We start from the raw sequence: 41,417 nt of genomic DNA on the forward strand, positions 1-41,417 counted from the left end.
TGGCTAGGCGAAGCTGGAGAGCGACAGGCGCTGCCTCGGGATCGTCAAGCAGCGATAGTGCCTCGCGCATTAGAGACAAAGCGACCGCGACGGCATCTACGCATTCACACATACTCCCTCCCACTATGATGCCATCACGGGGCGATTAAAGGCGCTCACCGCGTAGTGACCAGCAGCCTCCGATCCGCCTGCGATAGCGCAATGGAGCCAAAAGAGCGTGCCAGCCTGAAAATCCGGTCTACGCTTTCTCCAATATATGCCGACCTTTCGCCAGCATCGGCGTGACGATCGGCATCGTCAGCATTGTCGATCCGATAGCCACCAGAAGGAGCGTCGTGAAAAGATCAGAAGTAATGATCCCCTTATCCAGAAGAACGGTTATGAAGATTATCAATATGAGGGCCTTGGTCTGTAGAAGCCATCCTATAAGCAACGACTCGGACAGTTCCCATTTGAGGATGCGCCCCGATGCGACCATTCCCAGAATCTTTGCTGCAACGGAGACGGCGAGCAGGATGCCGGCTGCGACGAACGCGCCAGCGCCACCCATCTCCCAAGTAGTCTTCAAACCGGTCGAAAGGAAATAGAAAGGCATGATCGATATTAGGATGTTGTTTCTAAATGCATCCATCTTTTCAATCTTAAACCATTTGCTGTCGAGAACAGCTCCGGACAAGAATGCGCCTACCATGTAATGCAGTCCAGCCCAATCCGCGCCAAGGCTGCAAAGAGCAAGCCATAGCAAACCATAAATCCACCGATCTTCGTCTTTTGCGGACGAGATGAGCTTGCGGATTATCATGGAGAACGGCACAAATAAGACGAAAAAGAGCGATTGCCGAGCAAGTCGCTCCACATCGATCAGGATCAAGGATAGAACGGCCCAGATCGCAACATCATCAAGGCTGGCGTATCGTAAAATCCTCTGACCCAGGCCAGTCCGAAGGATGGCCATGTTCTCCATCAAGAGGATCAGGATCGGCAGCGCCGTGACGGAGCAAGACATACCAACGCCGACCACTACCTGCCACGGTGCGCTATTCGGCCCCGCCCAATTGAAATGGGGCATGAGGACAGACGCGGCGATTGATCCTAGCGTCAGCGGCATAAGAAGCGCGAATGCAGCTACTGTTCCAGTTTCTCCGCGCTTCCGCCATGCTTCGCGAAGATCAAGCTCAATTCCAGCGATCCAAACAAACAGCATAATCGCCCACCAAGCGATGCCATTTATCGCGGTGAGAACCTGGGGGTTCATGATCGTGCCATATGTGCTTGGTGCCAACGATCCGAGAATGTTTGGACCCAACAGTATTCCGCCTATGATCTGAACGACGACCAGCGGAGCCCAATCACTTCTACCAAGTAGACGCCAGACAATGTAAGGGGCGCCAAATATAACGAGCGTCGAGACGAGGAAAAGCTCTGTAACGGTCATGGAAAAGAAAAGCCTCTATCGAATAGCTCGTCAAGAAATCACCAAGTGTCGGCGGCTGCCGCCAAGTCATTTCTGGCGTTTTCGATAGAAAGCTCAACGGCTTCTGGAGAGCCCCACTGATTTCCCGCGTTTACGGAACGGAAGTCGATCAGCCCCATGAACCCGAAGATAAAGCTCACATATTTAGTGAAATGGTCATACGCCTCGCCAGGAGTTCCCGGCGGATACTCTCCTGCACTTGCCCATACGAGCAGAAGCTTCTTTTTGGGGTCGAGTAGAGGACCAAAGCCCTTATCGGGGCTAAACGAAAACGTGTGACCCACTCGAACAATATTATCGATATATGCCTTGAACTGCCACGGAAGGGTAAAGTTGAACATCGGCGACGAAATGACAATATGACTTGCGCGATGAATGTCAGCTATCAAGCCGTCCGAAACAGCCAGAAGGTCGATCTGATCGACGGTGCGCTCTGGCGGTGGAGTCATGTTGGCCTTTATCCACGCATCGGACGGACCCTCCACGGGAGAAAGCCCGTAATCCTTTGAAATGGACCGGGCGTCCGGGTGAAGTGTGCTCCACTTATTGATGAATTGCTCTGCCAAGCGCCGGCTGACGGATTCAGAGCGTGGCGAAAAGTTGATGTAGAGGAGAGTGGCGGTCACAGGGCAACTCCGTTTTCTTGAGCAATCGACAGTTCCAGAGCGAGAGCTGCCGAGATTGAAAGATGGTCGCCGCCGGGGTGCGCGACGATCTGAACAGCTCGGGGCAGTCCTTCACGTCCCATAGCGATCGGCGCGACGGTGGCGGGATTACCCAAGGCGTTGAAGATCGCGCAGCTCGCGATATCGAATGGGTACAGGAAGGCCCTGTTGTGACGTGGAGCTGCCCCAGGCACAGGAGGGCAGATCAACAGCGCATCGGGCGCGAGCATCGCCGACAGCTCGTCCGCAAGGGATTTCCCGCGGTCGGACCAGCGCTTCCAATATCGGGGTCCGGTTTGGTCTACGCGGGCTGCGAAGGCCAGGATAAGGCCGGCTGCGGTGTGTGTTCCGCGGCCGACGAACTGGGCTGAGGCCTCTCGGATCAACTTCACCCGTGACCCGTTGCCGATCATCAGACCGAGATCAAAGTCGGCCGCCGACCGCAGCGTACCGAGCCAGATGAGAAAGGCATCGCGCAGGAGATCTGCACGCACCTCTTTTACGCTCGCTCCCCATGTTTCCAGATGGCGGGCTGCGGTCTCGATCGCGGCGACTTGAGATGGGTCGAACCGTCTGGAGCCCCAAATGGTCGGCTGCGGCAGCAGATAGACCGTTTTTCCAGCAATGGTCGCCGCGGAGGGAGCCTCCCGAAGCGGATCGTGGGAGAGGCCTGGCTGAATGCCGTCCGCACCCGCGACTACCTTGAGCAAGGGCCACAGGTCGCGGGCGCTCTTTGTGATCGGACCAGGTGTGAAGAATTGCGCTAAGGCGCCGGCGTGAGCGGTCGAGCCCTGATCCATAGGCGTGTGGCCGGTCAGGGGCACAGCGCCCGCACTCGGCTTGTGAGCGAACAGTCCGCAATAGGCGGCGGGTATGCGTACTGATCCGCCCCCGTCTGCACCCATTGCCGCCGTCACTGCGCCTGCGGCTACCAGCGCGGCATCGCCGCCAGAGCTACCCCCCGGCGTCCGTGTTGGGTTTTGCGGGTGAAGAGCGCGGCCAGTCAGGCGGTTCACTGTCTCCGGCCACAGCGCCATTTCCGCCATAGACCCCAATCCGACGATGACCGCCCCTGCCGCCCGCAGCCGCGCGACTACACTTCCGTCCTCCTGGGCGACACGGTTTCGGTTCAAGCAAGAACCCATCATCCAGGGCGCGCCGGCTACGCGCAGCCCCTCCTTGACGGTGATAGGCAATCCCAGCAGTGGATGGGTGCTCAGGGCCGCCATGCCGTCCTGAAGAGCAACCCGATCTGCGGCCTTCGCATCGCTTCGGGCTTGGTCCTCGTTGAGCCAAGCCAGAGCGCCCAGCCGCGGACCCGAACGCCGGAGGCGTCCGAGGGCGGCTTCCGCGAGATCGACGGCCTGCAATTCGCCGCTGGCCACGGCGCGCGCGATCGAACAACCGTCGTCCACCGCAGTGAAAGGGGGGCCAGGGCAGAGATCGGACACTGTGGCGGCGTCGCCGATCATGCAGCCGCCGCTTCTGTTGGCTCGTGTGAATTTACCGTATTTTCACGATGCCCCGAACCAATAGCTCTCCCTGCATGGTTCGCATGGTCATGGTACAAAAACGCATAGGGAGGCTGAAACTCACTACGCTTGAACGGGTCGGACGATGCCTCACGTTCGTATGTCCAAGGAGCCACACGTAACAAAGCAGAACGAGCGATATCAGCGAACGCAGGGACAAGTTGAGTTGCTGCAAGAGTCCAGTATCTAGGTTTCCCTATAACATCCAGCAGCGAGATTGCTTTCAAGCGCAGAGAGGCGCGTTTCAGAAAATATCTGCTAATCAGCTTTCCGCGAGGAATGTCATCGGGTCTGTAATAGCTAAATGGTACTGTAAGCTCGTACAGCGCAGGCGCCCGCCGAATAATCGAATGAGGGTCGTCAGTGCGCGCAAGGGCGTCGAGCAGCTTCGGAAAAGGGTAGACAGCCGGTTGAGACCCAGGAGGGTATCTTTTAAGTAGCTTTGCTACTTGCATAGCGACACCGGCATTGAGAAATGCGCCGCTCATATAATTTGGAACAACAAGGTGGAAATACCCCATGTTGGCGACCACAAGGGTCCAAGCCATTTTGATGGGGTCGTCCATTATTTCGTACCAGTTACTCCACTGGTCTTGTAAGGCGAGCTGCGCGCGAAGATGAGATTCCATTGCCCCAACATATGAGGGGGTGAGAGAGCCGTTTTCATGCTTGCGTATGATCGATGTGATTTGCGGAATCTGGTGTGCGAGATAGGCTATTCCGGCGCTGTTAGCCGGATCAAAGGTGAAACCCGCGTCGCCCAAGAGGAACCAACGTCCTTTCGGGTCATAATAGCTTTTAGCTTCGTACATATAATTGTAGTATCGACTTTCATCGACCTTTCGCCCGGATAATACAAATCGCGCCAATGAGGGGTGATCCCTCTCAAGCACTTCAATCAGCTTATCCATGCTCATTGTTTTATCGCCGAGCATTTCAGGTCTGTAGGTAATGCCGAAGCTCACCAAATCGGCACCGGAGGCAGAGCGCATCGGAATGACCCAAATCCAATAGCCGCGGCCATAGAAATGATGGGTCACATAGTATGAGTCGAAGCAATGATGCTTTATCTTAGAAAGGTTGAGGCCCGTGAGAATTTCACGCTTGAACCCTTCTAGTCTGAACCAGTAACTGCATCGCTGATAGGCTGGCTCAGCCTGCAAATGGAGTTGTTTCGTAAGGAAGCGAGACCGACCCGAACAGTCAATGACGTAATCGGCCTCTATTGTTTCGATCGCATCTTGATTGGTTTTTATATCAACCCGGTGCTTTATTTTTGGCTCGCCCGACAGATGTACATGCTGGACACGCCCCTTTATAGGAGAGGAAATGGCATCTACCCGCCGACCCAACTCGCGGTCAAAGCTATGTCGGTTCAGATTGTACGACGGTAAGCGGATGATGCCAGGAGCTTCGTGTTGGATATACTCTGGTCCCGCTCCAGATGCGTCACGGGGAAGCTTGAAATAATAAGTGAGGCCATATTTATGTAGATGCTCCTCTTCTAGGTGATCGCCTAATCCCAAGGCTTTGAGGAACTGAACTGTGACCTCCACCGTCGACTCGCCTACGACGGGAAGGCGATCATCGCCCGCGTCGATTATGGTGAGGCTGGCATCCGGTAGCTGGTTGGCCAGGTAGAGAGCGGCCAGCTTGCCGGAAAGGCCGCAGCCAATGAGCGCGATCTTTGTCATGAGGATGCGTCCGCGGTTTGGAACGAAGGGGAGGGACGTTGGTATCGGCCGGGGGCAATCAGCCCGTCAGGGTCGATCACAGCCGAGATGGATTGCGCTAGCCGCCAGTGGTCGTCCGCAGTGCTGGTGGCTTCTTCCATAAGCGCGCTGTGAAAGCGGTAAGGCTGGAAGCCGAGCTTGCGTCCTTCATCGATCAAATGACGCAGGCATTCCAATGCGCGGGCGCTATTCGCTTCATCTCGTGGAAAAACGAGCGGTATCGTACTGTCAAACCCCGAAGCGGAAACAGTAGAGAATGTTATGGCGGCGTCAAATCCATGTTTCTGGCAAATGCTATTTGCCATTTCAGTGTAAAGAGATACGGAAGCAGCTCGCATCGGAACTATAGGTGCGTACCAAAGAAGCCCGCATTTATCTCTTGCTGGATTGAGGTTGCTTTCTGGAACGTCACCAGCCCGCTTGCTGTATGCCAAAGGCAGAGCAAATTCCTCTGGATAGCCGGATAGTACGTTATGCGCCGAAGCAACCGAGTTTTGAAGCGCAGTGAGTTTCCGCCCGATGAGCGGAATGCCCGAGCAAAACCGCAGGAGTCGAAGTTTCATAGGGTTGATGAATACGACTCGACGCGACAGGGGGCTTAAAGCGCGGCGTATGATCTTCCGGCCTGCGGCTATCGCTGCCGGATCGCCATAGAGAACGCCCGTCCCGATCCACGGCGCCCCGGCTGACGCGGAGCTTCCCGCCACCAGCGAAACTCTGGCCGAGTTCATCAGGTTGATGCCCCCGATCATGAGACCTGATCGGGTCATCAACTCCCTCACCGCCGCGACCGCGGCCGGAAGGTGGCGCTCGTCTGACAGCCAGAAGCAGAACATTTCGGTTCGCTTGGGCCGAGGGGCGAGCTGGATGGTGGCGCTGGTGACGATCGCACCGCCATTCTGAGCGAACAGGCCGTCAAGGTAAGGGCCGACACCCCAGCGGTAGACCGGAAGCCGGGACGCGTCGGTTCCGTTCGGATCGAGAAAGGGAGAGGTGTATCGCGTGCCGCTCGCCAGCACTGCCGTCAGGCCGAGGACGGCTTGGAAGTGGTCCGCGATCGGGGTGAGGCCATAGCCTCGCTCAAGGGCATTGCCGAGCAAGCTGCAAGAAGGACCGGCGCCCGTCGTGGGAACCATGTACGAAGCATCCCGCGCCTTGAGAAATCGATCAAGATCGCCCTGGGTGACGCCTGGCTGGACCGTTACGATACCGAGTTCTTCGTCAAACGAGAGGATGCGGGTCATCCCGCTCAAATCGAAAATGACTTTGGTGTCGCTGGACGCCGGGCGGATCGAGCCGTAGCCCCAGTTTCGGCCGGTCGATACGGGTTGAACGCTCAAGCCGTGCTGGCGCGCCAGCGCAAGTGCCCGCTCCACTTCGTCTGTCGTAGAAAGCTTGACGATGACAAACGGCGCGCAATCATCGCCATGAGCAAAGGTGTCTCGACCTCTTACCAAGGCCTCCCGATCATCGAGCAGTCGGCCCGCATCTCCACATTCCGAGATCGCATCTCGAAAGGCCCAAAGCTTTGCAGTCTTGCTGTTACAATCCATCTTCATAGTGGTGCGGCCAGTCCGCCCAGCTTTAGAAATAACCGAAGCTGGTTGAGTTCGGACTGACGGCTGCGACTCAAAGTCTGGACCGCACGCCGATAAGCAGTAACTACCGATGGCCGCAGCGGAGTGGAGGGAAGCGGTGTGCTCACGACTATCACGAGCGGCGCGATGATAGTACGATGCAACTCGATCCCGACCCGATCGAGTTTGACAACCTCGTCGGCAAAATCGGTTGGCAGAAAGGCTGCTTTCAGGCTCGCGCGATAATCCTCGCTCAGGGCCGTGCTTTCAGTCCGAGCCACGAGGGACACGAACACTTCGATGGCTTCCATGGAACGAAGGCGCCCGAAATCCATCAGATAAAGCGTGCCATCCGCGCGCAATACTCGCCCGATTGCGCTAAAGCAGCGAGTGAGGGCAGATCGATCGGGGAGATGATGTAACGCCATTGATGATATTACCGCGTCAGCGGAAGACGTTTCAAAATCGTCCAGCGTCGAGAAATCTCCCGAGCGATAGGTGACATTCCCCAACCCGAGCTTTGAGGCTTGCTGCCTTGCGGCGTCGAGCATCGCAGGCGCAAGGTCAACACCAATGAACTCGACGGCGGGGTTCCATTGAGCAATAATATTCAGTAACCGACCTGAACCGCAGCCGAGATCGATTACCTTGTCGCCCTCTTTCAAGCGAGCTGATACTTGAAGGGCGTTGTAAAGGTAAGGTCCATACAGTGCGCCGTCCTGATCGCCACAGCTTGAATAGTCTGCGACTGTCTGACTGGCGTTCATCACTAGCTCAGTCTCGGGAATGCGATCGGCACGACGCCCTTTGAAGGCCTCATGCAGGACAGCTCGTACAATGGCGACGCTCATACGGTCCCCTCCGCCATGAAGCTGACATCGGGGAAGTGCCGGTGTAGGACTCTTGCCTCGCGCTCTTGAATCGTTTCCGCTGACAACGAGAATCGATTGAATAAGCGGAGAACATCCACGTCCTTCAGTGGTCCGGACGACCGCTGACTTTCCGCATAGTGCGGATGGTCTGAAAAATTGAACCGATCTGTTGGGCCACAGAAAAAGCTGTAGAAGTCCCGGCGACATTTCGTATCAACGATACGATCGCGGTAAACGCGGTAAAACCGTAACTGTGCCCCGAGTATATCGAGCCTCAATGGTAACGAGGCGGCGCCTTGAAGATCCTCATAACGCTGAGGCGGGCCGATAACCTCAAATAGTAATATGTTCTTATAGAAGAACTGTGCTGATGGATGCACGGCTATGAGGAGATCGTCCACGCGCCGCCATTGCCGAGCCCAGCGGTAGAGCATGTTATAAAGCATGATGGACAGGCCGCTCCGCCGGTAGTCTGGCCGAACGGCGAGAGCGCCCACCTCTGCTACGCTGCGGAACAACTTTCTGATAGCGACAGCCTCGGCAGGGTGGACCTTCTCCATTGGCAGGCCAAGGTCAGAGTCCTCGATAAGCGAGATTGTCCCGATAACCTCGTCACCTGACTTCGCAATAAATGTCGTCGTAGTTGGCAGAAGACTTATGATCTGTAGCCGCATCTGCCCTTCACGAGCGATGCCGCGCCGTACATAGCTTTCTTTCAACAATTCAAAGGCGGCCGCCATCTCTGCCTCTGACGAAGCAATCTTAAACTCGACGCCAGGGAAATCCAGATCGCTCGCTGCAATGCGGCGAACGGCTACATGACGCATCAATCCGGGAGGTGTAAACCGGAGGTGAGCATTCTTAAAGCGGCCGATCTTATCCGACATATCGCACTATCCTAAGAAAGTGATCGCAAAGCCCTTGTGGTTATTCGCTTCGTCCGCGTATCAGCGGGAGCCATATCCTTCCATCTTGAACACAAATCCTTGACCCACCCAGGGTTATCCTTGGCGGCGTCGTTGAGCCAATTTGCTACCGAGTCTTGTGCGTACTTCTCTGCTTCGAGACGCATCGGCTCTAGGATTGGAAGGCCAAGCGATGGATTGCTCCGCAGATCAGCAATGTGCTTGCACCAGACACCGCGGGGGCGCAGGGCTTCGACCGCAAATCTGCGAATGTTTACGTCGTTATCATGCGTCCACGTCGAAAGAATACCGATCGAAGCATCCAGATCGGATACAAGTATCGGCCGAACAGCGAGCCAAGCCCATTCCCGCACACCAAAATGTAAATCAGCGGCAAATGGGCGAACCATTGCGACAACCTGGTCAGAAGATGAGCGAGCGTGATGATGCGCCAGCCCAAATACCGAAAGACCGCGAACTGTATCGCTTGCGTGACTTGAAAGGAGCTCAAGGAGTTCAGCGCCACCATAGTTAAGGAGCGCTTCTCCATACAGACTCATCTTGCGCGAGATACCCTCGCGACTGAAGTCCGGAGACCGGAAATCAGGAACGATCGCCTTGAGGAGAATATCGAAGTCGATTTTCAGAATTTCGGCGAGGGTGCTAGAAGGAACTTCTCCGGACGATAAGGAGGCGATTCGTGCGGTGTCGATCCTAGCCTGCATATCGCCGCCCATTTGGCATAGCGATGAAGCCCACGCCCGTAAGGTTCATAACCGCCCCCCAGACACTCATGCCGTCGTAAAGGCAATGGATACAGGAACCATAGCTATTAGCGTTTGTGCGGCGTGTCAATGTGCGCGGTAGCGTTGCACCGCGGCCCCCGCCAAATGCATGGCGTGCTACGCAAGAGGTTGTAAGGAAGAGATAAAATAGGCTTTCCCGTGTGGAGCGAAATGGCGCTACGACTTCTGTCGAAGTAGTGGAACTTTTGCGCGACGCAAAACGGGACCGCGGAGCTCGAAGTCGCCCCAGATGAGAGGGGGCGACGCCCCTTGTTGAGGAACATCAGATGCCTGACGGTCTAGGTAATAAGGGAGTGGACCAGAGGTTTGCGGTTGCAGTTCATGCTATGTGCGTCCTGTCCTACCATAGCCCAGAGCTGTCAAATGCGTCGTTTGTAGGCGACAGCATTTCAGTGAACCCACTTATAGCGAAGCGAATTATCGGCTCGATGGTGAAGGCTGGCCTCGCGGAAGCCGTCTTGGGCGCCAGAGGCGGATATCGTTTGGCGAGGTCGGCGGATCAGGTTTCGCTTTGGGACATATACCATGCGGTTCAGGGGAATGGTCCATTCCGAAGCCGATACGGAATGCCCGAGTCGAACTGCGATGAAGGTCGTGCCATCGACCGGGTTGTCTTCGATCTTTACGAAGATCTGGATCAAGAGATCGAACGGCGACTTAGCCAGATAACCTTAGCTCAAATATTGCTGGCGGCGGAGCGCGTTGAGCGCATACCGCTCGATGCGATACAGGTCGGTGCCTTCTCGACCCAAGCGTGACTAGCCTGTCTTATTCACGAGGGCAGTGGATCTGTGGTGGCGAGCGTAGCGTAAGGCATTGATAGGGCTTAGGGATTGGGTGCTGACACCAACCTTTTTCACCTGATCGAGCCCGCCATGCCCGCCATGTCCGATCCTACGGTGCTCCCGTTCGCGTTTCCATCCGTGAGAGCCAAGAAGCTCACAGCTGCCTTCGATGGCGGACGCCTGTCCTCGGACGGCGGTGTCCTGCTGCTGGCCCAGGCCGCCCGACGGTTGGGCATCGCCGAGAAGCTCGCTGCGGTGATCCCGGACCGGCGCGATCCGAGCCGGATCGTGCATCCGCTTCCCGAGATCCTTCTGGCGCGCATCCTGGCCATCGCCTGCGGTTACGAGGACGCCGACGACCTCGACCACCTGCGCGCCGATCCTGCGTTCAAGCTCGCCTGTGGGCGGCTGCCCGAGAGCGGCGTCGACCTGATGAGCCAGCCCACTGTCTCGCGGCTGGAGAACACCCCCGGCCTGCGCGACCTGATCCGGCTCGGGCGGGTGCTGGTCGACCTGTACTGCGCCAGCTATGCCACGCCGCCCGAGGCCGTCACGCTGGATATCGACGACACCTGCGACGTGGTCCATGGCCAGCAGCAACTCTCGCTGTTCAACGCCCACCACGATGCGCGCTGCTTTCTCCCCATCCACGTCTACGACACTGCCACCTCACGCCCGGTGGCGATGATCCTGCGTCCAGGTAAGACGCCCTCTGGCCGCGAGGTCCGAGGCCATCTGCGCCGCCTCGTCCGAGCGATCCGCCATCACTGGCCCAAGACCGCGATCACCATCCGGGGCGACGGCCATTACGGGCGGCCCGAGGCCATGAACTGGTGCGAAGACAACGGCGTCGCTTACGTCTTCGGCCTGACCGGCACGAAGGCGCTGGCCGCCAAGGTCGAGGATATCGCCGATACCATCCGGGTGGTGCGGGCCATCGGCGACAAGGATGCGGTGCGCGGCTTTGCCGAGACCACGCACGCGGCCAAGTCCTGGCGGCAGCAACGCCGCGTCGCCGCCCGCATCGAGGCGACCCGCCTTGGTCTCGATATCCGCTACGTGGTCACGAACATCGCCACCGGCACGCCCGAATGGCTCTACGCCGAGCTGTACTGCGCCCGCGGACAGGCCGAGAACTTGATCAAGCTCCACAAGGGCCAGCTCGCCTCCGACCGTACCTCGTGCCGGAACCCCGCCGCCAACCAGATGCGGCTCGTCCTGCACACCGCTGCCTATTGGCTGATGCTCACCGTGCGCGAGGCCGTCCCGACCGCGCACCGCCTCGCCAGGGCCGAGTTTGCAACAATCCGCCTCCGGCTGCTCAAGCTCGGAACCCGTATCCGCGAGACCGCTGCCCGCGTCCGCCTCGCCTTCGCCGCCGCCTGTCCAGAAGCCGACCTGATCCGCCACCTTGCGACTGCGCTCGCCCCGGCACCGGCCTGAACGACGGGGCTGCGACGCCCCAACGAACCCGCTCCCGTCCCTCCATCGCCGACCGAACAATCCCGATCCACACGCGTCAGAACAGACGAGCGATCGCGCGCGCCATCAGCCCAAAACGCAGCGTACGCCGATGCCCGATGAATAAGACGGGCTAGGCATTTGCTCGCGGCAATGGCGTAAGCGGGGCGGGGCTTGACGCTTCCAATCCTTGCACGGTGCAAGACTAGCGGCCCGATCCGCTTGCGTGCAGGCTTTGGTATGGTACTGGTTAGGAGCCTGCGGAGACGTGGGTGGAGGCGTGGAAACCTTCTGAAACGAGAGCCGGTCCTAGCTCATAGACCGGGTGGCGGACGTTTATGTCCAAGGCCGCCCGGCCCAAAGGCGTTCGCGCCTGTCTCGTTTCAGGTTTCCAACACCCGGTTGATGGCCGGCACGCTTCCGTTTTCGGAGTGTGCCGCCGGCTGTCTTGCAGCCGCCAATTTGTGGAGCCGGGGATGGATAATGCTCACGGGAATCCGGTTGAACGAGCATTGATTCTCATGCGTCAAGCGGCTGAATTGTTAGACTCAAGTCCCGTAGCCGAGGCTCCGGAGCATCTGAGATTGGCGATCGAGACCGCTGAGAAAATGTGCTCGCCCGAAGCTCTGCCCGATAGGGACAGGAGGTCTACCTAGCGCTGTCGCTTTGGCCCAGGCGAACTAGAGGCGATCTCGGGGTTGAGGCTCTGGGCTGGCGTTTGATTTCGGAAGGCATTCGGAATTTTTGTCGGGGCAGAAGGGACGGGACGTGCTTCCTGGTCGTGCCTTTGGTCGAGCACCCTGCGCAGCTCAAGGGTCATCGCCTGCCGTCGAGTCAGCGGTACGGGCATATCTGCTACATATCGCCGAATGTCGCGCGCGAGCTGGCGATCGGCGGCATCCCCCCGAATCAGTATGTCGGCATGGGAGAGGTAGGCGCGGCGAATGGATTCCTGCCGGTTCTGAATGTCTCGACTCCAATCACGAGGTTGCGACGGCTTCGGCCCGCTTGCCTCCCGTTCCACGTCCTCGCGCTCAGCTCGGCGCACACGCGGCTCCTGGCCGCGCTGTTCGCTTCGCTGGAGAGCGGAAGGTCGGTTTTTACGAATGGCCCCCCGCGCCTGACGCGGCGTAGCCTCCGCTTCGACGCCAAGGCGCCGCAGCTCGCGCGCGAACCGCTCCCGCCATTGCTGTAGATCGGCAGGGCCGGGAGCGAGGCGTCGGCCGTCTCGCCCTACGGCGCGCACCGTAATATGGACGTGCGGGTGTCCCGTGTCGTCGTGACGGGCCATCAGCCAATCATGCGTGCCGGCGAAGGTTTCACGCGCCCAGGTTCGCGCTGCTGCCTCGACACGATCGGGCGGGGTGCCAGGGGGCATCGACAAGATGAAGGCGACGCTCTGCGTTGCGTTCGGTGTCGATCGTCCGCGAGACTCGGCCGCATTCGCCAGCAGCCAGTCGTCATGGAGCGCGCGAAGCCGCGCCCGGTCGGAGATCTTCTCGCCGTCCTGCGTCTCGGCTTGAAGGCGCCCGTTGCGGGTGATGTAGTCGAGATGCGCTTTGAGGTGCGTCGGGCCGCCGCGCGAGCGCCCCGTCAGTTTGACCATCGCCTCTGGCGCGCGCGCCACAATCCGGCCGAGGCGGGCCTTGGCGGCGGCCGAGAGTGCGCGAGGGGAGGGGGCTTGGTTGAGCTTCGCGTCACCGCCCTTCACCGTGACGGGTAGGCGCCAGACGTGATCCTCTGCGTTCGCCATGTAGCTCGCCTATCTCACCGGCCGAGGGTCCGGCGTGGAGCCTCCGGCTCGATCCGGCGACCGGCCGGTGTTGGTACTGGCGCCGGAGCGCGTGTTGGCTCGGGAGTGGTTGCGGCTCGCTTCATCTCGGCGGACAGCACGGTCGGGCCTTCCGCCCGTTCCTTCTTCACCAGCTCGGTGCCGACGAACGCCTTGATTTCGGTCTTGGCCTCGGTGTTGAGGCGGTTCATTTGCCGGTCGATCTTCTCCGAAAGTGCAGCCAGCATGACCCGCCCATCCGCCGATAGCTCCTTCTGCGCCTCGCGGATCGTGCGGCGGTTGTCCGCGATCGTCGGCTGTGCGGGTTCGCCCGGCTGCTTCTCGCGAGCCTCACGCTCGTGCTGCGCTGCTGGGGCCGGCTTGCCGGCAGCACGGTCCTCCCGCGCTTCCTCCCGCGCCACGGCGCGGACCTCGTTCGCCTGGCGGCGCTCACCGGCGCGTCGATCGGCTTCCTGCCGGTCGAGATCGCTGGGGGTGTAGCCGCGGCCTTCCAGCCCACGCACAGTCGCCTCGATCCAAGCTTCGCGCTTGAACTCGGCTGAACCGCGAATTTCTAACGAGTGCCACCCGCGCGCCTCCGCGATTTCCAGCATGGCGCGCACCGTGTTCAGGTCTTCGCGCTTCGAGCTGATCGACGTATCGGTCGCGCGCATGGCGAGCGCCTTGCGCTGATAGTCATCGAAATAGCGGCGTTCCCTACCCCGATCCTCGACGTAGTACGCTTTGGCGATGGCCTCGGGTTCTGTGGTGTAGGGCGCCGCTGCCTTGCCCGGAGCCGAGCCGGACGGTCTTGCACCCTGCAAATCACGATCGGGGGGCGGGGGTACGGCCTCTATCGAGTTGGTCGGACGCAATGCGTTCCGGGCGCTGTCAGCGAGAGCCATAGCGAACTCCACCTGTTGGCGGTTGGTCGGGGAGGGATGAAGAGGCGCCATCGGTCATCCGCCGTGCGCCTTGGCTTGCTCAATGAGATTGTCGATCGACTGCTTGCGGGTGAAGTCGCTCAGCCCATCCTTGGCGTTGGCGCATTCGGGACCGGCTTGCGTTCCCGCCGTGCAACTCGCCAGCACTGTGCGAGCTTCATCCGGATGCGCCGCGAAGAACTCGGCACTGCGCGGGTCACGGTCGCAGCCGGTAAGAATGGTGAGGGCGACGAATAGCATCGTGGGGGGCAGGGTCGATCGGGCATTCATCCGGCACGTTTCCTTCCACGGGTCAGGGATTCCACGGTCGGCGTAGCGCCGACGATCGCGGCGACAGCCGCTTTGCCGTCCGACAGGCCGAACTCGCTCAGATCGACCTCCGCCCCAAGGATCGCGCCGATGAGGCCATCCGATTGATGCGGCGCCATCGTCGGCAGCTCCGGTTCGCCGGTAGCGTCGGTCTTCGGTTCGGCGCGGCGCGCGAGTGGCGTGACGCTTTCACCCTCCGTCCCGGCCGGTTCCACCACGTTGTCGGAGGCCGGTTTCGCCCTCCGGCGAGGTGGCTTCGCGCGAGTGGGTTTGGGCGCGGCGGATGGCGGAGGGCTTGCACCGTGCAAGTCTGCCGGTGCCGGCGGTGGAGCGGGGCAGGGCGGCGGGTTGTCGGCCGCGATCGGCTCGAACCCCTTGCCCTGGTCGAGCCGCACCGTGACTTCGATCGGTTCCACGATCGGCGGGGAGCGTAGGAGACGGGTGAAGGTCCGATCCCTAAAATACCGGATGCGCCGACACCGGATCGGGTAAAGGCCAGGACGGATCAAGATCGCTTCCAGCGGCTTCAGCCGGGCGATTTCCTGCGGCAGCAGGAGCGCCCTGCGCTGATCCGTTTCCGTCAGGTTGAGCTTGTCGCGCCGAAGGGCGCGCCAGAAACGCGGCCCCGACCGGCTCGTGCCTTCAACCGTGTCGTAGCCGAGGCGTGCGCTCAGCTCTTCCGTCAGCTTCAAATCCTTGGTGCCAAAGACGACTTCCAGCCCGCAGTTGTCGAGGATGGCTTCGGCCTTGTCCGGCCCGTAGAGATCGCGGTCGCGGAGTTGCGCCTTGCTTTGCATGATGAGCATGAGGCGGATGTTGTAGCCGGCGACATACGCGAAGGCGTCGGCGAGGACCGGCATGGGGCCGAGCAAGGGGAACTCGTCCAGCAGCATGAGCACCTGGTGCTTCGCACGGGGATCATGTTGGGGGAGGGTGCGGATCGTCAGATCAACGAGCTGTTGGAAGAACAGGGCCAGCAGCGGGCGCAGGCGCGCGATGTTGTCGGGCGTGACACCGATATAGATCGCATGGAGGGACGCGCGCAGCTCGCGCAGGTCGAAATCGCTTTCCGCCGTGGCGGCATCGATCCGAGGATTGAACCACAGCGATAACCGCGCCGTGATCGTCTTGCGGATGCTGTTCACCAGATCGGCGCTGCCCTTGAGATAATCCTCAAGCGCCTTCACCGTCGCTTCCGTATAGGGCTTGCCCTGCTGTCGGCGTGCCTCGATCCGCTCCAACATTGACTGCGCGCCATCGACGCTCGACAGAAGGCGCAACACCTCTCCGAAGGTGAGCGGCATGTCGGGCGTCTCGGCCAGGAAGCCGGCCGCGCCGGTGAACGCCGATCGCGCTGAGTCCGTCCAGAACTGCTGATCGCCGGAGACGTGCGGGAACACCATCTGCGCGATGCGCTGAATGTCCTCGAAAGCGTCGATCGTCCCGCGCCGGACGTAGGAAAAGGGATTGTAGCGCGCCGTGCGACCGTCCGGTGCCAGCGGATCGAACAGGAAAACCTTCTGTCCCGCCGCAGCGCGGATGCCTGCCGTCGCGGCCCAATTCTCCTTTTTCACATCGAGACAGACCAGCGTGCTTTCGTAGAGCAGGCAATTCGGGATCACGAGGCCGACGCCCTTGCCCGATCGCGTCGGGGCGTAGCAGGCGACATGCTCCGGGCCGCCGAAGCGCAGATAGCGGCCCTGCCGGTTCTGGCCGACATAGAGGCCGCGGAACGTCTCGTAGAGGCCGGCTTTCACCAACTCGCTACGCCGCGCCCAGCGCGTTTCGCCGTGAAGATCGCGTTGTATTATGCCCGGCCAGCCCTTCCGTGCGACACGGGCGACGAACAGGAGCGTCGGAAGGGCGGTCGCGACGCCGCCCGCGATCTTGAGCCACAGGCCGACGACAGGATGCCCGAGGCCGTAATAGTGCAGGTATTGCCAGAACTGAACGAGCGGCAGCGTGTCGGCCGTCAGAAGCTGGGTGCCGGCGAGGAATATGGTTGAGGCGACGACGGACCAGAGGACCGCGCCCAGCATGACCGCGACGAGAACCGCGAGCGCCTTGGCAGGTGCGGGCCATTCGGAGAAGTCGTCCATCCTGCCCCCTATTCCGCCGCCAGAGCGCCGGGCTCCGGATGCTTGGAGAGCGGATCGAAGTGGACTTGCTCAATCGCGAAGCCACGCCGATCGCGGCGACAGTGTGCAACCACGTCGACGAGCTGGTGCAGCAGCGTGAACACATCGGCGTCGGCCAGGTGCTTGCCGGCGTCGTGCTGTTTCACCATCAGGCGTAGCGCATCGAACGCGCCGGCTGCGCTGCCGGCGTGGCATGTCGTAATCGAGCCGGGATGCCCGGCCGCGATGCTTCGGACGAAGGTGAAGGCGGCACCGTCGCGCAGCTCCTGCATGAGCACACGATCGGGTCGCATCCGCAACGCGGCTTCTATCAGATCCTCCGAACGGACGCGGGCCACGCCCTGGTCGCCTTTCGAGTAGAAAAGCGACACGAGATTGCGCTGCGGCAGGCCGATGAACTCCGCCGTGTCCTCGATCGTAACGAGCCGTTCATCGAGCGGAATGGCCTGGATCAGCGCCTTGGCGAACGTCGTCTTGCCCGAACCCGTGTCGCCCGTGGCGATGATGGTTTTCTTCGCCTGGACGGCGAGCGGGAAGAACCGCTCCCAATCTTTGGCGCCGTGAAGTGCCATCAATTCCGTATCGAGCGGATGCGCGCGCCGGGTCGCGCCTTCCGTTCTCGCGAACAGGCCGCCGGCCGCGAGTCCCGCGATCGTCGGCGCGAAAGTGGACGGCCGCCGGATCGTCAGGCTGATCGTGCCCGCCGCGACGGCGGGCGGGCGGCAGATTTGCACGCGCTGACCATCGGGCAGGACCGAACCGCACAGCGGGCGCTCCGGCCCCACGTCCTGTTGCGACATGGCCGCGCAAAGCGTGGCGATGGCGTCGAGTCTCTGGAACGTCAGCTCGGGCAGTTCATGCCATGTCCAACCGTCGCGGCGCTCGACGCCGGCCTCCCCCGGCCGGTTGACGACAACCTCCGTCACTGTGGGGTCGGCCAGATGCGCGGCGATCGGCGCCAGGAGAAGCCGCAGCGTGCTTTCCCCCGGCCGGATCACTTCGTAACTCTCCGGCTTTCAGAGACGTAGCGCGGAGGCGTCGGTATCACCCGGTAGACCGTCGAGAAGTCCAGATCACGCGCCACGAAGATGCTGACCAGCTCGCCTTGGTTCTTTCGTACCGTAGGCGGTATGTTGATGCTGCCGTTCAGGCTCGATGCGATGACCGATTGTGTCGAGCCGGTGTTGATCGTCGTCGTGCCTTCCTTCGACGCGGCCGCGACGCCGGCCTGGATCACGCCGTCCACGGTCGAGAGCAGAAGAGCACCACCGAAGCGCTGCCAGAAATGGCGATCGACCTCGCCATCCATGCCGGCACGGCCGAGTGGATCGGAGGCGGGACTGTCGAGGTTGATGACGACACCCTGCGGGGTTTCCGCGCGCGTCCAGAGCACGAACAGGCGTTCGACGCCTTGTTGCACCCCGCCCCGGAACTGACCGACGACGCGGGTGCCGCGGTCGAGCAATGTCAGGCCCGTTTTTCCCATGATATCCTGCGGGATGACGCAGGTGACGAGGCCCGGCAGCGTCGAGTCCATCGCAGTTTGCAGGATGCAGGGAACCAGCGTCCCCGTGGTCAGGAGGTAGGGCTGGTTGCGCAGCACGTTGGCCGAGACGCCAGTGAGTTGCGTCGGTTGAAGCCGGGCCGCCAGCTCGTCCCTTCCCCCTTGCCCGCCTTGGCCCCCAGGAGCCCCATAGAAGCCTGCCGGCGTCAGTCCGGCTCCATCCTGCCCCGGAGGGCCGCCGTAGCCCGCAGGCACGCCTTGGCTTCCCATTCCATAGGGGTCGGATGACATGGTGCCCGAGCCAGGTCCGTTGGAGCGGCCGGCAGCGCCGGACGTGTAGACCAGCAGACGGGGTTGCGGCCGAGGGGCCGGCGCGGCTTGACCGGGCGAGGGTTGCGCCGGCGGCATCATGACGGGCTGTGTCGGCAGTGGCGGCACCTGGTCCGGCAAGGCCGGCACGGGTGGAGGCGTCGCCGGGGGCGGCGGGACGAACGTGACCGCCGGCCGCACGGTAAGAGGCGGCCCCGGATCGGGTTTCAGGTTGGGTTTGGACGAGGTGAGCAGGATCACGCCGCAGACGATGGCGGCTCCTGCGACGATGACGCCGACACCGGCGCGCTTCGAGATGACCGGAGCGCGCCCGGCGACTTCCGAGACGTGGCGCTCGCCCTCGATCGCACCTTCTGGCGGCAGATCGGGCGCACGCGGCGGATTGTGCGTGTCGGTCATAGACCGGCCCCCCTTACGATGCGGGTCATGTCCGGCGTGCCCGTTCCCGTGCCGGGATTGCGGCCGACCGGATCGAACCCCTGATTGATGATGCGAAGGACTTCCTGTCCGTCCCGCAGGGTGAACTCGCGCGCGGTCGTCTGAACGACGGCCATGTCACCGTTCATGGTGTAGGGAACGATTGTCTCCGTCCCGTCCGGCGCGGCCGTGTAGATCGTCGGCACGCGCATGTTGCCGGGAAAGCGGAATGCCGTCTGTCGCCCGTTATCGCTGACCTCGATCGGTTCGAGCATCGTTGACCCTTGCGCGACGTAGCGCCAGTTGCGCGGTCCCTCCGCCCAGGCTTGCGAGAGGCGGGATTGCGCGGCGTGTTCGCGCGCGACGGCAGCCGTCTGTGCGTCGATCGCGGCCCGGGCCGCGCGCGCGTCCTCCGGATAGGTGAAGGTGACGGCGTAGATCGCCGCGCTTTCCCCAGCCGGTCCACGGCGAGCTGCGAGAAGGCGGAATTGATAGGAGCGGTTCGAACCATCAAGCCGCTTGGTGACGACCTGCATGTTGGTCGAGACACGGATTTCGGTCGGCTTTATGAAAAGCAGGTTGCCGGCCGGCTGCGCGAGCCAGGCGTCGGCATCACCGATCGCGACCTGCGTGATTTCCTCCCCGGATGCGAAAATGATCTGCGTCGAGTTGGTCGGACTTCCGACCACCCGGACGACGTTCATGGGATTGTAGGCGACGACCTGGACCCGCTCGTCGTAGCCGCCCGATCGCGGCGTCTGTTCGGCGCCGGCCGGGCTGGTGGCCAGGGCGAGGATCAGCGCCGCGCCCGCAAGCAGGGTGCGGCTCACTGCACGACCTCCGTATCGGCCCGGTAGCTGGTGACGACGAAGCCCAGCGGATTGACGTTCATCGTGGAGGAGTTGACCCCGCCCGCCGCGAAGTCGAAGGCGATCGTCGCCACCATCCGCTTCATCGGCAGCGGTGTGTCACCCTTGCGCTCGATCTGGACGAAGCGGACCTGCGCGAGCTTCGGCCCGAGAAACGAGGTGGAAACCCAGCGTACCGAGGCCGAACCGTCGCGGCCGAGGACCACTTGCGGACTGTTCGGGTTGGTGCCCTGGAAGTCGGCCGCATATTCCGCCTGGACCTGCGGCGACGACATGAGCGCGACCGCGTTGAAGTTGGCTTCCGCCTCCGCGGCGCTGTAGCCCTGGCGCAGCCGGACATATTGCCAAAGGAAATAGCGCTGGGTCGCTTCCGTGGCCGCCATGTCGCCGCCGCGCACGTCATAGACGCGCTCGACCGCCCCTGTGGCGTTGTCCACCCGGAACACCAACGGCAACACTGTCTTGAAGGGAGCGAGCATGGCGACGGCGCCGACGCCGAGCAGCCCGAGCGTCGCGCCGATCGCGCCGACGATGAAGCCCGATCGCGCCAATCGTTGATAATAGCGATTGGTGTCGGCGGAATAGCTGGACACCTGACGAAAATACGCATCGAGCACAGCCGGGTCCGAAGTGACCGGCTGCGCATACTGCGCCTGGGGCGGCGCGGTGCGGCGACCTGGTAACTTCATTCAGCGCCCTCCGGGTTGAGAGCTGGCGACAACGCTGGCGGGAGCGGTGCGCGGGGGCCGCGCAGATCGTCTGCCGTAGGCGCCCAGCGCCCGGCGTTGAGGGGGCGAAGCGAACCCGTCGCTTCCGCAAGTGGATGGCCGGCACAGCCGGCCAGCAGGACCGGGAGGAAAAGGGCGAAATAGAACCGGCGGATCATCGTTTGTTCCTGGCTTTGGGCGGACTCCGGGCTTTGACGCGCGTGAGCGCGCCTATCCGGGGCCGCGATCGGAAAGAGAGCCGCCGGTGGTCGGGCGGACGCGCTGGTAGACCGCGCGTCCGCCTGCGAGCGCGCCGCGCCCGGCCAACGATCCGGCATAGTGGCCGAGACCGAGTGCGCCGCTGCGACCTTCGCGATAGGTGCCACCCGCTCCGTCCGGTCGATTTCGGCCGAACGAACCGATGGTGTTCTGCATCGTCCGGGCGACTGCGCCGACATGGAAGTGCAGGCCGCCGGCGAGCGAGGATGCCATGCCGGGGAGCTGGAAGGCGACGAAGGCCGCGACGGCGAAGAAGATGACGCCGGCGAGCAGCACCTGGATCATCGCCATCGAGTCGACCGACCCGAGCGCTGCGACCTGGCCGACCACCTCCGCCTCGACCTGGAGGACGATATAGAGCAGCACGATCGTCGTGATTTGCAGGATCACGCACGAGATGAGTGAGCCGATCCAGCGCTCGAAGATCGCGCGCGTCGCCGGGAAGAGGACCAGGCCGACCAGCAGCGGCCCGATCGCGATATAGAGCGCAAGCAGGACGCGCGAGATCATCCAGATCGCGAAGCAGAAGACCGTCGAGATGATCGCGACGAACCAGAACAGAACGATGACCGCCTTCTCGGCGATATCCTTCCATGAAAGTGTCCGCCAGACTTCCAGCCCCGCCCGCCATGCCTTGATCCACACCTGATCGAAGCTGTTGGCTGTGATCGTTTGCGCCCGGCCCCCGGACGTGAGCGCGTTCGCGAGGCCAGTCGGCAAGGTCGTGAAAAAGAAGTCGTAGACATATTGCTGGTAGATGCCGGCGCCGGTGATGACCCACACCACCAGCGCCATCTTGAGGATGCGACCGAGCAGCGGAGCGCCGGCCTCGTTGGTCTCGCCGCGAATGATGAGGATGCCGGTGAGCGCGATGTAGAGGACAAGGGCCACCTTGAGCGGCGCCGCCACGAACGTCAGGAAGGCGTTCATCACGCTCGCCACGGCGGTCATCAGCGGTGTCTCTACCTTCGAGACGATGTAGGCGAAGACCTGCCACTGAATGTCGTTCATCGCCGGCTATCCCCGATCTTGGCCGGCTTCAATCGCCGGGGACCGGTTCGGTGTCGCCATCGTCCCAACGACGAAGGCGAAACCCGCCAGCATCATCAGTGCGAGGTTCGACGGATGCGCCCACCATATTTGCACGGTGCAAGGCTCTTCCACCGTCAGCCCCCGTGCGCTTTCGCCTGCTGAATCAGATTGTCGATCTGCTGCCGACGAATTTCGTCGTTGCGCTGATCCTGGTTCCGTTCCTGTGCCGCCTGCCACATGGCGAGCGATTGGGCTTGGAGCTGCTGGCCCTGAAACGCTGCCTGTTCCATCGCGATGCGCGCCTGAACATCGGCGACGGCCTTCGCATCGGGAGCGACGGTGAGCTGACCTTCGAGGCTCTGCAAGGTCTGGATATGAGATGCAGCCGATTGATAGAGCTGCGCCGCCATTGCCTGCGTGTTGGCGATGCCGGTCGCGTTGCGCCCCATCTGCTGCGCCTGAAAGTCCTGCCCGGTTGGCGAATAGACCTTGTTCCGGTCGAGGTAGGCTTGCGCCCCCGGCGCCAGATTTCCCGACCCGTCGAGCAATCCGCCGATATTCGCCGACGACGTGCCGAGCGGGTTGCGGAACTGGTTGGTGTTGAGCTGTTGGGCGAGCCGGTTCAGCTCGGCCTGCGGCAAGTGTGCGATGGCCGCATAGGTCTGTTGGAGCTGGGCGAGCTGGGATTGAAGCTGCCGGACCTGTTGCATCGCCTGTGCGATGGCCCGAACGTCCACCACGGCCATCTGTGCCGTGACCGGTCCGGCCGTCGTCCCGATGAGCCCCAGCGCCGCGGCGCCGGCCAGCATGTATCTACGCAACTTCATGGCGTTTCCTTCCTCTCGCCCAGGGTTCAAGCTGCTGCCGACCGCCATTGCCGGCGGAACAGCGGGAGCCAGGCCGCCGGGTCCGGCCCGACTTCCGCGATCAATCGTTCCATGAGGCGTACCGTGCTCGCGCGTCCGGAAAGGACGGCCACCAGGTCATCGAGGCCGGTCAGGTCCAGCTCGCAGGCCACCGAGGCGTTGCCCTGTTTGAGCAGGAAGCGTCGGCCGCCGACCGTCAGGTCTTCGCGCACCGCCAGATATTCGGGTTCGGTCAGCTTGAGCCCGTCGCGATAGTCGGCCGCGTCCGCCCGTGTGTTGGGGAGCAGGATTTGTGTCGGGCATTGTTCGATGATGCTGTGCGCGATCGGACTGCGCAGCGCGTCCGCCGGCGATTGCGTCGCCAGGATCACGAGGCCGTTGAGCTTCCGGATCGTCTTGAGCTTGTCGTTGACGAGATCGCGGAAGCCCGGATCGAGCAGCACCTTCCAGAACTCGTCGATCGCCAGCACCAGGCGACGGCCATCGAGCAGACTTTCCACCCGGTGGAACAGATAGGAGAGGATCGGCCCGCGCGTGACCGGATCGTCCAGAACCGCCGTCACGTCGAAGCCGAGAAAGGGCGCATCGAGCGACACCAGGTCCTCGTCGTTGTCGAGCACCCAGCCGAGCGCCCCGCCCTTGCACCATTTGTCGAGTCTGGCCCCCGGCCCTTCCGGGTCAGACTGGCCGAGGAAGGCGCGCAGCTCGCCGAGCGAGCGTGCTTCCGCCGGCAGCGCCAGCACCGACCGCACCCCCAGCTCAAGCCGCCGTTCCTGTTCGGGCAGCATGTCACGGCCGTTCTCGAGCACGAGCGCCTTGACCAGCTCTTTCAGGAACTCGACGTCGGCGGGTGCCGTCGTGAGCGCCTTGAGCGGTGCCAGGCCCGATGGTTCTCCGGCTGGCAGGACGAGATATGTCCCGCCGACGGCGCGCGCGAGAATGTCGCCGCCCCGATCCTTGTCGAAGAACACGACCTGCGCGCGTTGGCGCTCCGCCATCGCCAGCAGGAACAGCACGAGCGTCGTCTTGCCCGACCCGGCCGGGCCGGCGACGAACACGTTGCCGAGGTCCGTCACCGTGTCGGTCGGGGCGTGAAGATGAAAACGGTAGCCGGTTCCGCCGGTGGACCGGAATACCGTGACCGGCTCGCCCCAATGCCCGTGCGCGACGCCCGCCGGGTAATTATGCAAGCTCGCCATCGCCGCGAAGTTGCGCGAGCTGATCGCTCCCGGCCGCGTCCGCAGCCGCATGTTGCCGGGGAGCTGCGCCCAATAGGCGGCTTCCAGCGCGAGATCCTCGCGGACGATGACCGCGCCGCTTTCCGCCAGATCGCGCCGCGCCCGCGCCGCGGTTTGGCGCAGGGTGTCGAGGCCGTCCGCGAAGGTGACGAGCGTCAGGTGATGATCGCCCATGACGAAGGCGTTGGAGGCGAGCATGTCGGCCGCTTCGGTCAGCGCCGCCGTCTGGCTGGCGGCCTTGTCCTGGGCCGTCACCATCTGGTTCTGCTTGCGGGACATGATGTTCTGCGCGACCTGCTTGTTCAGGAAGCCGAACGACTGCGTGAGAACACACCGATAGGGCGCGCCGAGCACGGCATCGAACATGCCCGGCCAAGTGGTCGCGGGATACTCGCGCAGCCCGAAGCCGGCTGCGAAGGTCGAGCCCCCTGCTCCCCGGATTTCGATCGCCTCGCGACCGATGATGACGCGATCGGTGTAGATCGCCCCGCCGAGATGGCCGTTTACCAGCGGGACCGGCATGTGCTCGCCGGTCAACACCAGGCGCAGCGCCTCGGCCAACTCCGAGAACATGATTCCGTTCGCTTCGCGCATTTCAAGCTGGCGAGCGCCATAGGCGCCCAGCTCGTAGACCAGCGTCGAGACGACGTTGCCGATCGCTTCGAGGTTCGTCGGCGATGCGGCCCGCCTCCGATCGCCACGCTTGCGGCGCGCGAACAGCGCCGCGATGTTGCCTTCAGCCACCCCGGCCGAGCTGGCGGAGCGCAGCACGACCGACAGGAACAATTCGTTTCGAAAGAGCCGGTTCGCCATGAGGCGGTCGCGATAGGCAGTGTCCAGTTCGCGCGCGAAGGCGCTCCTGCACTCGGCCTCGGGGTACTCCGTCCCATCCGCCAGCGAACGGACCACATGCGTTGCCAGCACGATCTGTTCGGAGGCGATGTTGCGAAGAAGAATGTTGCGCTGCGCGTGCCGGGCGTTGACCTCCAGAGGGTCCGCCGTCTCGAACGCCGCGCCGTCCAGACGCAGCATCGCCATCAGCGAGCCGTCATCGAGCAGCAGCACCCCCGGCGTGGCATGACCGATATAGGGAACGTAGGTGTCGGGCTCGCGTTCGCGCGCCGCAGCCGAGAGGTTAAACATGGACGCGGACCTCTCGCGCCTTGCGCGCCGGCCCGAGCGGGAGGGGGCTCACCGACGAGCCGCCCCAGCGGTCCTTGTTACGCGCCCGCCCCTTGGTCTCGGTCCAAAGCCGCAGCGTCTTGAACATATTGTAGTCGCGGCTGACGAGTGCCCGCGTCGTGTAGTGGATGACCAGACCGATGAGCAGGTAGAATGGGTTGGACATGAGGACGAAGATGATCCCCGTCGCCATCCCGTTGACAGCAAGTGCTTCCAGCGGCACGCCCTGCCACATCGCAGGCCGCGTGCAGGCGAGAAACAGCGCATCCTCTGTTAGCTCACCCCGCGCCATCTACTGGCCTATGATCTGGTTGACGATCCAAGCCGACGAGAACACCAGCATGACGCCGAGGATCACGCCGCCGGCCGCGCGCATTGACAGCGCACCCATCATCGCGCCGATCCCGACGACGCAGATCGCCAGAACCGCGATCAGCTTACCGGCCTTGCCGGTGATGATATTGACCGCGTTCTGGAAGAAGGTCGTAATATCGCCTTGTCCGCCGCCGGCTTGCGCGAAGGCGGGATCGGCGAGGGCTGTCATCGCCAGCGCCGCCAAGGCGAACACCGCGGTCCTGCGCGCGTCGAGCTGGCGCGCCCGTGTGAAGCATCGCGACGCCGCCCCCCGTACCGCACTGTCGAGCCGCGACGGCACGAGCGCCAGTGACGCCGCCAACCTGAGCATGGTGGATTTCATAAAATGCCCTCACTTGGTTGAGCAGGCGACAGGGGCGATGACGCGGCTTGCACGGTGCAAGCGCATCGTCCGATCGCCGGGGCGGCCTGGCAGCGCCCCGATGAATGGGATGGGTGACGATCACCGTTATCGGGGCGATGCAGCGACATTGACGCTCGCTCCCAACTGGACGGGTTGAAGCTGGACCGGCGCTGCCTGTGCAGGCGACGAGGCCGGGGCGGCGGATGGAACGGGCTGCGGCATCGGTCGCGATCCGCCGAAGACGGAGCTTCCATACTGGCGCGCGTAACGAGCTTGGCCGAACACGTCCCAGTTCGGAGGCGGCGGGGGAAGCTGCGGCGCGGCAGTTCCCTGCTCACCCTCCTGTCCACCTGGAGCCTCGCCACTCAGCCGGATCGCCGGCACCACTTGTTCGGCCGATGCCTGGACCTTGGCGACATAACCGTTGGCGAAGCCGCGAGCGGGATGGCCGGTGTTGTAGCGCGAGAGTGCCTGTAAGAGCGCCGGTTGCGTATCTTGGCCCGCTGCGGGGACACGGTAGGCGGCGGTCAGCACGCGCGCTGCGCCGGCAACATTCTTGCAAGGGTCGAAGGCGTCGGCGACCGTCATGCCGAGGCCGGAAAGGTTGGCGCTGTTGACCTGCATCAGTCCCAGGTCAACGGAATGGTGTTTGGCGACGATGAGGTCGGTCGCGAGGGCGATGGCTTCTTCGCGGGATCGCGGGAGGTAGCGGCGACGGCCGGTGTTGTCGTTGATGGCGCCGGTGTGGAAGCCGCTTTCCGTGCGGGCGATGGCTGCGAGCGTATCGACGTGGACGGAAGGCCCGCAGCTTGCGGCGAGCTGGGTGAAGACGGCCAGCGGAAGGATCATGAGGCCCTTCCTTGGCCTTCCGACTGACTAGGGAGATGGCGCCTTCCCGCCGGCTCCCTCGCTGTCCGAGAAGGAGCGATAGCGTGCCAGGTCAGGGTCGCCGTCCATGTAGAGGCCGATGAACCCGTAATATCCGAAGTCGTCGCGGAGCAGAGCGAGAAGGCGGTTGAGATCGCGGTAGGTGCGATCGTCCTTGTCCGCCCAGGTGCGGAGCGGCAGGAACTCGCGCCGCCAGCTCGGCCGAATATAGGCGAGATGTTCCGCCGCATCCCCGATCGTCTTGGTGATGATGAGGACGTTGCGCAGGTGGCCGCCGTTTTGCAGCTCTTCCCTGATTTCTCCTTCCTGTAGCCCTGTCGCCAACGGGCGCTCCCGCAAGTTGATCGCCCGAGGGCGGAAACCTCAATGCGGACAGATTCCCCGAGACCCGCCGATCCGATGCCACTTCGCGCACCATCGATCGGAGAACCCGGAGCGAGTCGAATCGCTCCTTGACGAACGCTGCCCCTGGCTTCGTGTCTAACAGCGAAGCAGGGGTGCTTGCGAGCCGACATTGAAGGGAGGCGCTGCACCAAGCGATTCTCTCCTACCTTAATTCGTTTTCCCGACACTAAACGGAATGGCGTTTTTATCAAAACGCTTTTCTTCATAGGGCGGATTCAACCGTTTATCCGCTCTATGAAGCGCATGGAAAATGGAAAAAAAGCAAGCAATAACAGTGAAATACCGGCGGGCGGGAGCGTGGATGAGCGACGGACGCAGCAGCGTGTCCGGAATGTCACTCGCGATATAATGGAATGGCGCGATAGAGGTGTTTTGCAAAAAACGCCTCGCAAACCTAAACTCCGCCGGTGCGGCTGATTCTGGTTGTGAAGCGCGGCGAGGCTTCGCCGAGGCGTGCAGAAGGGTCGATCGCTATGTCCGAATTGACGCGCACAGGTTCGCGCGCCATCGTGAGAGTTATCGACGTTTTTTTGAAAGGGGATTCGCCCGAGTGACGTAGCCCGAGCCGGAAAACGAAAAAGCCCCCGCGCCAACGGAGGCTTTTTCTGAAGAGGTCACGCAGGCCGCCTGACCGACAATCTGTTTGCACTTGAGAGAGTAGGGGCGCCAACGATCGGCGTCAAGACTCTCAACGGTGGCCTGCGCCCTTTTCCCAAGGCTCCTTCAACCCCGAAGGACCGAGAGATGATGCAGTCTGCCGCGACGCCCACAGGGCGGCGCAAGATAACCGCGCGCATGTTGAGCGCGCAGGCCGCCTATGGCGGCGATTACGACCCCACGACCCCCGGCAAGGTGCTCAGCGCCTTCAAGCGGGCCTCGAATGCTCTGGGGATACCCCGCCGTCTGGTGGACCTTGTGGACTACCTGGTCGGCCGCACGTTCGCGGCCGACTGGTCGGGTAAAGCGGTGATGGCTTGGCCGAGCAACGCGACGCTGGGTGACGCGCTCGATCTAGGCCGGACGCAGATCAAGACGCTGATCCGCGTCGGCCAGGAGCTGGGTCTGTTCGAGATGCGAGACGCGCCGAACGGCCAGCGCTACGGCCATAGGCACGCCGGCCGCGTGACCAGCGCCTATGGCTTCGACCTGACTCCCCTCGCCGTCCGCAAGGCCGAGTTCGAGCAGATCGCCGCGGCCCATGCTGAGCAGCGCCGGGAAGCCGGCCGGCTGCGATCGGAGATCATCGTCGTGCGCAACCGCATCCTTTCTCTCACCGAGCTGGGTCAGGACGGTGGTGCCGCCGGCGACTGGCAGGGTGTCGCAAGCGAAGCTTACCGCATCGCGGGGCGTCGCTCGGGCAGCTACGACCCGCGGCACCTGGCGGCGATCCTGTCGGAGCTGGACGAGCTGCATGAAGCCGCGGTCGAGGCGCTGACGCCGGCCGAACCTGCGGAACAGATGGATCAGAACGCCGATCATGCGGTGTCCGATCCTGTGGATACTGACCCCAAGGGGCCGGAAAATCGGCCAGCTATTACACCTACAAACCCACCTTCTATTGCTAAAGCAAATACAGAAGCGGACGGGCCTAGTCGGCCCGGAGTCATCCGAAGAGGCGCAGCCAATCAACACGATACCCCAAGAACAAATATCGTGGAGGCTGCGCCTGTAAAAACGGACAAGAGGGAAGGAAGACGAGAGAGTGCCCTGCGCGGATTCGTCGTGACGACCGACTTCATCCTGAGAATCGCACCGGCCTTTCAAAGCTGGACAACAGGCCCGCAGCCATCATGGCGAGAGCTGTTGGAAGCGAGCTGGATGGTTCGATCGGAGCTGGGAATCTCGCAGCACGCTTGGGGGCAGGCATGTACCACGCTCGGCCAGACCGAGGCCGTGACGATGCTCGCCGCGATTTCTGCGCGCCATGCTGCCGGCGACGTGAAATCACCGGGCGGATTGATGCGCCGAATGGTCGAACTGCACGAACGCGGCGAGCTTCGGCTCGATCGCACGCTGTTCGGCTTGGCCGATGGTCTGAAAGGGGAGCCGCATTGATCCACCGGTCACGAAAAAGGCCCGAAGGGCGGCAACCCCTCGGGCCTCGATCAGTGCGCCGGCTCATGCAGGAGCCGGAACACGGATAAACGTAGCAGAATCCGCGCCGAGTTACAGGGCTTCTGTTCGCGTGCCTGTCGGCGCCGAGCGTCTTGCACCGTGCAAGATCGAGCGGCGTTCAAACAGGGCGCAAGCTTTCATGCCTGTGCTTCACGACAGAGCTTCAATGCCCTTGCGGCGAATGACGTTCAACAAAGCGAGCGCCGGTCCCTTAGCCTGCTTCGTCCCGCGTTCGAGCTGCGAGACATAGCCGGTCGTCAGGTTCAGGTATCTGGCAAGCGCGGCCTGGCTCAGATGCGCTCCTTCGCGCACGCTCCGGATTTCCTCCGGGGTGATCGGCGCAGCCGTAGGCGGCGCGTTCGGCCCCAGGTGGCGGACGGTGATCTTCTCATAGGTGCCGGCGCTCAGCAGTCCGGCATCGTGCAGATCGTCGGCCGTTTCCAGCAGGGCTGCGGTCAGGTTGCTAAGCTTCTTTGCCATTTTCGATTTCCTGTAGCTTGCCGGCGTTCACGGCGTCATCGAGGGCGCTATCGGCCTGGGTCAGCAAGTCGGCGGCAATGTCTCTGAGGGTCTGCAATTCGTCATCGTCGATGTTCTCGCGTTCGTTCTTGGCAAAGCCGTAGAGAAAGAACGCCCGATCCTCTGTTCGATAAGCCACGATCATGCGAAATCCGCCCGATCGGCCTTGGCCAGGTCGAGCGACGCGCTGCTTGATGAGCCCGCCGCCCAGATCAGCGTCGATGATTCCGCGCTCGGCCCTCTCGATCGCCTCTTCCAAGCTCGCGTCGTTGATCCGCTCACGTCGGACGAACCGCACCATCCATTTGGTTTTGAATATCCGCACGCCATGACCCTATAACACACAGAACTATAGCACACAGGCGCATATTCGCAAGCTGATTGGTTGGCGCCTGCCGCGCTGTGCGCGGCACCGCGGCTCTAGTCGCTTCGCTCCCCGAGCCCGCGAGCGGTCTCGGCCTGTCGGTGACGATCCGACTGGCGGGGCCAAGAACCGCTGGCGCGGATCTCGACCAGGTTCTTGCCGGCGCAGACGCGCCGGTCGGGGGAAGGGGGTTCCGACCCCCTCCCCCCAGCAAGGCCGACCAGACCGGCCGTGGCTCAGTCGCTGCGCTCCCTGCGCCCGCACCACCCGGTCAGCTCGACCTTGCCCCCCTCGCCCCCCGCTGTTCGCCACGAGGCAGGGGTGCAGGCGGGGCCTGCACCCCATGCATCAAGGAAGAGCGCACCATGTCCATCGTCCCACCCGATACACTCGGCGAAATCTTGATCGACAAGGGTTTTGCCCCGAACGACTTCGTTCTCGACCTCAATCATAGCCTGACCGTTCCGTCCAAAATGGAGCTACCCGCGCCGTGGAATCTCCCGTCGCGGCTGTTCCGCTTCCCGATCGAGGTAAGCGAGGCGCGAGAGGAGGGACGGCGCATCGGCTTGATGCACCCGCTGCTAGGCGATCATCCGTTCGTGCAGCGCGTCGCGGCCGAGCTGGGTATGGAGCTGGACCCGAACGGCGCGCCTAACGCCCACGGCGTCAGCAAACAGCGCACCGGCCTATGGTGGCACGCCGTAGACCTCGTCATGGCCGGCAAATGGCGGGAACTGTTGGCAACCCGGCATTTCACCACGGATCGCGACATAGCGGGGGCCGTCGTCTATGGCCTCGACTTCTCTCCGCACGATGCCGCCGCTGGCTGCGGCTACATCAGCACGGTCGCGGCGCGCGAGATCATGTGCGCGATCGACAGCCCCGAGCCCGGCGACCGCGCCGCGATCCTGCGCACCTTCTCCCGCCCGACAATATGCAGACAGGATAGCGGCAAGGAGCATTGGCCGATCAACTCTGGCTGTGCCGTGGACGCCGAGGCGCGCGCTTGGGGGCGGATACTCGGCATCGAGGCCGGATGGTTCAAGCACGACAGGGCCGGTTTCCTGACATGGACCGTCGCCGGGCGCGACAGGTACGAGGCGGGTGACGCTGCGACCTTCACCGAGCGTGCGACCGGGCAAGTCGCCTTCGCCTTTTGAGGCGACGGGCTTGCACCATGCAAGGCGCAGCGCCGTAAATAAATATACATGCAGCCTTTACATCCATTGACATTCTCGCGTCGCTAAGCTATTTCTCTACTTGTCGGTTCGAGGAACCGACCCGGTTCGGATGCGGCGGCAACCGCGTCCCAATCGGCCAACTCATGCAGGAGTTAGTCCCATGCAACTCACCAGCAATTTCGCCAAGCGCAGCCCCGCCCTTCGTTCCGCTCGACCGCTTGCGGATGACGAAATCGCCCGCGTCGCACCGTCCATCTTCGCCGCCGAGCCCCACGGCAGTCGCTCGGAACGCTACACCTACATTCCGACGATCGACGTTCTGCGCGGCCTGCGTAAGGAAGGGTTCGAGCCCTTCATGGTTGTTCAGACCCGCGTGCGGAACGAGGCCAAGCGCGACCATACCAAGCATATGATCCGGTTGCGTCATGCCGACCAGATCGTCGGCCGCGAGGCGAACGAGATCATCCTCCTTAACAGCCACGACGGCACCAGCAGCTATCAGATGCTTGCCGGCATGTTCCGCTTCGTCTGCCAGAACGGCATGGTGTGTGGCGACACCCTTGCGGACTTTCGCGTGCCCCATAAAGGCGATGTGATCGGTCAGGTCATCGAGGGCGCCTTCACGGTGCTCGACAGCTTCGAGGCCGCGAACGAGCAGCGCGAGGGGATGCAGGCGCTGCGCCTTACTGATGGCGAACAGGGTGCGTTCGCGCGTGCGGCGCTGGCTCTGAAATATGACGACGAAGCCCCTGCCCCGATCACCGACGCGCAGATTTTGATCCCGCGCCGCTTCGAGGATCGCGGTTCTGACCTCTGGACCACCTTCAATCGCGTACAGGAGAACTTGACCAAGGGCGGCTTGACTGGCCGCACCCCTCGCGGGCGCGGGACGCGGACCCGCCCTGTCAACGGCATCGACCAGAGCGTGAAGCTCAACCGCGCCCTTTGGGTGCTGGCCGACGAAATGCGCCGCCTCCGCGCCTGACCCCTCGCCGGGCACGGCCAAAGCCGTGCCCGGCTCCCTTTTCCGGAGAGTCAGACATGAGAAGGCGCCCTCGCCGACTATCGAACCCCGTTATCAAGGACAGGAACCCCGCGCGCGGGCCGATCGCCGCTTCACCGGCGATCGGCCACAACAGCAGGGCGGCCGAGCCGCCGCTTTTGCCAAGTGGGGCGAGCTGCGCTCGCTGTCAGTATTGGAGTTCGCCCAGCGAGCGCGAGACGCAAGATTACGAGGCATTCCGCCTCGGCCTGGCGCGGCGTCGGGTGAAGGAGCCGAGCGGCGCCTGTGACCGCGTGCTGTTGCGCTGGAACGGTTCCCCAACCTTTGCCGCGACCGTGGCGCGCTCGCGATGCTTCAATTTCGCCGAGCGCGAAACCCCTCTCCCTGTCGTCGATCGAAGGGGATTTGTCACGATCTACGAAAACGGGCGGATCGTCTGGCAAGGAACAGAGGGCGACGAGCCTGCCAACTACTGGCAAGCTGAACTTGATATTTGATCGACCAAACCGAAAGGCATCATCATGGAACGTGAACGTCGCCCAAACGTCGCCCCGTCATTCGTGTCGTGTCTATGGTCGACCTCTACCGGCGATGGCGCGCAGACGTGTGAGCCAGGGGGCTGCTTTTTCGTCAACAAAGAGATATGTTGCATTTACAGCTCTTGACGGACCGATGGAGCGACAGAGGAAAGCGGAATGGCGAGCGGGCCGACCATGACAGCGGAAGAGTTCGACGCGCTTCGGCCACTGGTCGGACGCCTCGCGCTCGATACCGTCGAAATCGCCCGAGCGGTCCTGGTCGACGGCATGAAGACTTCCGAAGCGGCGAGCCGTCACAGCATGACGCGGCAGCGCGTGCATGGGATCGTGCAGCGGTTCCGCGCTGCGGCTCAGGAGGTTCCGACAGGGTGGCGGCGCATCGAGATCTGGCTGCCGCCAGAACTCGCGATGCAGGTCGAGGCGATGGCCGAGAAGGCGCGCGCCGACTATGCCGCCGGGGCTTCCAAAGGTAGCTCCGGATCGGAGTGACTTCGATTGAGGTAAGCCTCCTCACCTACCTGTAGGTGCTTGCAATCGTAGCGGCGTTTGCTTGCAAACAGAGCCTTTTTTTGCTCGGATTATCTGACAACCGGCTCGGCGATCTGCTCGCGCTATCTGCCAATGTGCTCGACATCATCCTGCGCTGCTCGCAATCATAAAGGTCTGCTCACATCCCCTGCCAGCGAAACAGGGCGTCAGCGCGGCACCCGGATGGAACCTTCCGCGATCCCCTCGGCGACATTGGAGAGCATGACGGCGTAGCGATGCAAACCGGGGAAGCGACCAGCGTTCTTGTCGATTTCACCGCCGTATCCGGCGTCGAGCAACGCCTTGAAGTCGGGCATCACGTCGAACATGCCGCCGAGCAGATCGATATCGGAGGCCCCGGTAAGCAACAGGGCGTTCGCATGGGCGTCGAGACGCTTCATCGTTTCCAGCATTTCGGTCCTGGTCATCGCATCCTGTCCGCTTGCGGGGTTCCATCGCCTAGCACGACGCGCCGGCCCTGTTCGCGAAAACCTTCCTTTCTGACGACCTCGCGGGCGGGCCATGACGACAACGCATTTCTGCGGCCCGCCGCTTGTCAGAACTGTTCTGGAAACCTGCTTCGCAAAAGCGCTTGCCGGCTACGGGTTTGGAGAGCCCATTGGCACGGAGCGTGAGCACAACGCCCCGTTTGCAAGCAGCGCCGGATGATGGCGAGCACACTGGCAGATAATTCGAGCAGGACGCTCCCCGCCAGTGGCAGAAAGCGTGAGCAGGAAATCAGGCTGTTTGCGAGCACACGCCGCTATGATTGCAAGCGCCTACACCTACCGATCCTTCTTGCCCATCCATACAAAATCTTGTATGGGTTGCCGGTGTCGGACTTCCTAGCGGAAGGGGATAACGGCGCGAGGGACGCCACTTATGCAGGTTCAGGTCAAGAAACTCGAAGGAAGCTGGCGGCTCGGATACGCCTTGCACAAGCATACCCTGTCCAGCGTCTATTTGGGCGATGACGAGTATGGACATCCTCGCTTTGATACCACCCGATCAGAGCCAGGAGAGGCGCTCTATCAGCTCAAATACCGAAGCGATTGGAACCAAGTTGCTCCTTTGGCGGCCCAAGTGCAGGCATCGTTGCTGCCTCTATTAGGCAAGATCGGTCTGATCGTCCCGATGCCGGCGTCAACCACGCGCGCCCGTCAGCCGGTTGACGAATTGGCTAAGGAGTTGGGCCGCATTACCAACATACCCGTGTTCAACAACATCGTGGTTAAAGCACCTGCCCCGCAAGGCAGCTCCCAGCTCAAGAACATGCACTCGCGCGAAGAAAAGGATGCAGCCCTCGAGGGGCGGTTCAGTATTAACCCGGAAATCACGAATGAGGGCTGCTGGAATGCTCTCTTGTTTGATGATCTGTTTGATACGGGGGCAACGATGGATGCGGTCTGCAAGGCTCTAAAGACTTATAACAAGATAAAGCATGTCTATGCCGCATCGATAACGTGGAAGTAGAAATGACGACAGTATTCATCGCAGGATCGATATCTATAAGCCGCTTGCACGAAAAGGTGCAGGAACGGATCAGCAAGATTGTTGGTTCATCCTTCGATGTAGTTGTTGGCGATGCCGATGGTGCAGACACCTCCATCCAGCAATGCTTGCAGACCTATCAGGCTGACAAGGTTACGGTCTACTGCACAGGCGACGAGCCCCGGAATAACGTCGCTGAATGGCCTGTCCGTCGCGTCCAGTCGAACGCCAGAGCGGGGAGTCGCGCCTTCTTCACAGCCAAAGACATAGAAATGGCGCGTAGTAGCGACTATGGATTGATGATCTGGGATTGTAAAAGCACGGGGACGTTAAGCAACGTCATCGAGCTTTTGCGTTCGAAAAAGAAGTCAGTTGTCTTCGTCAATAAGAACAAGGACTTTGTCACCATCTCGGATAAAGCCGGACTAGAGCATTTAGTCTCGTTTATGTCGGCCCATGCGCGAGCAAAGGCGGAAGAAAAAATTGGTCTTTCATTAAAGATAGCGGGCATATCTCAAGAACAGCTTTCGCTCGAACCTATCGCGCCGCTGGCGAAATTAGATGACACGGCGGTTGTTTCCGAGCCTTCGAGCCGAGTTGAAGAAAGTCCGGCGCTCTCTGAAAGCATGAGGCTGCGGTCAGCGTTGATGACGGCCCTTAAAGAGCACATTGTTCGTACTCACCTAAGCCAATCGCAAGCCGCAAAAGTTTTCGGTGTCACCCAACCACGCATTTCCGATCTTACCCGCGGCAAAGCCGATGTGTTCGGGCTCGACGCGCTAGTAAATATGGCGGCGATGGCAGGGCTTCGAGTCGAGATGAACGTACATGAAGCGATGAGCTAATTCCCAAGCTTCATTATGAGCGCCATCTAGGCGGCGGGCACTTCCAAGGGTAGCTCCGGGTCGGTGGGAACCCTGATCGAACCCGGTCGCTGGTTGACCGGGAAATAGCCATAGAGCGTCGCTGGGCTGACCTTGAGCCGGCGTGCCGCTTCCGCGAACGACACTGGTGGATCGCCCGACAGCATCGCCCGCGCCACGACCAAATCCTTCTCCGTCAGCTTGCGCGGCCGTCCGCCCTTTCTCCCTCGCGCCCTTGCCGCCTCCAGGCCTGCCCTCGTTCGGTCGCGGATCACGTCGCGCTCGAACTCGGCCAGCGCGCCGAACAGGTTGAAGGTCAGCCGGCCCGCGCTGGTAGACGTATCGATCGTCTCGTTGAGCGAGCGCAGCTCGATCCCGCGTTCCCGCAAGCCCTCCACCGTCTCAATGAGTTGCGACAGGGAACGCGCCAAGCGGTCGAGTTTCCAAACGACGAGCGTGTCGCCCTCGCGCATGTAGTCGAGCGCGGCCGTCAATTCCGGCCGTCCCCGGTTCGCGCCCGACGCCTTCTCAGAGAAGATGCGCGTGCAGCCAGCCGCCTTGAGGGCGTCGAGCTGCAAGGCAGTCTCTTGTTCAGCGGTCGAAACGCGTGCGTAGCCGATTAGTCCTGTCATCTCGGTCGCCACCTCCGTCGAAAACCCGTCGAGACCTGACCGTTTCCGATGGGTAGGTTTCCGATAGGGTTTCCGATGGATTCTACTTGGTCAAGCGGCTTTTTGTAGTCGGTAGGGCCAGGGTGTCGAAAAACCCTCGTTTTCCGATAGGAGCAAACGAACTGGCGGCGCCTGCCGCGCTGTGCGCGGCACCGCGGCTCTAGTCGCTTCGCTCCCCGAGCCCGCGAGCGGTCTCGGCCTGTCGGTGACGATCCGACTGGCGGGGCCGAGAACCGCTGGCGCGGATCTCGACCAGGTTCCTGCCGGCGCAGACGCGCCGGTCGGGGGAAGGGGGTTCCGACCCCCTCCCCCCAGCAAGGCCGACCAGACCGGCCGTGGCTCAGTCGCTGCGCTCCCTGCGCCCGCACCACCCGGTCAGCTCGACCTTGCCCCCCTCGCCCCCCGCTGTTCGCCACGAGGCAGGGGTGCAGGCGGGGCCTGCACCCCGTGCATCAAGGAAGAGCGCACCATGACCAACGTCCCACCCGATACACTCGGCGAAATCTTGATCGTGGTCTGTGAAGGCCGGTCCGCATGGTGCAAGAGAGGAAAGGGCTTGCACGGTGCAAGACTGGCCGTAAAATAAATGTCCAAGACGCCTTTACATCTATTGACGAAACAGCGCCTAGCCTTTAATCTGTCTGTGTCGGCTCCGGTGAGCCGGCCCGGCTCCAAGGCGGCGGCAACCGCTGCGGCGACGGCCAGTCCATGCAGGGACGATCTATGAAAACGCTAGTGGTAATGAACGAGAAAGGCGGTGTCGGGAAGACCAACATCGTCGCCCATGCAGGGTGGTATTTCTCAGAGCGCCTACGCACTCTGGTGATCGACCTCGATCAACAGGCCAACCTCACCAAGACCCTCGGCGCGTATGTCGGGCGCGTGGAAAGCGTCGCTCTGTTCGATGAGCCGACCAAGGTTCCGAGCGTCGGTTCGCTGACCGTGACACGATCGACCCGCGAGCTGCTGGGCGTCGAGGGCGCGGATCGGGAGTGCATCGAGACGTTCCGCGATAGCCTCGCGCTGAACGCCGATGACTACGACGTGTGTGTGATCGACACGCCACCGGCGCTGACCAACCGCACTTTCGGGGCGTTGCTGGCGGCCGACGCGGTTATCGCGCCGATCGGCATGAACGACTATTCCATTCAGGGCGTGACCGAGCTGTTGCGCGCCATGAAAGGCGTCGCGCAGCATTATAAGCGCCCCCCCCATCTCTTTCTTGGCCTGCTACCATCGATCTACGATCGCAAGAGCCGCCGCGAGCGTGAGCTTTTCGAGAGCTTGGCGGGGGAAGTCGGCAAACTTCTCTTTCCGGGTGTCGTCGCGAAACGTGACCTTTATTCGCGATCGGCGGGGGAAAGTGACGCCGTGTGGAACATGAAAGGAGCTGCCGCGCGTGACGCGGGCGAGGAAATCCGCGGTGTCCTCGCGACGATCGCGCAGAAGATGGAGTTGGGCGAATGAGCAAGCAGACGACCAAGAGCACCGCCAAGCCGCGCGCGTCCTTTGCCGCCGCCTCGTTTGGCAATCTGCGCGCCGCGTCCGGCGAGGGACAGGGCGAGGCTCTGCGCATCCTTCTTGCGGACATTGACGAAGACCCCGACCAGCCCCGCAAGAGCTTCGACCAGGCCGAGCTTGAGAGCATGGCCGAGTCCATCAAGCTCAAGGGGGTGGTGCAGCCGATCGTCGTCCGCCCGCCCGTGGACGGACGCTATATGCTGGCGATGGGAGCACGCCGCTTCCGCGCCTCGAAGCTGGCGGCCGTGGCCGACATTCCGGCGATCGTGCGGGCCGCCAGCGAGGACGACTATGCCGCCCAGGTGATCGAGAACCAGCAGCGGGCGAACCTCACCAACAGCGAGCTTGCCGCAGCCGTCGAGCAGCTTTCGGCCGACAAGCACAACAACAAGCAGATCGGCGTCATCTGCAATTTGAAGGATTATCAGGTCGCGGCGTTCAAGCAGGTCGGCAAGTTTCCCGCCGAGTTGCGCGATCGTCTCGACAACGCCGATATTCGCGCGCTCTACGACCTGTTCCGCCAGTGGGGAAAGACGCCGGCCGAGATCATCGACGCCCTGCCCGACGCCGAAACCTTTATCACCATAACCGAAGCACGGCGCATCATCGGCAGCATCACGGGCAAGCCGACCGGCAGCATCGTTCTGGATCGGCCAGCGCCGGCTTCCGAGCCGCCCCTTGCTCCCGTTGCTTCGCCTGTCGCCCCTCCCGCCCGCGAGAGTGAGCCAGAGCGGGAGGAAGCCCCTGCCCCCGTTCGTCAGCCTTCGGAGCCCTTGCACAGTGCAAGTCCTGTTCCTGCCGCTCCGCAACGGTCGATCGAGGCGGAATGGGATGCCCGTCGCGAGGCGTCGCAGACCTCTGCCCCGGCCGGGAAAGGCACGCCTGTCTTCATCGTGAAGGTCGGTGACGGCGAGACAGGGCGGCTTGTGGTGGATCGGCGCGGCGAGCGCGAGGGTTCTGCGCTGGTCGCCTACGCAACCGGCATCGAGGAAGTGGACGCCGCCGAGCTGCGGATCGTCCGCATCGAGTAGAGGGAAGGCGGGCCGCTATGACCTACAGAGGATCTAGCTCGCCCGTCCGCCGCCTCGCTACCTTGGCGAGGCGGCTTCTCCTTGGTGCGCTGTGGATTGGCTGGGGCGTGGTCCGCTTCCTGTTTTGGGGATTCATCATCCTCACGATCCCGTTCGCCCGCCTGTTCATCCTCTTTCCCTTGTCGATGGGGATCATTGGAGGCGCCGGCGTCGCGATCTTCTTTGCCTGGAATGGCGCATGGGCCGATGCCGGATCGGCCGCCTTGGTGTCGTTCGTCTCCGCGGTCCTGTTCGGCGGTTACAGTTACTGCGCCGAGAAGATGGACCCGACCGTTGGCATGATGCCCCCGCCTGTGCGTTGGCGCACCGATTGGCGGTACGACTGATGCACGACGACGAGCTGGACGAGCTGCGCGCGCGCGTCGATTGCCGAGCCGTTCTCGAGAATGCCGGTTGGGAACTGGACGCGGCCGAAAGCACCGCTCACGCTGCGAAATATCGTGGTGGTCCCGCGCAGATCGTCATCGTCACCCACAGCGGCAAAGGCTGGTTCGATCCGCTCAACGACGCACGCGGCGACGTGCTGGCGCTCGCGCAGCACCTATGGGGTGGCACGTTGGGCCATGCCCGCAAGGCGCTCCGGCCGCTCGCCGGCATTTCCCCGGAAATGCGGCCGAGCCATCGGGAAAAGGCTCCGCCTGCTCCGCTGGACGCCGCCAAGGCCTGGAGGCGGGCGCACCGGGTCGCGCCGGGGTCGCAGGGTTGGGCCTACATGATGGGTAGGCGCGGCCTGCCTGTCGCGACGATCGAGCGGGCCTTGGGGGCGGACCTGCTGCGCGAAGGTATCTACGGCACGGTTTGGGCGCTTCACCGGGACAGTGCCGGCAAACCCTGTGGTTGGGAAATGCGCGGGCCGCAATACAAGGGCTTTGCGAAGGGCGGTGACAAGGCGCTGTTCTGGATCGGGGAGTTGTCGAGCGCGCAGCGGATCGCGGTGACGGAAAGCTGGATCGACGCCTTGAGCCTCGCCACCTTGGAGACATGGCCGAATAGCACCGCCTACGTCTCGACAGGGGGCGGGTTCGGTCCAAGGACGGCCGACGCGATGCGGCAGTTGCTGCCAAGGACAGCACGGCTCGTCGCGGCGACGGATCAGGGCAGGGGCGGGGAACTGCTGGCCGATCGGCTGCATGACCTGGCCGCGACCGCCTGCGCTGGCTTTGGCAGACTGCGCCCGATCGCCAAGGACTGGAACGCCCAACTCACGGGTCGCTGACGACGGATTGACCTTGCACCGTGCAAGGTGTCCGCGCCTCCCGTTCCTTTCCTCTCGCCCGCCGAGGACCAAGGCGAAGAACGAAGTTCTTTGGCTTGGGACTAGGGCAGGATATGTTTGATGGGAGCAATGTATTACAGTGGCCGTCATGGGCGGACGGAACGGACAAGAGCTTCTATCGACGTGGGTGCCGGCGGACCTCGCCAAGGCATTCAAGACGCAGGCACGGGCCACTGACGGGGGCGCGTCGGCCGCGCTGCGCCGACTCGTGTCCGAGGCCGTAACGGGGCATGCGCCGACTATACCGAAAGGCGTTGGAACCGGCGCGCAGATCGGAGTCCGGCTCAAAGCGGCGGAGCGTGCCGCACTGGCAGAAGCCGCCCAGGGGCAGGGGACCAGCCCGGCGAATTGGCTGCGATCACTTGCGATCGTCCATCTGGCGCGTCGGCCTCAATGGAACGCGGCCGAGATCGAGGAGCTGCGCACTCTTTTTCGGGAGCTTCGCGCGATCGGGAACAACGTCAACCAGATCGCACACGCCCTCAACGTCGCCGTTCAGACCGGGGTGTATCCGCCGAACCAAGGTGCGGCTGCGCGGGAAGCCGTTGAGCTGCTGCGCTTCGAGGCACGCCGCGTTGTAGCGGTGATGAGCGGTAATTTCGATTACTGGGGATTACCGGACGAAGACCGGCCTACGGCTGCGCTAGGCGCGGTGGAACGGGAGGATGCGCGAGCAAGCTTTGCCGAGGAGGCGAGGAGGCGCAGACCGCGACGGCGACCGGGGCGCTTCAAGGAAGGGGAATAGGCTTGCACGGTGCAAGCCTATAGTGTCCCGTCACCCTCACTAGCGAAGCCTCCCGCTGTTCTGGAGGGCAGGCGAGGAGAGTTCAGCCCTTCGGCTTCCTCAA

At 62.5% G+C, this 41,417-nt stretch carries 41 protein-coding genes; 14 read left to right on the forward strand and 27 right to left on the reverse strand.

Going from position 1 to position 41,417, the window contains the following annotated elements; translation table 11 throughout:
• Positions 1–238: 238 nt before the first annotated feature.
• Genes MPPM_RS27345 through MPPM_RS27375 form a run of 8 tightly spaced genes read right to left on the reverse strand, consistent with a single transcriptional unit; the run spans position 239 to position 9,495 of the window.
• Positions 239–1,435, reverse strand: a complete 1,197-nt coding sequence (locus tag MPPM_RS27345) for a cation:proton antiporter (protein WP_096488100.1) — start codon at positions 1,433–1,435, stop codon at positions 239–241.
• A gap of 38 nt (positions 1,436–1,473) precedes the next feature.
• Positions 1,474–2,100 (reverse strand): FMN-dependent NADH-azoreductase, encoded by a 627-nt coding sequence (locus MPPM_RS27350; protein WP_096488101.1) that lies wholly within the window; start codon positions 2,098–2,100, stop codon positions 1,474–1,476.
• A complete protein-coding gene (locus MPPM_RS27355; RefSeq protein ID WP_096488102.1) occupies positions 2,097–3,611 on the reverse strand; it encodes an amidase in 1,515 nt (504 codons plus the stop codon). The genes MPPM_RS27350 and MPPM_RS27355 overlap by 4 nt, the downstream gene beginning before the upstream one ends.
• Positions 3,608–5,365, reverse strand: a complete 1,758-nt coding sequence (locus MPPM_RS28355) for an NAD(P)/FAD-dependent oxidoreductase (RefSeq protein WP_157914324.1) — start codon at positions 5,363–5,365, stop codon at positions 3,608–3,610. Before MPPM_RS28355 ends, MPPM_RS27355 begins: the two co-directional genes overlap by 4 nt.
• Positions 5,362–6,963 carry an FAD-binding oxidoreductase gene (locus MPPM_RS27360; protein WP_096488103.1) on the reverse strand — a complete coding sequence of 534 codons (1,602 nt, stop codon included), beginning with the start codon at positions 6,961–6,963 and terminating at the stop codon, positions 5,362–5,364. The genes MPPM_RS28355 and MPPM_RS27360 overlap by 4 nt, the downstream gene beginning before the upstream one ends.
• Positions 6,960–7,832, reverse strand: a complete 873-nt coding sequence (locus MPPM_RS27365) for a class I SAM-dependent methyltransferase (RefSeq protein WP_157914325.1) — start codon at positions 7,830–7,832, stop codon at positions 6,960–6,962. The genes MPPM_RS27360 and MPPM_RS27365 overlap by 4 nt, the downstream gene beginning before the upstream one ends.
• Positions 7,829–8,740, reverse strand: coding sequence for a GNAT family N-acetyltransferase (locus MPPM_RS27370; RefSeq protein WP_096488104.1), 912 nt, complete (start codon positions 8,738–8,740; stop codon positions 7,829–7,831). The genes MPPM_RS27365 and MPPM_RS27370 overlap by 4 nt, the downstream gene beginning before the upstream one ends.
• A gap of 11 nt (positions 8,741–8,751) precedes the next feature.
• A complete protein-coding gene (locus MPPM_RS27375; protein ID WP_096488105.1) occupies positions 8,752–9,495 on the reverse strand; it encodes a DNA alkylation repair protein in 744 nt (247 codons plus the stop codon).
• Between the two features lie 335 nt (positions 9,496–9,830).
• Here MPPM_RS27375 and MPPM_RS27380 point away from each other — a divergent pair, with 335 nt between their 5' ends.
• Positions 9,831–10,322, forward strand: a complete 492-nt coding sequence (locus MPPM_RS27380; protein WP_096488106.1) for an Rrf2 family transcriptional regulator — start codon at positions 9,831–9,833, stop codon at positions 10,320–10,322.
• A gap of 126 nt (positions 10,323–10,448) precedes the next feature.
• Entirely contained in the window at positions 10,449–11,792 is a 1,344-nt protein-coding gene (locus MPPM_RS27385; RefSeq protein ID WP_096487891.1) for an IS1380 family transposase, read from the forward strand.
• Positions 11,793–12,462: 670 nt separating this feature from the next.
• On the opposite strand, the gene MPPM_RS27395 is transcribed toward MPPM_RS27385, so the two are convergent.
• From MPPM_RS27395 to MPPM_RS27465, 15 genes are all read right to left on the reverse strand, one after another.
• Positions 12,463–13,563 carry a relaxase/mobilization nuclease domain-containing protein gene (locus tag MPPM_RS27395; RefSeq protein WP_096488107.1) on the reverse strand — a complete coding sequence of 367 codons (1,101 nt, stop codon included), beginning with the start codon at positions 13,561–13,563 and terminating at the stop codon, positions 12,463–12,465.
• Positions 13,564–13,577: 14 nt separating this feature from the next.
• Positions 13,578–14,486, reverse strand: coding sequence for an LPD7 domain-containing protein (locus MPPM_RS27400; protein ID WP_157914326.1), 909 nt, complete (start codon positions 14,484–14,486; stop codon positions 13,578–13,580).
• 54 nt (positions 14,487–14,540) lie between these two features.
• Positions 14,541–14,795: an EexN family lipoprotein gene (locus tag MPPM_RS27405; protein WP_096488109.1), complete on the reverse strand. Its 255-nt coding sequence runs from the start codon at positions 14,793–14,795 to the stop codon at positions 14,541–14,543.
• Positions 14,792–16,933 carry a type IV secretory system conjugative DNA transfer family protein gene (locus tag MPPM_RS27410; protein ID WP_096488110.1) on the reverse strand — a complete coding sequence of 714 codons (2,142 nt, stop codon included), beginning with the start codon at positions 16,931–16,933 and terminating at the stop codon, positions 14,792–14,794. The genes MPPM_RS27405 and MPPM_RS27410 overlap by 4 nt, the downstream gene beginning before the upstream one ends.
• Before the next feature lie 8 nt (positions 16,934–16,941).
• The gene (gene virB11, locus MPPM_RS27415) at positions 16,942–17,970 is read right to left on the reverse strand and encodes a P-type DNA transfer ATPase VirB11 (protein ID WP_244573605.1); all 1,029 of its coding nucleotides are present in this window, start codon (positions 17,968–17,970) and stop codon (positions 16,942–16,944) included.
• Positions 17,967–19,205, reverse strand: coding sequence for a type IV secretion system protein VirB10 (virB10, locus tag MPPM_RS27420; RefSeq protein ID WP_096488111.1), 1,239 nt, complete (start codon positions 19,203–19,205; stop codon positions 17,967–17,969). The genes virB11 and virB10 overlap by 4 nt, the downstream gene beginning before the upstream one ends.
• Positions 19,202–20,053, reverse strand: coding sequence for a P-type conjugative transfer protein VirB9 (virB9, locus tag MPPM_RS27425; RefSeq protein WP_096488112.1), 852 nt, complete (start codon positions 20,051–20,053; stop codon positions 19,202–19,204). The genes virB10 and virB9 overlap by 4 nt, the downstream gene beginning before the upstream one ends.
• Positions 20,050–20,781, reverse strand: coding sequence for a VirB8 family type IV secretion system protein (locus MPPM_RS27430; protein WP_096488113.1), 732 nt, complete (start codon positions 20,779–20,781; stop codon positions 20,050–20,052). Before MPPM_RS27430 ends, virB9 begins: the two co-directional genes overlap by 4 nt.
• 249 nt (positions 20,782–21,030) lie before the next feature.
• Entirely contained in the window at positions 21,031–22,008 is a 978-nt protein-coding gene (locus MPPM_RS27435; RefSeq protein WP_157914327.1) for a TrbL/VirB6 family protein, read from the reverse strand.
• A 236-nt stretch (positions 22,009–22,244) separates the two neighbouring features.
• Entirely contained in the window at positions 22,245–22,937 is a 693-nt protein-coding gene (locus tag MPPM_RS27440) for a type IV secretion system protein (RefSeq protein ID WP_157914328.1), read from the reverse strand.
• 26 nt (positions 22,938–22,963) lie between these two features.
• Positions 22,964–25,357 carry a VirB4 family type IV secretion/conjugal transfer ATPase gene (locus MPPM_RS27445; RefSeq protein WP_096488116.1) on the reverse strand — a complete coding sequence of 798 codons (2,394 nt, stop codon included), beginning with the start codon at positions 25,355–25,357 and terminating at the stop codon, positions 22,964–22,966.
• Positions 25,350–25,688, reverse strand: a complete 339-nt coding sequence (locus tag MPPM_RS27450; RefSeq protein ID WP_096488117.1) for a VirB3 family type IV secretion system protein — start codon at positions 25,686–25,688, stop codon at positions 25,350–25,352. The genes MPPM_RS27445 and MPPM_RS27450 overlap by 8 nt, the downstream gene beginning before the upstream one ends.
• A complete protein-coding gene (locus MPPM_RS27455) occupies positions 25,689–26,093 on the reverse strand; it encodes a TrbC/VirB2 family protein (RefSeq protein WP_096488118.1) in 405 nt (134 codons plus the stop codon).
• 126 nt (positions 26,094–26,219) lie between these two features.
• On the reverse strand, positions 26,220–26,963 hold the full coding sequence (locus tag MPPM_RS27460) for a lytic transglycosylase domain-containing protein (RefSeq protein ID WP_096488119.1): 744 nt from the start codon (positions 26,961–26,963) through the stop codon (positions 26,220–26,222).
• 27 nt (positions 26,964–26,990) lie between these two features.
• On the reverse strand, positions 26,991–27,341 hold the full coding sequence (locus MPPM_RS27465) for a hypothetical protein (RefSeq protein ID WP_157914329.1): 351 nt from the start codon (positions 27,339–27,341) through the stop codon (positions 26,991–26,993).
• Between the two features lie 810 nt (positions 27,342–28,151).
• Here MPPM_RS27465 and repC point away from each other — a divergent pair.
• Positions 28,152–29,462, forward strand: a complete 1,311-nt coding sequence (repC, locus tag MPPM_RS27470) for a plasmid replication protein RepC (RefSeq protein WP_096488121.1) — start codon at positions 28,152–28,154, stop codon at positions 29,460–29,462.
• Between the two features lie 210 nt (positions 29,463–29,672).
• Here repC and MPPM_RS27475 read toward each other — a convergent pair whose 3' ends face one another.
• Together MPPM_RS27475 and MPPM_RS27480 are read right to left on the reverse strand one after the other, a co-directional pair.
• A complete protein-coding gene (locus MPPM_RS27475) occupies positions 29,673–30,002 on the reverse strand; it encodes a helix-turn-helix domain-containing protein (RefSeq protein WP_096488122.1) in 330 nt (109 codons plus the stop codon).
• Positions 29,986–30,366, reverse strand: a complete 381-nt coding sequence (locus MPPM_RS27480; protein ID WP_096488123.1) for a type II toxin-antitoxin system RelE/ParE family toxin — start codon at positions 30,364–30,366, stop codon at positions 29,986–29,988. The genes MPPM_RS27475 and MPPM_RS27480 overlap by 17 nt, the downstream gene beginning before the upstream one ends.
• A gap of 404 nt (positions 30,367–30,770) precedes the next feature.
• Between MPPM_RS27480 and MPPM_RS27485 the strand changes: the two genes are divergently transcribed.
• The 4 genes from MPPM_RS27485 (at position 30,771) to MPPM_RS27495 (ending at position 33,617) form a co-directional block, all read left to right on the forward strand.
• Positions 30,771–31,565 carry a hypothetical protein gene (locus tag MPPM_RS27485; protein WP_096488124.1) on the forward strand — a complete coding sequence of 265 codons (795 nt, stop codon included), beginning with the start codon at positions 30,771–30,773 and terminating at the stop codon, positions 31,563–31,565.
• 181 nt (positions 31,566–31,746) lie between these two features.
• Entirely contained in the window at positions 31,747–32,571 is an 825-nt protein-coding gene (locus MPPM_RS27490; RefSeq protein ID WP_096488125.1) for a DUF932 domain-containing protein, read from the forward strand.
• Positions 32,572–32,627: 56 nt separating this feature from the next.
• Positions 32,628–33,086 carry a hypothetical protein gene (locus tag MPPM_RS28360; RefSeq protein WP_157914330.1) on the forward strand — a complete coding sequence of 153 codons (459 nt, stop codon included), beginning with the start codon at positions 32,628–32,630 and terminating at the stop codon, positions 33,084–33,086.
• 198 nt (positions 33,087–33,284) lie between these two features.
• On the forward strand, positions 33,285–33,617 hold the full coding sequence (locus MPPM_RS27495; protein WP_244573604.1) for a TrfB-related DNA-binding protein: 333 nt from the start codon (positions 33,285–33,287) through the stop codon (positions 33,615–33,617).
• Between the two features lie 206 nt (positions 33,618–33,823).
• Here the strand turns inward: MPPM_RS27495 and MPPM_RS27500 are convergent, their stop codons facing one another.
• On the reverse strand, positions 33,824–34,084 hold the full coding sequence (locus MPPM_RS27500; RefSeq protein WP_015449245.1) for a hypothetical protein: 261 nt from the start codon (positions 34,082–34,084) through the stop codon (positions 33,824–33,826).
• A gap of 454 nt (positions 34,085–34,538) precedes the next feature.
• Here MPPM_RS27500 and MPPM_RS27505 point away from each other — a divergent pair, with 454 nt between their 5' ends.
• Together MPPM_RS27505 and MPPM_RS27510 are read left to right on the forward strand one after the other, a co-directional pair.
• Positions 34,539–35,129 (forward strand): ComF family protein, encoded by a 591-nt coding sequence (locus tag MPPM_RS27505; protein WP_096488126.1) that lies wholly within the window; start codon positions 34,539–34,541, stop codon positions 35,127–35,129.
• Positions 35,130–35,131: 2 nt separating this feature from the next.
• A complete protein-coding gene (locus MPPM_RS27510; protein WP_096488127.1) occupies positions 35,132–35,992 on the forward strand; it encodes a helix-turn-helix domain-containing protein in 861 nt (286 codons plus the stop codon).
• 26 nt (positions 35,993–36,018) lie between these two features.
• On the opposite strand, the gene MPPM_RS27515 is transcribed toward MPPM_RS27510, so the two are convergent.
• Complete coding sequence (locus MPPM_RS27515) at positions 36,019–36,642, reverse strand: recombinase family protein (protein WP_096488135.1); 624 nt, start codon at positions 36,640–36,642, stop codon at positions 36,019–36,021.
• Positions 36,643–37,404: 762 nt separating this feature from the next.
• Between MPPM_RS27515 and MPPM_RS27520 the strand changes: the two genes are divergently transcribed.
• From MPPM_RS27520 to MPPM_RS27535, 5 genes are all read left to right on the forward strand, one after another.
• Entirely contained in the window at positions 37,405–38,148 is a 744-nt protein-coding gene (locus MPPM_RS27520) for a ParA family protein (protein WP_279658857.1), read from the forward strand.
• Positions 38,145–39,233 carry a ParB/RepB/Spo0J family partition protein gene (locus MPPM_RS27525; protein WP_096488129.1) on the forward strand — a complete coding sequence of 363 codons (1,089 nt, stop codon included), beginning with the start codon at positions 38,145–38,147 and terminating at the stop codon, positions 39,231–39,233. The genes MPPM_RS27520 and MPPM_RS27525 overlap by 4 nt, the downstream gene beginning before the upstream one ends.
• 107 nt (positions 39,234–39,340) lie before the next feature.
• Positions 39,341–39,619 carry a hypothetical protein gene (locus MPPM_RS28440; RefSeq protein ID WP_162296285.1) on the forward strand — a complete coding sequence of 93 codons (279 nt, stop codon included), beginning with the start codon at positions 39,341–39,343 and terminating at the stop codon, positions 39,617–39,619.
• Positions 39,619–40,509: a DUF3991 and TOPRIM domain-containing protein gene (locus tag MPPM_RS27530; RefSeq protein ID WP_162296286.1), complete on the forward strand. Its 891-nt coding sequence runs from the start codon at positions 39,619–39,621 to the stop codon at positions 40,507–40,509. The genes MPPM_RS28440 and MPPM_RS27530 overlap by 1 nt, the downstream gene beginning before the upstream one ends.
• A 148-nt stretch (positions 40,510–40,657) precedes the next feature.
• The gene (locus MPPM_RS27535; RefSeq protein WP_096488131.1) at positions 40,658–41,314 is read left to right on the forward strand and encodes a MobC family plasmid mobilization relaxosome protein; all 657 of its coding nucleotides are present in this window, start codon (positions 40,658–40,660) and stop codon (positions 41,312–41,314) included.
• The last annotated feature ends 103 nt before the right edge of the window (positions 41,315–41,417 follow it).

This window comes from Methylorubrum populi, assembly GCF_002355515.1.
In the GTDB taxonomy this organism is placed as follows: Bacteria; Pseudomonadota; Alphaproteobacteria; order Rhizobiales; family Beijerinckiaceae; genus Methylobacterium; species Methylobacterium populi_A.

What these genes read in the sequence shown, in the direction of transcription:
- MPPM_RS27360 (WP_096488103.1), bottom strand. Translation starts at nt 6,963, where the DNA reads ATGAAGATGGATTGTAACAGCAAGACTGCAAAGCTTTGGGCCTTTCGA.
- MPPM_RS27535 (WP_096488131.1), top strand. Translation starts at nt 40,658, where the DNA reads ATGGGCGGACGGAACGGACAAGAGCTTCTATCGACGTGGGTGCCGGCG.
- MPPM_RS27435 (WP_157914327.1), bottom strand. Translation starts at nt 22,008, where the DNA reads ATGAACGCCTTCCTGACGTTCGTGGCGGCGCCGCTCAAGGTGGCCCTT.
- MPPM_RS27405 (WP_096488109.1), bottom strand. Translation starts at nt 14,795, where the DNA reads ATGAATGCCCGATCGACCCTGCCCCCCACGATGCTATTCGTCGCCCTC.
- MPPM_RS27355 (WP_096488102.1), bottom strand. Translation starts at nt 3,611, where the DNA reads ATGATCGGCGACGCCGCCACAGTGTCCGATCTCTGCCCTGGCCCCCCT.
- MPPM_RS27490 (WP_096488125.1), top strand. Translation starts at nt 31,747, where the DNA reads ATGCAACTCACCAGCAATTTCGCCAAGCGCAGCCCCGCCCTTCGTTCC.
- MPPM_RS27525 (WP_096488129.1), top strand. Translation starts at nt 38,145, where the DNA reads ATGAGCAAGCAGACGACCAAGAGCACCGCCAAGCCGCGCGCGTCCTTT.
- MPPM_RS27365 (WP_157914325.1), bottom strand. Translation starts at nt 7,832, where the DNA reads ATGAGCGTCGCCATTGTACGAGCTGTCCTGCATGAGGCCTTCAAAGGG.
- MPPM_RS27430 (WP_096488113.1), bottom strand. Translation starts at nt 20,781, where the DNA reads ATGAAGTTACCAGGTCGCCGCACCGCGCCGCCCCAGGCGCAGTATGCG.
- repC (WP_096488121.1), top strand. Translation starts at nt 28,152, where the DNA reads ATGATGCAGTCTGCCGCGACGCCCACAGGGCGGCGCAAGATAACCGCG.
- virB10 (WP_096488111.1), bottom strand. Translation starts at nt 19,205, where the DNA reads ATGACCGACACGCACAATCCGCCGCGTGCGCCCGATCTGCCGCCAGAA.
- MPPM_RS27530 (WP_162296286.1), top strand. Translation starts at nt 39,619, where the DNA reads ATGCACGACGACGAGCTGGACGAGCTGCGCGCGCGCGTCGATTGCCGA.
- MPPM_RS27445 (WP_096488116.1), bottom strand. Translation starts at nt 25,357, where the DNA reads ATGTTTAACCTCTCGGCTGCGGCGCGCGAACGCGAGCCCGACACCTAC.
- MPPM_RS27515 (WP_096488135.1), bottom strand. Translation starts at nt 36,642, where the DNA reads ATGACAGGACTAATCGGCTACGCACGCGTTTCGACCGCTGAACAAGAG.
- MPPM_RS27440 (WP_157914328.1), bottom strand. Translation starts at nt 22,937, where the DNA reads ATGAAGTTGCGTAGATACATGCTGGCCGGCGCCGCGGCGCTGGGGCTC.
- MPPM_RS27475 (WP_096488122.1), bottom strand. Translation starts at nt 30,002, where the DNA reads ATGGCAAAGAAGCTTAGCAACCTGACCGCAGCCCTGCTGGAAACGGCC.
- MPPM_RS27385 (WP_096487891.1), top strand. Translation starts at nt 10,449, where the DNA reads ATGTCCGATCCTACGGTGCTCCCGTTCGCGTTTCCATCCGTGAGAGCC.
- MPPM_RS27485 (WP_096488124.1), top strand. Translation starts at nt 30,771, where the DNA reads ATGTCCATCGTCCCACCCGATACACTCGGCGAAATCTTGATCGACAAG.
- MPPM_RS27455 (WP_096488118.1), bottom strand. Translation starts at nt 26,093, where the DNA reads ATGAAATCCACCATGCTCAGGTTGGCGGCGTCACTGGCGCTCGTGCCG.
- MPPM_RS27450 (WP_096488117.1), bottom strand. Translation starts at nt 25,688, where the DNA reads ATGGCGCGGGGTGAGCTAACAGAGGATGCGCTGTTTCTCGCCTGCACG.
- MPPM_RS27400 (WP_157914326.1), bottom strand. Translation starts at nt 14,486, where the DNA reads ATGGCTCTCGCTGACAGCGCCCGGAACGCATTGCGTCCGACCAACTCG.
- MPPM_RS27500 (WP_015449245.1), bottom strand. Translation starts at nt 34,084, where the DNA reads ATGACCAGGACCGAAATGCTGGAAACGATGAAGCGTCTCGACGCCCAT.
- MPPM_RS27505 (WP_096488126.1), top strand. Translation starts at nt 34,539, where the DNA reads ATGCAGGTTCAGGTCAAGAAACTCGAAGGAAGCTGGCGGCTCGGATAC.
- MPPM_RS28360 (WP_157914330.1), top strand. Translation starts at nt 32,628, where the DNA reads ATGAGAAGGCGCCCTCGCCGACTATCGAACCCCGTTATCAAGGACAGG.
- MPPM_RS27380 (WP_096488106.1), top strand. Translation starts at nt 9,831, where the DNA reads ATGCCTGACGGTCTAGGTAATAAGGGAGTGGACCAGAGGTTTGCGGTT.
- MPPM_RS27395 (WP_096488107.1), bottom strand. Translation starts at nt 13,563, where the DNA reads ATGGCGAACGCAGAGGATCACGTCTGGCGCCTACCCGTCACGGTGAAG.
- MPPM_RS28355 (WP_157914324.1), bottom strand. Translation starts at nt 5,365, where the DNA reads ATGACAAAGATCGCGCTCATTGGCTGCGGCCTTTCCGGCAAGCTGGCC.
- MPPM_RS27375 (WP_096488105.1), bottom strand. Translation starts at nt 9,495, where the DNA reads ATGGGCGGCGATATGCAGGCTAGGATCGACACCGCACGAATCGCCTCC.
- MPPM_RS27370 (WP_096488104.1), bottom strand. Translation starts at nt 8,740, where the DNA reads ATGTCGGATAAGATCGGCCGCTTTAAGAATGCTCACCTCCGGTTTACA.
- MPPM_RS27495 (WP_244573604.1), top strand. Translation starts at nt 33,285, where the DNA reads ATGGCGAGCGGGCCGACCATGACAGCGGAAGAGTTCGACGCGCTTCGG.
- MPPM_RS27345 (WP_096488100.1), bottom strand. Translation starts at nt 1,435, where the DNA reads ATGACCGTTACAGAGCTTTTCCTCGTCTCGACGCTCGTTATATTTGGC.
- MPPM_RS27410 (WP_096488110.1), bottom strand. Translation starts at nt 16,933, where the DNA reads ATGGACGACTTCTCCGAATGGCCCGCACCTGCCAAGGCGCTCGCGGTT.
- MPPM_RS27460 (WP_096488119.1), bottom strand. Translation starts at nt 26,963, where the DNA reads ATGATCCTTCCGCTGGCCGTCTTCACCCAGCTCGCCGCAAGCTGCGGG.
- MPPM_RS27510 (WP_096488127.1), top strand. Translation starts at nt 35,132, where the DNA reads ATGACGACAGTATTCATCGCAGGATCGATATCTATAAGCCGCTTGCAC.
- MPPM_RS27520 (WP_279658857.1), top strand. Translation starts at nt 37,405, where the DNA reads ATGAAAACGCTAGTGGTAATGAACGAGAAAGGCGGTGTCGGGAAGACC.